Here is a 57,671-nt window from a genome sequence, read left to right as displayed (position 1 = left end):
AACAGAAAGAGGTACAAGACAATGCTGAATCTCGACTATAAGTGGTTCCAACTCATAAACGGCTTTGCAGGGCACTCCGCTCTTTGGGACGGCATCATGAAGTTCTTAACAAACGATGGAGAGTATTTCTTCTTCTTGGGAATACTTTTATACTGGTTTACCCGCACCAATTCCAATCGCCGTATGGTGATTGAAGCACTCGTTTCCGCTTGTGCTGCATTAGGGGGCTCAGTAATTTTGAGCCGCTTGTTCGATCGCGATCGTCCGTTTGTAGACCATCATGTACATCTTCTTATCCAGCATGCCGCCAACGCTTCTTTCCCAAGTGATCACGCAACCGCAGCGTTCGTTGTGGCAACCGCCATTTGGCGCAGTAGACGTAAGGAAGGCTGGGGATGGTTAACGCTTGCAGCCGGTATCGCGATTTCCCGGGTATGGACAGGTGTCCACTATCCGCTGGATATCCTATCCGGAGCAGCAATCGGCTCGGCTGCAGCAATTATCATTCACGTCGGGATTTCAAAATCTCATACGGTACAGAAAGTTATAACGGGCGCAATTGAGATGTATGAACGAATGGAAGACAAAATTTGGCGAGTAGGGCGCAACCAAAAAGGCAAGACCGTCAAAGGATAAATCGGTACATCCGGGAGGAGATCAACCTTGGATTTCTTGACCAACCTTCTCGAGCATTATGGGTATGGGATCATTTTAATATTCTTGCTCCTCGAAATGCTGGCGCTGCCGCTGCCCGGTGAAATGATGATGGGCTACATTGGCCTCTTCGTCTATGAACAAAAGCTGAACTGGTTGTTCAGCATTGGCTCCGCCAGCTTGGGCGTGATCCTTGGCGTGACGCTTTCTTATTGGATCGGCTATCGCCTGGGAAGGCCTTTTATTGTGCGCTACGGCAAAGCGATTCATTTTACGGAGGAGCGGCTGGACAGCATGTCCCGCTGGTTTGATAAGCATGGAGACAAACTGCTCTTCATCGCTTATTTTATCCCTGGCGTACGTCACATTACCGGTTATTTCTGTGGGGTTACACGTATGCCGTTCCGACGTTACGCGATATTTGCTTACACGGGCGCTGTCTTCTGGGCCGGCTTGTTCATCTCCTTGGGGAAGCTGCTTGGTCCCAAATGGGAACCCTATCATGCGACCGTAAACCGGTATATGATCATCTTTGGTCTCGCATCGGCCTTGTTAGCTGCTGTTATCTATATCTATCGGAAGTACAAACGGCAAGTGAGCGAGGCGATCATGCAGCTGCTGACAGAAGGGGTGCGCCACTTTCATTCATTCGGCAAGGTTAGGTTCATGCTGCTGGCTGCCTTCGCAGGCTTCGTTCTATTTTCCTCGCTGATGATCGGCGTCATTCAAGACTATTTGGCCCATGAATTCGGGCAGTTCGACGAGATCGCGGCCTATCTGGTTGCCGCTATATTCGGTCCAGGGTGGAGTGGATGGATGCATGCTTTCGCGAAGCTCGGCACGATGTACCTGTATGGACCCGTGATTGCTTTGACGGTGGTCTGGATCGTGCTGCATAGCAAGGAGCGCCAGCTGGATCTGTTCTTCCTGATATGGGTAGTTGCAGGAGGAGAAATCATGGATGAAGCCTTGCGCTCGCTGTTCCATCGACCTGGACCTGTCGCGGCTGAGTATCAGCTGTTCAATACATTCCCCAGTGAGGAGACGCTCATTTCATTTGCGATATGTGGATTTTCGGCCTTTCTCCTGCTGCGTCACTATCCGTCCGCCTGGATCCGGATACCGATTATATTGGGTGCTATAACCATTTGCCTGCTGATCGGCATTAGCCGGATATATTTTACGGCTCAATATCCGAGTGACGTGTTCGCAGGATATGTATTCGGCGGTGTTTGGGTCAGCTTGAATGTTATGCTACTGGAGATTCTCCGGAAGTTTCGAACTCTTGACAGAACCGTTGCGCAGGGGTAGGGAGGAATATCGAACGGATGACTCGAGGATGGGGCGTCAACAAGCGGAGGGGCCGCCTAATCAGGCGGCTTTTTGCTATCCCAAAAAACAAAAAAATAGTTGTGAATTCGAATGAACAATACGATCATGGCTGTTGTCCTTTCTTCTATAAAACGAAGGGAGACTTAACGATGAAACGAATCATTGAAGCGGTCATGCAACGATCCGCTATTATCCTTATTTGTGTTTTACTTATTCTGGCTTGGGGCGGCGTATCGGCGTTCCAGATGCAGCGCGATTATTTGCCAGGTATCAATAATACGACGTTGATGGTCTCGATGCGGGCATCATCCTATCAAGCCGATCAGATCAAACGGGATATTACGGCTCCGCTGGAGGATGCGATACGCAAGACGAACGGTCTGACGAGTATCCAGACGACCTCTTACGACGGCGGCGTGCTTATGAATCTGGCGTATCCGATGGATTACGACATGGATAAAGCCGAGAGCACCCTGAAGCAGGCGCTGAACGAAGCCGATCTGCCTGATGGCTTGAGCAAGCCGGCTGTAACCAGACTGACATCGAGCACCTTCCCGATTCTGAGCTACAGCTTGACTTCCGCGAGTAAGAACATTGACGATCTCACGCTGCAATCCACGACGCAGACCGCAATCGTGAATCAGCTGAAAGCCGTTCCTGGCGTATCGGATGTGCAAACGGTCGGCGGCGCGAATAAAGGCTACGTCGTGCTCGTGCGGATGAAGGATCTTACGGCGAAGGGCTTTACGCTGGATGATTTCAACAAGTCGATTGCTGCGGATATTCCGGCCCTGCAGGGTAACGTGGCGAATGTGAAGGCTTCGTTCCCGATCAACATCGAAGGTTGGGATTTAAGCGAGCAGGAACTGAACCAACTGCAGATTAAAAATAAAGACAATGACGTCGTTCCGCTTGCGGATGTCGCGTCCGTCTCGCAATCGTTGACCGATGTGAAGACCGTCTCGCGCACCAATGGCCAAGCAAGCGTACAGATCAACGTGATCAAAACGCCTTCGGCCACCATTACAGACGTGGCCAACCAAGTGAAGGCGCGCGTGGATGCGATCCCGGCTGTTCAACACCATGAGGTAAACATGCAATTGCTTACCGACCGGGCGCAAGATTTGAACGAATCGCTGATGGGGCTTGTTCGTGAAGGTCTGCTCGGCTGCTTGTTCTCGATGTTATTCGTCCTGTTCTTCTTCCGCAACGTTCGTTCGACGCTGATGATCGCCGTTTCGCTGCCAATCTCCTTGCTGGCGACTACTGCGGTTCTGAAGTCGATGGGGATTACGCTGAACATTTTGACCGTCTCGGGTCTGATTGTAGCGATGGGACGTATTGTGGACGATGCGATTGTCATTTTGGATAACATGTACAATCGGGTACAAGAGAACAAGGGGAAACCGATCCTGCCTGTGCTGGCTTCTTCTGTCGTCGAGATGCTGCCTGCGATCTTCGCTTCGACGGCGACGACGATTGCCGTCTATGTACCGATTGCTTTGGTCGGCGGCATTATTGGCGCGTCCTATTCCGGCTTCGCGTGGTCAGTCGTTATTGCGCTTGTTGTCTCGTTCCTTGTGGCGATGGTCGTCATTCCAACGTTGGCATTCATGGGCTGGAAGGCGCCCAAAGGTCAGGCCGTTACGCTGGAGCCGCTGATGAAGCCGCTGCTTGTCGCGGCGCTCGCCCGCAAGAAGACCGTCATCAGTATTTCGCTCGTGCTGTTCATCGCTGCGGCGATCTTTGCTTCGCTGCTGCCTTTCAGCCTGCTTCCTAGCTCCGCGAGCGGACAAGTCGCGATCCAGATTGAACTGCCGAAAGGTTCGGCATTGTCCGTCGTCGATAACAAGGTGAAGGAAGTCGAAACGGTGCTGCATCAGGATCAGAAGGTCGCATCCTATTCGGCGACGTTCGGTTCTTCCTTTACTCCGACGGCAGATGACGTGTTCGACCAGGGCGGCGGTTATATTCAGCAGCCGAATGTGGCGAATCTCTCGGTTGCACTTAAGGATAAGCAAGCAGTCGATACGGCAATCGCGGAATTACAATCGGCCCTGTCGCCCGTTGCAGAGCATGCGACGATTACGGTCACGAACCAAAGCCTTGCCGGCGATGATTCCTTGATCAAAATTACGCTGGCCGGCTCGGATCAACAAACGCTGGATCAATCGGCCCAAGTCGCGCGGACGAAGCTTGCTGCAATTCCGGGGCTCGCGGTTGCCGGTCAAACGGATTTGACGAACGGCATTCCGAAATTCGATGTGCGTCTCGATCAGGGCAAAGTGAAAGCGGCGGGTATCCAGCCTGCGGACATCAACAAACTGCTGGCTCGTTATCTAGCCAAAGGGAAGGACTTCGATCTTCCGGTGTCATCGGGTAACGGCATCATTCCTGTTGATGTGTATATTGACCCAATTGCGCAGGGAACCAATAAAGATACAACCATGCCTGTGTATACGTCTCGGCAGGTGCTGGCTTCGCTGTCGGCGGAGTCGTTGACGGGATCGGGCAACCAGACGTACCGTCTGGATCAGGTCGCTTCCATTCAAACGAGCAGCGCGCCTTCTTCGATCGTGGAACAAGACGGCCAACCAGTCTCGATCGTATCGGCGCAGATCACGTCGAAGAATATGAGCCAGGTGTCCAAAGCGGTGGATGAGGCATTGGCGGGGATTCAGTTCCCAAGCGGCGTGACCTATTCCACGGGGGGCATTACGGCCCAAATTACGCAAATGATCATCGAAATGACCATCGCAGTCGTCGTATCGATTCTGCTTGTCCTGATGATCACAAGCTTCGTGTTCAAAGGCTGGAAAGCGCCGCTTGCCGTTCTGATTAGCATTCCGCTTGCCTTGTCCGGCGTCGTGATTGCCCTGTATGCGATCCAAGGGCAGTGGAATCTTGCCGCATTAATCGGCGTGCTGATGCTGACCGGCATTGTCGTTACCAACGGAATCGTGCTCATCGATAAAATTGAACGCAACCGCAAAGAAGGGATGCCGCTTCGCGAAGCGGTTCTGTCGGGGAGCCTATCGCGGGTAAGGCCGATCTTCATGACGGCCGGCACGACGATCTTGACGCTCGTTCCGCTTGCCCTGACGCACAATACGGATACGGTCATTTCGCAGGTGCTGGGCATTGTCGTAATCGGCGGGATGATCACCTCGACGCTGAACAGCTTCATCGTGATTCCGATCATTTACGAATGGATGCAGGGCTATAGAAAGCAAGCGGCACACATCGAATAAGGCTTCGGTTGTTTGTTTACAGCAATATTGTAGGGGTTGAAGACGGGTGGAGGAGTTACAACAAGTCATTCGCCGTGCCAAGCGCGGGGATAAGGAAGCGTATGCCCAACTCGTCAAGGATTTCAAAGATCCTGTTTACCGTTATGCGCTAGGAATGCTCAATGAGCGTATGGATGCAGAAGACATTGCGCAGGAGGCATTTGTTAAAGCCTACTATTCGTTGACCAGTCTTGAAAGTGAATTCGCGTTTTCCTCCTGGTTATTTCAAATTGTGTCGAACCTCGCTAAGAATCGATTGAAGAAGCGGGTCAGAGAGCGAGATTACCAGGTGGAAGCGAATGATTCGACAGTCGACAGGGGGTCTTCGGATCCGTCGGAGCGGATTTCCATGGAAGAAGCGCTGGCTCGACTTTCGATGGAGCATCGCGAGGTCGTCCTCCTGCATGATGTGCAGGGTTACCGCTATGAGGAGATTGCCCAAGTGACCAACGTGCCGCTAGGAACCGTGAAGTCGCGATTATTCGCAGCTCGAACGGCATTGCGCAAAGAACTAAGAAAGGGGGAGCTCTCATGAACCATCCGGAGGATCAGTTATCCGCCTACTTGGATAACGAGTTGAATGAAGAAGACAGGCATGCCGTCGAAGCGCATCTCGAACATTGCGAATCCTGCCAAGCGTTATTGGACGAATGGCTGGCCATGCAAGGTCAAGTGCAAGAGGTTTTTCAATTCAAGCAAGCGCCCATTACGTTCGAAGCTGACGTGATGCAGACGATTGAACGGAATCAACAACTGACTGTCGGGAAGCGCTGGCTCGCGATTCCATTGGTCGCAATTCTCCTAATAGGCGCATTCGGAATCACCGCAGGCGCGATGTTCGTTAAATTCGTCCACGGCTTCATGCGGTTGTTCATGGCTATTCTATACATGGTGACGCATTTCTTGTCCGATGTTCCGTTCGTGTCGTTAACGGTTATTGTTTCGTCTTTATTGGTCTTGAGCGCATCCATCTATACGCTGCGAAGGGCGCTGCAGCCGACGTCGATGGAGAGGGGATGACGACAATGAGAAAGTTAGCCTTCATCTTGAGCGGCTTCCTCGTGCTTCTTCTGCTCCTAATCCCTCATCAGGCTTCGGCAGCTGCGATCTTCGAACATCAGAACACGGTAGTTCCGGCGGGGGACACGGTTGACGATGTGTACGTGGTCGGCGGAGATGCCCGGATCCAGGGTCATATTACAGGTATTGTTGTTGTAATTAACGGTGATCTGCATGCGGCAAGTACCGCGATCGTCGATGGGATGATCGTCGTTGTCGGAGGGAAGGTGGACCAGGCCCCTGGCGCTGTATTTCGCGACGATGTGTACAACCTGTCATTGGACAGCCAGACACAGAACAGCTTGCTCATCGGCGGGGGACTTGTTGTTGGACTATGGGGTGTGCAGCTGGGAGGTACATTACTGCTCGTCTTGCTCCCTTCGCTTATAAGCCTAATCGGAAAGAGGAGAACACAAGCCTTTATCGAACGATTCTCGTCTACATCCTGGAGCCGGTTGCTGTATATGGGGGTTCTGAGCGGCTTGGCGATCGCGGCGGTCAGTGCGCTGCTGTTCATCACCATCATCGGTATCCCGGTTCTGATTTTCATTATTCTTATACTCATGGTTGCCTTTGCTGCCGGGTTGACCGTAATCAGCCATCGGGTTGGCGAGCAGCTTCGGGCTGTGGCCTATAAACCGGATTGGGTCAAGGTGATGGTTGGTTCCGTGCTCATCGCTGCAGTCATCAACATTCCGCTCGTAGGATGGATCGTCTTGCTGATGATTACGCTCATTTCTTTCGGCGCGTGTGTGGAATGGTGGGCATCTAGACGAAAACGGACGTAGTCGAAAGAGCCGGCTTACTGCTTGAGTTGTCCTATATGTATAACAGCACCCTTACTCGTAATAGAGAAGGGTGCTTTTGTCGTTGTTGTCTATAAGTTAATTAAAGCCCTCAAGTACAGCAGTCTAGCAATTTTCACTTTGTCTTTGAATACCATACTTCAGCTAGATTAAAAGATATAAGGAGGATCGAGAACGTGAGATTACTAATTATTGCACCAGAGCAAATACCGGTTCCTCCGCCAGTCGGAGGCTCTGTAGAGAATTGCATTTATCAAATAGCTAAACAAATCAAAGGCAATCATGAGGTGACTATCGTCAGCTTGTACCGCAAACACCTCCCGCGAACTACGCGAGTAGGTCGCGCTACGATTATCCGAGTAGATGGCGGCTCAAAATCGAATTATTTGAGAAATGCGATAAAGCAAGTCAAAGGAAACCGTTATGACCTCATTCAGATCGACAATCGCCCGAGCTTTATTCGTGCCATGAAGCAGGCGTTCCCGAACACGCCTATCTCTGTCTTTATGCACTCGATGACATTCGTTTCCAAGCCGGTGACTACACCTAGCAAGGCTGCATTAGACCTAGGAAGGGCAAACCTAATTATTGGCAATAGCCAGTCACTAAAGCGTACGCTCGGCAGCAAATTCCCTGCACAAAAGCATAAAGTCAAATATGTGCACCTTGGCGTAGATCTGAAGAAGTTTCATCCTTCAGGCAAAAGTGGAGCGAAGCCGTTCCATATTCTCTTCGCTGGCCGGCTCATTCCTCGTAAAGGTATCCCTGTACTTCTGAAAGCTGTACAGATCGCACGCCGAAGTGTGCCTTCGATACGGTTATCGATAGCAGGCGGAACCGGAAAACCAGCTTATAAAGCCTATCTAAGGCAGACCGCAAAGTCGCTTGGCATTCCGGTTACCTTTACAGGAGGCCTTTCTCGTCGTCAAATGCCCGTATTCTATCGAACCGGCAGTTGTTTTGTATGTCCGTCCCAGAAACATGAAGCTTTCGGTCTGGTGAATGTTGAAGCGATGGCTTCAGGCTTGCCTGTCATTGCCTCCAAGATCGGGGGGATTCCGGAGGTTGTTCAACATGGTCGCAACGGCTATCTCGTAGGCGCATATCATAGACCGGAAGCTTTCGCATCTCAGATTGTAAAGCTTGCCAAACAACCTGAATTGACAAAACGACTTGCTAGGCAAGCAAGAATAGATGCTGTTCAGCGATTCAGTTGGACGCAAACCGCATCGAAGCTAACCAGAATCTATGAAGGACATTTAAACAGGAGGCAGGGCTAATGTCAAAGTTTATCGGAAGCAAGTGGAAGAAAACCGTTGCGATTCAGAAGGATGCGCGTGTAGCCAGCAGCATTCCAGAGACGGTTCCTATGACCAAGGAGAGTCTGAGCAGAATGTTGGGCCGGTATGGAATGGTCTATATTAAACCAGATTTTGGCACTTGCGGGAATGGCGTAATGAGGGTAAATAAGGTGAAGGCGGGCTACAGATACCAACTTGGACGGAAAATAAAAAACTATTCCGCAATCGGCCCGATGTATGCAGCCATCCTGAAGGATACGAAACAGAAAAGGTATTTGGTTCAGCGCGGAATCCATCTTCTTCCCTATAACGGGAGGCCGTTTGACCTGCGGGTCATGGTGCAGCTTTCGCCGAAGAAGCAATGGGAAACAACCGGTATCGTTGGACGGATCGCAGCGAAGGGGAAGATTGTAACCAACTACCACAATGGAGGAGAGGTCGTGACAGCCGAGCGTCTCCTCGCACCGCATACCAAGAAGATTCAGGAGAAGCTGCAATCACTTACGAAGCTCGGCGAAATCACCGGTCAAGCGATGCGCCAATCATTCCCGCATGTGTATAAGATCGGGCTTGATATTGCAATGGAGTCCGGATTGAAGCCATGGATTCTCGAAGTGAATACGAACCCGGACCCCTATATCTTCCTCAAGCATCCGGATCGCAGAATCTTCCGGAAAATCCGCAGCTATGAACGGGCGTACAAACAGTAGAACCCAATCGTTAGATAAGGTTCGCTTCCTCAAGACGGAAATGCAATCGGGTGATACCAACTTCTAAGCAAAAAAGCCGCTCAGCCGCGGCTTTTTGCTTGGGTCAACAACTGAACAGTCGTGAAGATTCCAAAGAAAGGGATGTCCCATCGAGGCGGAGGAGTGTCAGGCGTACAAGTGTATGCGGCAGATCGATTTGTCGTTGGGAAGCGTTCTCCGGAGCGCGCGGTCAGAATTGCCGTCCGCGCGCCGGTAACAATGGAAGAGCTGGAGGAAGGATTCTTGAGAAACAGCGTCAGTTATTAACCCAAGAAAGCGATCGAACGTTTTACTTTTTTGGCAAATTCAATGGGATTATCGACCGACTCCCAGTGAATGTACATGAGCCGCGGGTTCTCGAACAGCCAGTGATTATGAACGGCCGTAACCTTGATCCCGTTCTTGCGAAGATTGGTCAGCAGGCGGTTGACTTGGCTTTGGAATAGCGCCGTTTCTCCCAGACAGAGCGCGCGGCCCGAACTGTCCAACGACTCAAACGAGAACAACTGATAACGGACTAGCGGAGACGTGGTACGTCTTCCTAAAATACTGGCTTTAATTACTCTGTTTCTTGAAACGAAACAGACCGGTCCTTTCGTAATCTCATGCTCAGTTCCGCCTAGAATGGACGAAAATTGGTTGCAAAGTTTAATGAATTGAGGACTTGCCTTTACATGTTGAGCCATCGGGATCATCCTTTCATGATTAAAATACTACACTGCTCAACCGTTAACCGAGGAAGGAAATCGATTGTTTGGTTCGTTCAGCAAACACAACAGGATTCATAATGGCTTCCCAGTGAATATACATTAGGCGCGGGTTCTCTTTAAGCCAGTGATTATGAAGCGCAGTCACTTTGATGCCGCGTTTACGAAGATTCGATATCAAACGATTAACTTCATTCTGATGTACGGCAGTCTCGCCCAAGCAAAGCGCGCGACCAGACGCATCTAGCGACTCGAACGAGAACATTTGCATGGACACCAAAGGCGAGTTGGTTTTTCTACCCAAAATGGTCTCCTTCAAGTTCGTCATCCGCGTGACAAAACAAACCGGCCCATCTTCAATTTCCGATTCACCCCCCAGGATTTTCCCGAATTTGGTGCAGAGCTTTTTGAATTCCGGGCTTACCTTCACGTTGTGCGCCATATAAATCCTCCTTTAATCGGTACTGGGATAATCTATGATTTAATTAGTAGAGTCGGTTGTGCGGATTTACTAGTATCAAGAAAATGTTCTTCCGGCTATCCCGGCCATTCTCCTATAGCGGCAAACCGCGCATGCGGCAGTTCCTCTAAAAATTCGACAAAAGGCCCTTACTCAATCGGCGGTAACTCATATAATGAATGGATTTAGATGAAAGCGGCGAATAGAGCGCTTGGAAAATCGTCCATGTCACGAGTCTGCGCAATGCTGTGCGTTAGATCGCCTATGTCGGACCTGCGCCTAAGGTTCATAAGCAGTCGGTATCGAAGCGGTATGATGAGGGAGGTAGATCGTGTGAAAAAAAAGGTGAAATACAAAATGGGCAAATTAGGGAAACATCTTTTTATGAGCAAATATTCGTCAATAAACGCGTTATTACCCGACACAAAAGCAGCAACAAAATCGAATATCTATAAAATGCTAAGGAAGTATGATTCACTCTATATAAAACTAGACGAAGGCACCGGAGGCCGTGGCATTTATAAGATAACGGATGTCGATGGCGGGTTTCTATTAAGAAGCGGCACTACCTCAAAAATGCATACGACCTTTGAAGCACTATACAATTCTCTTGCGAAGTTCCTGAAAAATGACAAGTATGTGGTACAGCAAGGTATTGATCTGTTAGAGCATAACGGCCGCTCATTCGATATCAGGGTAATGGTGCAGAAGAATAGAAGCGGACAACTCGAAACAACAGGAATAATTGGGCGGCTAGCTAAACCGAAGAAGATCGTCACTAATTTTCATAGCGGAGGAACACCGTTGCCCGTAAGCACGTTACTTGAATCTCATCTCAATAAAACCGATAGGGCGGTCTTTATAAAGGAATTAGAATCATTAGGGAGAAGAGCGAGTATTGTTCTTGGAGAAAGTTATCGAAGCAAAAAGGCTTTCGGCGTAGATATTGCAATTGATTCGAATATGAAGCCATGGATTCTAGAGATTAATACGGGGCCGGATATGAGCATTTTTAATGCGCTTAAAGATAAAACGATGTATAGAAGGATTTTGAAGTATTCTAAATTCTAATGCAATATACAATTCCAGCAACGAGGATGCTGCACTTGGCAGCATCCTCGTTTTTTTCATTGTTTTGGGCCGATCTAGGCGAATGCATATACCGTCATTCGCGGAGAGCATATAGTGTGTTGGTTCATGTTTGTATCTAAGGCAAAGGAGACCAATGAATGCCAACAGAAAAAGTCAAAAAACTTATATATGATTACATCGTTGTGGGCACTGGACCTGCTGGAGCCGTTATGGCCAAGACGCTCTCCGATGACAAAAAAACTTCGGTTCTCGTACTTGAGGCCGGGGAAAGAAAGGATCGTGACCGGCCGATACGGGACTCTACATTCGCCCCCGAATTAGAGGAATCGTTTTTCCCGCAATATTTTTGGCAGGGTGAAGGGGTGCCGCAAATCGGGGTAGACGACCGTTCCTTCGAGTGGACGACCGGACGGCTTGCAGGCGGCGGATCCTCGATCAACGGGGAGCAATATGTACGGCCCACCGCGGATGTATTATCGCAATGGGAACGTCTTCTGGGTCCAGTCTGGTCGCCGGAACAAGCCCTTCGCCACTTTAAGCGACTAGAACACTATAACGGGGAGACCACCAACAAGAATGCGCATGGCTATCACGGTCCAATCGATATCCGGCAGGCCCCGTCCCAACCGACAAGAATGGCGGGCAAACTAGTCTCCGCTATAGAAAAGGCAACCGGATTTAACGAAATACTAGACTATAATGATCCGAAAACGCCATTGGGTCCCTTTACAAGGTGGCAGCTCTATCAGCAGCCAAGCGGACGTCGCGTGAGTTCATCGACTGCTCTGCTATCTTCGGGTATCGCGACGCCAAATGGTTTCGGCGTAAATGGCAGACAGCTTCGCATCTTCTTTAAAACCACGGTTCTGCGAATCTTGTTCAACGGCCAGCAGGCGATTGGAATCGAGTTCCTGAAGGAAGGGAAATACCAGCGGGCGTATGCCAACAAAAAAGTGATTCTATCCGCCGGGATTAACAGTCCCCAGATCCTCATGCTCTCCGGCATTGGGCCAGCGCAGCAGCTGAATGAAGCAGGCATTCCGGTTATCGTCGATAACCCGAATGTAGGTAACCGGCTAAAGAATCACACCTTAAACTTTGCCACCTTCTCAACGAACCCGAACGATCCGCCATTGCCTGCCGGAGACCCAAGCGCATTATATACAGGAGGCGCTTTTCTGCCCGATCCCACGCCGGGATCTAATCATAACCGCAGAGCGGTTCAACTCATCGGCATTGGCGGGCAAGATACGCTGACGATTGCGATCTTGTATTTAAAGCCCAAAAGCAGGGGAGACATTCGGATCCAAAGCAACGACCCGCTGCAGATTGTTCTGGCCGATGAGGCGTTCTTATCGGATCCGAGGGATCTCGAAACGCTGAAAAGTATATATCGGACTTATATTATACAGATCGCTGCCGAACTTGAAGCCATTGACCCCGCATATCGCCTTCTTTCGCCAACGGTTGATGTGATCAACGACGATGAACAGTTGGAGCGCTTTATCCAGGAAACATTCGACCACAATCACCATCAACAAAGCTTTTTGCGGATGGCTCCAAGACGGAAAGGGGGAGTGGTGAACAGCCGCGGTGAAGTTCACGGGGTGAAGGGATTAGTTGTAGCAGATGCTTCGCTTGTACCGTACACGGTGGACGGGAATACATCCGCTGCAGCCTATCTGATTGGATTTACCATCGCCCAGCAGCTTCTGGGGAATAAACTTTCAACACGGCGGGATCGATTTGAGGAATAACGGAGGAGAGAGACAATAATCAGCTAGGCGGCCGGTATCGGATGACAAGAAGTAATTGGCTTAAAAATAGAGATCCGCAATTCAAGCGGATCTCTATTTTTATGACGCGTCCGTGACAAGCGTCCATTATTATGGAATGACGTTAGGGTGTCCTTGCCTATGTATCAATAATTTCTACGTGCGTAAGGCGACTTCGTGATATCCCATATCCGCAGATGTGCATTGCCGATAGCCTTTCCATAATGTTGGACATCGCCGATATGATTTTGATTTCCAGGGTTGAAGTCGAAGCGAAAGTTGGAAGCGCTGTTTTTCTCAAGCTCGGACCTGTTGAAACGCTCGCCATTCGGGCAATCCCAGGTGTAGGTCGCAATCCAATTGTTATCGGAATCGAACAGCTGGAAGCTGCCTCCGGGACCGGACGGCGACCACTCGCGGCCGCAAGCGCAGAACCACGTATTCGTGCCTGCTTTAACTACAGTTCCTTCCATTTCATGGACGGGTATCTCTTGGTCCTTGTTGCCAAATTGATAGAGCTTCCCCCATTCTACCTTCACATTGCGGATCGTGACATCGGCATTGTAGTTTTGGATCGACAATTCCACAAACAAATTATAAGCCACATGCAAAACCTCCATCTATGATGTGAGAACGAATATGAGCTGCACGAAATTTTTACAGAAGTGTCGGTGTCATACAGCTTGTTTCCTTATTATACAAGCTCGATCCTTGTAGAAGAAGGTCGAATTGTCGTGTTTGGGCGAATGTGCGTCCGTTTGAGCAGAGGCACGAGAGCGGTCACGGCATGTTATTTCAAACGTGCGAGGGGGGCTGGAAGCTTATCGTCTGTCATTTGACGTGGATAATAAAGACAGCGACGGTCCAAGATTTCTCCAATCTTAGGCCGCCGCTGTTTTATTGTTACGTCCGTCTAATTTACATGCAGGTCTCCATTACATTCCATTATGTGAATGCTGACCATGTTGCATCGATGGTTGCTGCACGGGAGCAGCCATCTCCGCATATGTTTTTTGACACATCATGTTGGACAGACGAGGAATATACACCGTCTCTCCCGGGGCCAGTCGGTCTGGATGGGTCAAATGCGGATTGGCTTCTTCCAAGATGGAATGAGGCATATTATATTTGTGTCCAATCGAGGCGAGCGTGTCACCATGCTGACAGCTGTGCTGTGCGAAAAGCATGTCGTCTGATTTGCCATCCCGGAAAAAAGGGAAGAAAAAAGGCGAAAAAAAGAAGGTTGGGAATAAGAAACGATTCGGGAAAAACGGATGGACAAACGGTCGAAAGAAAGGACGACCAAATCCCCCGCCAAATCCTCCACCAAAACCTCCTCCAAAACCACCACCCGGAAAAAGCCCACGATCCATGACGTAACCTCCAATAAATAATAGTTATTTGACCCTAACACTATATGGCCCAGATGCAAGATGGTTACTTGTCACATGAAAGAAAGTTGGCCTCGTATGAATTGCTTCAGGGCAAACGCGAAGATTTGGGAGTAATGTTTGATGGCTCGAAGGCATATTCCATGGGTGAGCATACATAAAAAGGACTCGTCAAAACGTCGAAAAATGTCGAATTAGCTATATCTTTTTCTCCGGATATCCAATAGTATTGGGTGGTGCCTTAGCGCTTCTCAAACAACTAGAACCTACACAACGGAGGAACCAATGAAAAACAAGCAAAAGCTGGCATTATTGTTGGCAGCAGCTCTGCCTCTTCAAGGATTGACCACAGTCACATCTTTTGCAGATACGCTTACGAGCGCGCAATCCCAGGTTAAAACGTTTGGCGGTTCTGGAGACGATGTCCAAAAAGACATGGCAGTCAATGCGGATGGCAGTTATGTGATCCTTCTTCACTCCACATCGGTTGACCAAAACCTGTCTGGCGTCCTGTCGAAGAAAGAAGCGGATGACGGCACGTTCGTGCTGGTCAAATATGGCGCTAACCATGTCATGCAATGGGCGAAGTCAATCCATCTTACCGGCGACCAATACGGCACCGCCGTGGTGAAATCGACCTCCGATAACGGTTATATGATTGCCGGATCCAGTGAAGGCAAAGCTTTCGTTCAGAAGTTGAATGCAACCGCTGATCAGGAGTGGATAACCTATCTTGATGGATCGGGAACAGATTCTTCTTACCAAGTGGTTGAGAGCGCCGATCACAATAGCTTTATAGTGGTCGGGACGACGAATTCAAATGACGGAACATTCGCCGGAATGAATGATTATAAGGCTTCTATAACAAGTAATTTGGGTGGCATTTGGAGCTCTTTTATCGTCAAGCTGAATGCTTCCAACGGGGATATCGTATGGAAGAACGTCTTGGATGGAAAAGACCGGGATGACGCAAAGGGCGTCGTTGAGCAAGCCAATGATTACTTGGTTATCGGCGGCACGGAATCCAGAGAGAATGACTTTAGCGCGTTCAATGGGCATGGATCGAGCAGCGACATCTATTTTGCCAAACTCGACAAGTCGACAGGCGAGTTGGTCGGTACGCCTCAATCCTTCGGCGATGAAGGCCAAGAAAGCATGGCGGCCTACCTCCGGACCTCGGATGGCGGTTACCTTGTATCCGGTTATACGGATTCGACGGCTGGCCAACTGTCTGCAGGTACTGGCAATGGTTTCCTCGCTAAGTTTGACCAGGCGGGAACATTGGTCTGGTCGACGCGGTTCGGTAGCGAAGAGACATGGCCGGGGCAGAACATTGTTGAAGTATCCCCTAATATATATAGTCTCACCGCAACTGATTACAACGGAAGTCAAATCTATACGTTTGATGCGACGGATGTAAATAACATTACGATAACGCCGGAAGCGATCAATGGCCCGATTTATTTGTATAACCTGTATGGTACTTCTGGACAGTGGTTCGGTGCCGGATATTCCGGCGGCGAGCTTGGGGATGTTGCACTGGACAAAGGCGGCGATGATGTAGCCATCTTCCACACAAGCGCGATTTCGAATGCCGAGGCCGTAGTGGAAGCCGCTAACAGTCCTGCCATCCAATATGGAGGCGTAGATAGCCAAGACTGGGTAACCGAGAACTTTACCGTGAATACTAAAGGCATCTTGGATACGAATCTCGGCTGGACAAGCGATAACTCGGCCATTACGATCTCGGGGACAGGCGAGGCAACCGTTACTCGTCCGCCGGTATCCGGTAGCGATGTGAACGTCACGTTGACAGCAACGGCCTCCTTGAATGGGGAGATGGCAGAGCGCAAGTTGACATTGACCGTTAAGAAGCAGTCCTCCTGGGGACCTGTCATCCAAGGAAACGAAGAGAATCAACTGGATTTCCGTAATATTCGAATTGGCAGTGATGGTGCATTCTATATTCTTAATCAATCCGAAGATGGCGATGTTCTCGAGAAAAAAGGTCCTGAGGATACTGATTTCACGGCACTCCCTTCGCTGCCAGTAATCGAGAATTCGTACAGCGCCGTTACGTCCTTCGACGTCTCTGGTACCGATATATATGTGACTCGAATCGTAGTTCCGGATGGAGAACAACAAGAACACTACGAGATGCTGAAGCTTGGAAACGACGATCAATGGACCGCATTCGGAACCGAGGTCCCGGAGGAATTAGCGCCTGCGGGTCCGGAATTAGGCGAATTCACCGGTTACCGGTATAGTAATCTAGTCGTAGACAAGGGTACGGTCTACCTTATGGCGACGGCCTCTTACCTCGGTGGTGACCAAGGATCCACGACACGTGAAATTATCGTGAAATGGAATGGCACGGAATGGGTGAATGTCACGCCTAACTCCGTCCGTGGTATCATGCAATATACGGTGCGCGACGGGAAGATTTATGCGCTTGCATATGCAGATAGCGGCATGGATCGGAGATTCGTCATTCAGGAAGGCGGCATTACGGTTGTCGACCAACTATTAACCGAAGGTGAAACACCGGCACCTTACGATGAAACAGCTATTGCAGTAGATTCGGAAGGCGCGATTTATCTGCTTGACGGCTATGGCGATAGCGGCAAGAAGATCTGGAAGGGCGTCTTGGATCAGCAAACCGTGACATGGAAGCCAATTGACGATGCGCATATTTTCACGTATCCTCAGGATTTGGCTGTATCCGGAACGCAGCTTTATGTTCTGGATGTCGACAGAGACACGTATGCGCCTGTTGTTTTGACGCGTTCGACAGTTATTACCGATACAGGCAACAACAACCCGAGTACGGGCGGCCCATCCGAGCCGAATACGGACGGTAATGAGAATTCGTCAGGCTCGTCGGAGAACCCGACAACGGGCGGCGGCGAGAATTCGTCAGGCTCGTCCGAGAACCCGACTACGGGCGGTGGCGAAAATACGTCCGGCTCGTCAAACAACTCGAACTCGGGAAGCAGCAATACCAATACAACCCAAGCACCAACAGCTTCATCCGGCACTTCAGCGAGCACTTCTACCATTCCGGTAGTTGTGAACGGTCAGACCGTACAGGTACCCGCCGTGGTTGAAACCAAGCAGAACAATGGCCACGCGGTCAAGGTAGTATCTGTCGATAACAAGAAGCTTATGAGTCAGATTACCGAAGGCAAACAGGCAGGCAACACGATTACAATCCCGGTGAGCTCCAAGGATGCGCAATCCACCGTGGTCGAACTGAATGCTGCGCTTGTAAAGGCCATGGGAACGAACAACTCGACGCTGGAAGTTAAGACGGATCAAGCCGCGTATCTCATTCCGGCGAAAAGAATTATCGTGGATGATCTTCTTCAGAATTTCGGAGCTGATGTGGATGGGCAGGATGTCAAGATATCGATTCTGATTGAATCGCCGTCGGCTGATCAGCAGAAATTAGTGGATAGCGCATCGACCAGCAAGAAAGCTGAAGTGATCGCACCTGCCGTTTCCTTTGAAGTGACGGCCACTTATAATGGCAGCACGAAGCCGGTTAATAGCTTCACGCAGTTTGTGGAGCGCCGTATTCCGATTCCGGCTGGCGTTGATCCGTCTAAGATTACGACAGGCGTAGTCGTAGACGCGGACGGGACGATGCGCCATGTGCCAACGAAGGTCCTGTTAGATAACGGCGTGTATTATGCGCAGATCAATAGCTTAACGAACAGTCTGTATTCCGTGGTCTGGCATCCAATCGAATTCTCGGATATGAATACCCACTGGGCGAAAGAGGCCGTCAATGATTTAGGCTCCCGTATGGTCGTCGAAGGCGACGGGCAAGGGAACTATGAACCGACACGCGACATGACCCGCGCAGAATTCACTGCGATCTTGGTGCGTGGATTGGGACTGAAGCCAGTGACAGGGGATACGAATTTCGCGGATGTTGACTCATCCGCCTGGTATGCAAGCTCCGTTACTACGGCTGTGAAGTACAATCTGATCAAAGGCATTAGCGAGAGCAAATTTGCGCCAACTGCGACGATTACTCGCCAAGAAGCCATGACGATGATCGCTCGGGCTGCTCAAATTACCGAATTGTCGCAGGATACTGCAGCCAATGCAGAATCGCTGCTGCAGGCATTCCAAGATGCGAAGGATGTTCAGGCTTGGGCGAGAGATTCGGTTGCTTTCAGTTTAGAAAATGGCTTGGTAAACGGAATATCGCCGAAGGATCTTGCTCCGAAGGCTGATATCTCTCGCGCCGAAGTTGCCGTGATGCTCGAGCGTCTGTTGAAGAAGTCTGATTTGATCTAATCTCGAAATGAAATCGACCCTCAATCCTACAGTGGATTGAGGGTTGTCTTTTTGGTGCCGGATTACTTCAAAGCACTTTGAAGCGCATTCCCCTCAATCTTCGGAATAATGACCCCTATTACCATAACTTTACAACGTTACCTCCGCAAGCGTACGCCTCTATCATTTAAGAAGGCAGCGGATTGACTTGAAAATCGGAGCGGGAAGGAGGGCTCGAACGGAGGAGTCGGCAACATTCATTCCATTTTACGCATGGGAGGTATCGAGTAGGTGAATCGAAACAAGCACTCCATATTGAAGAAAAGCCGCCGCGTCCTGACGGCGATGATTAGTCTGGCGATGCTCTGGAGTTTGATGCCTTATTGGGGCGCGAATACGGCGGAGGCCGCGGGCTCGCAGCTGCTCTCGCAGCGCAAGCAGGTGCTGGCTTCGTCGGTGGAGGGCGCCAATACGACGGAACGGGCTGTCGACGGCAATATCAGCTCCCGCTGGGCGAGCGTCTGGCAGATGGACCCGCAATGGATTTATGTCGATCTGGGTTCGTCGGCCAACATTAACCGCGTCTACCTGAGCTGGGAGGGCGCTTACGCCAAGGCATACAAAGTCCAAGTCTCGAACGATGCGGATACGTGGACCGATATTTACGCCACGACGACCGGCACGGGCGGCAACAATGATTTGACGGGCTTGTCGGGCACGGGTCGCTACGTCCGCATCCTCTGCCAGCAGCGCGCTCTATCCGACTATGGTTATTCGCTGTACGAGTTCCAGGTGTACGGCGAGTTTACGACGCCGCAGCCGCCGGCACCGGTGAACGTGGCGCTGAACAAACCAGCCGAAGCGTCCACGTGGGAAGTGCCGACTTGGTCGACCGATCCGGGCATCGTCTCCGCGGTCAAAGCGTTCGACGGCGATCCGACCAGCCGCTGGTCCTCCGAATCGTGGGATCCTCAGTGGATCAGCGTCGACCTCGGCAGCGTGCGGACGATCGGGACGGTCATCCTGAACTGGGAGTCCGCGTACGGCAAGTCGTACGACATCCAGGTGTCGAACGACAAGACGAACTGGACGACCGTCTACCGGCAGCTGTACGGCCAGGGCGGCGTCGAGACGATCAAGGTCAAGGCGGACGGTCGGTATGTCCGGGTGTACGGTTTTGCCAGAAGCACGGGCTTCGGCTATTCCCTCTATGAATTCGAGGTCTATGACTTCGTCAGCGGCGATCCTATCCCGCCGGTCCATATTCCGGATAAGCCGGTTCCGCAGGTCGTCCAGGTCGGCGCGGGCAGCTACAAGACGAACGATATTACGACGTACACGCCTACTTATCCGACTTACAAGACGGCGAACGTCACGGGACCGCTTCCTTCGGGCGGCTGGTGGCAGTCGATCCTCATCAAGCGGCTGAGCGACGGGATCGTGGCGCTGCCGATGCGGATGCAATATACCGACCAGGGTCTCAGTGTCATGAACCCGGGTGCCGGATTCATCACGGCGGACGGCAAGACGCAGAGCACGGCGGGTGCGCCTGATTTTTACTTGATGGCGAGCAACATTAACCCGCTCAATATGTCCGCCAAGGTCGACGGCTATGGCGACTATTCGGTCCGGGCCGTTCTGAGCGACAACGACAGCTTCAAGATGAAGAACACGATGGTCAAAGGTTCGCCTTACCTGTACAGCGAGTTCACCGATCCATCCTCGCCGTTCCTCGTGCTGAATGGGACGTCGACGAGGTTCTTCGATGACGGCAATGCGACGATTCTCGCGGCGGATGGCGCAGCCGTGACGGCTGACCATATCGGCGTGGAGGTCGCGAATGTGGACAGCGGCGGGAACAACCGGGTACGGTCGTATGGACTTTTTGCTCCGGCGGGCACGGTGTTCAAGCGGGCGAACGGCAAACTCACGATGCAGCTGGGGAGCGGGCAAAACTATCTCTCCATCGGCACGCTGCCGTCGAACGGCAATCTGAGCACCTACTATCAGCATGCTTATGCCTTCGTGACAGACACCAAGGCGAGCTACTTCGCGGAGGATGCGACGGGCTTGGTCACCACGACCTATAACTCGGCGATCGAACTGAAGCGCAGCGGATTCTCGGCCGATACGCTAATGGCGCTGCTGCCGAACCAATGGAAATCGATCACCGCCGCGACGCCGCTGACGGCGCTTACGTATCCGTCCGTACGCGGTACGATCAAGGTATTCGAAGGCAATTCGTTCTTCGTCCAAAATAAATTCACCGGCGTCATTCCGCAGTTCGGCGAACCGACAGGCTCGAGCTCCTACAACCGGGCCGATGCGATCGCTTACCTGAACGGCACAATCGCGATGCTGGAGAACAACTACATGTGGGATGACCCTTATTGGGAAGGGAAGAACCTGCATCCGCTGGCGCAGGCGGTGCTGATCGCGGACCAGCTGGGCGAGACGGCGATCCGGGATAAGGCGCTGGCGATCCTGAAGAACATTTTGACCAACTGGTATACGTACAGCGGCGGATGGCCGGATGACTTTCCGTATTACTTCTACTACACGCCGGAATGGGGCGCGATGCAGGGCGACGGCGGCGACCATGGGATGGCGAAGTGGATGTCCGACCATCATTACGTGTGGGGCTATTACATCTACGCATCCGCGATTCTGGCGACCTACGACAAAGACTTCCTGAACAACTACGGCGGCATGGTAGAGCATCTGATCCGCGATGTGGGCAACCCGTCCCGCACCGATTCGATGTATCCGTTCATGCGTGCGTTCGACCCGTACGAGGGCGTCTCCTGGGCGGGCGGATACGGGGACAGCTATGATGGCAACAATCAGGAAGCGACTTCCGAAGCGCTATATGCGTATGCCGGGGAGTATCTGTGGGGCGTTCTAACCAACAATGCGGCCTACCGCGACGCGGGGATGTGGGTCTATGCGGTCGAGACGAACTCCATTCTGCAGTACTGGTTCAACTACGATCAGGACAACTGGCACCCGAACTTCCCGCATGGCGTCGCGGCCCAAGTATTCGGCAGCAAAAACTACTACGGCACTTATTTTGCGACCGACGCCAACAATATGTACGGCATTCAGTGGCTGCCGACCGCGCCTTACATGACGTATTACGGCGTGCGTCCGGACGGGGCGGCGAGGGCTTATAGCGCCTTCCTGAAGGACAAAGGCGGGCCGGAGACCGGCTGGTATCATATTATTTGGCCGTTCCAGGCGCTGAGCGATCCCCAGGGCGCGGTCGCCAAATGGGATCCGAACAAAATCGCGGCCGACGACAACAATGGCAAGAAGGAGTGGCCGAACACGTATTGGTTCCTCCATGCGATGAATGCCTTCGGTCCGCGTTCGGCGGAGATTTGGTCCTCCAACTGGCCGACGTACCAGGTATTCAAGAAGAACGGCGCGTACACGGCGAACATCTGGAATCCGACCGATGCGACCCAATATGCGGTCTTCCGCAACGCGGGAGGCAGCATCGTCGGAACGGTTACGGTACCGCCGCGCAAGACGGTCGTCGCGAACCCGGTCAACGGGGTGCAGCCTCCCGCGCCTAGCGGCCAAGCGGCAGCGCCGGTATTCGGCACGGCGAGCGGCACGTACGCTTCAGCTCAGCTCGTATCGCTGACGAACCAGGCGGCAGGCGCGACGATTCGCTATACGACGGATGGATCGGAGCCGACGGCTTCCTCTGCGAAGTATACGGGGCCGATCCAAGTGTCCCAAAGCATGACGATCAAAGCCAAAGCGTTCAAAGAACTGATGAACGCATCGGCGACCTCGAGCGCAACCTACGCGATCAACGCGGTCAGCCAGGTCGCGCAGCCGGTTATTACGCCTGCGACGGGCACTTACACGGGCGCGCAGAACGTTGCGATTACCACCTCGACGACGGGCGCGACGATCCGCTACACGACCGACGGTTCGACGCCTACGGCATCTTCGGGCACGATCTACTCGGGACCGTTCAACTTATCGGCCACGACGACGGTGAAGGCTATCGCCTACAAGTCCGGCCTGGGCAATTCCGCGGTGGCGACCTCGGTTATCACGATCGGCGCGGCGAATGCCAACAAGGCGCTGAACAAGACGGCCGCGGCTTCCTCGGCGGTTGGCGGCAACACGGCCGCGGCTGCTCTTGACGGCAATGCCGGCACCCGATGGGAATCGGCATCGAGCGACCCACAGTGGATCTCCGTAGACCTCGGCTCCGCACATAGCGTAACGGGCGTCAAGCTGAATTGGGAAACCGCCGCCGGGAAGGATTACAAGATTCAAGTGTCCGCCGATAACGCCGCATGGACCGATGCATACGTGAAGACAGGCGGAACGGGCGGAGTCGAAACAATTACGTTCAGCGCGCCTGCGTCGGGACGCTACGTCAGGATGTATGGCACGGCCCGCACGACCGGGTACGGCTACTCCTTATGGGAATTCGAAGTGTACGGCTCCGAATCCAACCTGAGCCAGGTTGCGCAGCCGATCATCACGCCGGCAAGCGGGGCATATACCGGCGCGCAGAACGTGACAATTACGTCCGCGACGGCAGGGGCGTCGGTCCGCTACACGACGGATGGATCGACGCCGACGGCGACGGCGGGTACGGTTTACTCGGGCGCTTTCACCGTCTCCGCTACGACGACTGTCCGCGCGATTGCCTATAAAGCCGGCATGACCGATTCCGCCATCGCAAGCGTGATGTTGACGATCAACCCGGGGAATACGGCGAACCAGGCGCTGAACAAGACGGCTACGGCCTCCTCGGCGGTTGGCGGCAATACGGCACCGGGTGCTTTTGACGGCAACACCGGCACTCGCTGGGAATCGGCATCGAGCGATCCGCAGTGGATCACGGTCGACCTCGGTTCCACGTACAGCGTGACGGGCGTCAAGCTGAACTGGGAGACGGCAGCCGGCAAAGACTATAAAATTCAAGTGTCTGCCGACAACGCCTCTTGGACGGACGCCTATGTCAAGACGGGCGCTCCCGGCGGGGTAGAGACGATTACGTTCAGTACGTCGGTCACGGGACGTTACATCCGTATGTACGGCACGGCTCGGACGACCGGTTACGGCTACTCGCTGTGGGAGTTCGACGTGTATGGAACACAGGCGGCGAATCAGACGGCGGATGCTGGAGCAAGCATCCCTGGCAAGATCAAAGCGGAGAGCTACAGTGCCATGAACGGCGTCCAGACCGAGACGGCTTCCGAAGGGACGCTGAACGTGAACAACACGGATGCCGGCGACTGGATGGATTATGCGGTCAATGTCTCGTAAGCAGGTACCTATACAGTAGACTTCCGGGTGGCCAGCCCTTACAGCAACACGCAGCTGCAGCTGCGTGACGAATTCATCAGATGCAGGTAGCCGATGCATAAAGCAGTCATCCAGGCAAGGAAGTGCGCGTCTCATGAGTTGATCGATAAGAGCTGCTATAAGATGGCGCTGCTCGTTGTACTAGCCGGCGCGGCCATCTATGCCGTCGTGCGATCGGCGAACGCGAAGACCGCGACGATCATGGAAGGGAGAACGGCGCCGGATATCACCGTAACGGATCTGCAGGGACGCGTCGTTTCGTTGTCTGATTATCGGGGGAAGCCCTTGCTGTTCAATTTCTGGGGGACCTGGTTCGAGCCTTGCGTCAGAGAGATACCCTTGTTCGATCGCTCCACGAGCGGGGAGAGGTGCGGGTCGTCGGGATTAACGTCGGACAATCCAGAGGAACGGTGAACACGTTCACGATATACTCGACGCGCTGAAGGTCATTGACAGCGAACATACGAATAACTAAATCCGCAACTTATGCGGATTTTTTTTGTATCCAAGTGCTTGACCTATGTCGATGACATGAACTTGTAAACATGGCCGCGGTGCAAAAAGAGGGTCCAAACTATCTCTGGATCCCGTGCACGCAGCAAAAAATGCCATTACGCTGGCATCCAGTCCCTAGGTCTAACAATAACATCGAGGTTGACGGACACGGTGTTAGTTGTTCCGTAAAGCTCATTGTCGGGCAATTCAGACAATAGGAAGTTCAGTGCTACGATAACGAACGACCAAGGCCGCGATAGACGGTTATACTCAAAGATTGTTGTCTACCCTTTTTTTGTGCTTTCTAGAATCCATCATTTGATGAGATTATTAGCCTTATCCTTCCGAGTCCCCCCTCATACATTATAAAAGGTTCATCGAAGGGAGGGAAATATATGAGTGGTAATAACGGTGGTTGTGGCAAAGATATTGGTCCCAGCATTCTCCGCCGTCTCTCTCCAGGAATTGAGGTAGACGTTGTATTTGATCACACTGGTCCACGTGGTCTCCAAGCTACATTCCTTGGTTTTGAAGGCAATACTGCACTGTTCTTGGTCGATGGTGAAGTCTTGTTTATTCCACCTAATAAAATTCAAGCAATCTCGCTGCATGCACCTCGCAGAGGCAACAGAAGTTAATAAGTCAGCCAAATCTCACAAACTCTCATTTTCAATTGAAGGGAAGGGAACTATATGAGTAGCAATAATGGTAGTAATGATGTAGGACCTAGCATTCTCAGCCGACTTTCTCCAGGGGTTGAGGTAGACGTTGTATTTGACCACACTGGTCCACGTGGTCGGCAAGCTACATTCCTTGGTTTAGAAGGGAATACTGCACAGTTCTTGGTTAATGGTGAAGTCTTGTTCATTCCACTTAATAAAATTCAAGCAATCTCGCTGCATGCACCTCGCAGAGGAAACAGAAGTTAATAAGCCAGTCAACTCTCACAAACTCTCATTTTCAACTGAAGGGAAGGGAACTATATGAGTAGCAATAATGGTGGTAATGGCGCAGGACCTAGCATTCTCCGCCGTCTCTCTCCAGGGGTTGAGGTAGACGTTGTATTTGACCACACTGGTCCACGTGGTCTCCAAGCTACATTCCTAGGTTTTGAAGGGAATACTGCACTGTTCTTGGTCGATGGCGAAGTCTTGTTCATTCCTCCTAATAAAATTCAAGCAATCTCGCTGCACACACCTCGCAGAGGAAACAGAAGTTAATAAGCCAGTCAACTCTCACAAACTCTCATTTTCGATTGAAGGGAAGGAAACTATATGAGTAGCAATAATGGTGGTAATGATGTAGGACCTAGCATTCTCCGTCGTCTCTCTCCAGGGGTTGAGGTAGACGTTGTATTTGACCACACCGGTCCACGTGGTCTCCAAGCTACATTCCTTGGTTTTGAAGGGAATACTGCACTATTCTTGGTCGATGGTGAAGTCTTGTTCATTCCTCCTAATAAAATTCAAGCGATCTCGCTGCACACACCTCGCAGAGGAAATAGAAGTTAATTAGTCAGTCAACTCTCACAAACTCTCAGATCGAAGGGAAGGGAACTATATGAGTTGCAATAATGGTGGTAATAATAATGGTGGTAATGATATAGGACCAAGCATTCTCCGCCGTCTCTCTCCAGGGGTTGAGGTAGACGTTGTATTTGACCACACTGGTCCTCGTGGTCTCCAAGCTACATTCCTAGGTTTTGAAGGGAATACTGCCCTGTTCTTGGTCCATGGTGAAGTCTTGTTCATTCCTCCTAATAAAATTCAAGCAATCTCGCTGCATGCACCTCGCAGAGGAAACAGAAGTTAATAAGTCAGCCCAATCTCGCAAACTCTCATTATAAATTGAAGGGAATGGAAAATATATGAGTTGCTATAACGGTGGTTATAACGGTGGTTATAATGGTGGTTATAACGTTAGTAATGACGCAGGACCTAGCATTCTCCGCCGTCTCTCTCCAGGGGTTCAGGTAGACGTTGTATTTGACCACACTGGTCCACGTGGTCTCCAAACAACATTCCTTGGATTTGAAGGGAACTCTGCCTTGTTCTTGGTCGATAACGAAGTCTTGTTCATTGCTCCTCGTAAAATTCAAGCAATCTCTTTGCATGCACCTCGCAGAGGAAACAGAAGTTGTTAAATCAGTCCTATCAACTCTGCTAGTAGAAGGGTACGGAACATATGAAGCATATTCCGTACCCTTTATTAAGAATCCACGGGCTACCAAAAATTTTCTCATCATTGGTATGCATTGATGCCGATACATTCCACAATGCTATGCACATTAGGGTTTGCATTTTTGAAAGGAGAGAAGCCCTAAATGAAAGAAGATGAATTCGAAGACTTCCGAGATCAAATTAAAAAAATGAAGAGAGAGAATAGGAATAGGAGCTACAAGGATCAGGATGATGTAAACTACCGGGATGTAATTGAACGTGTGAAGTCTGTCATGGTGCCAGCCATTGAAGCATTTGTTGATTCAGATCGCACACTAGAAATGCAATCAAAAACATTTCGAACTATTTATATCTCATATGCAAACACTAGGATATATGGACTATTGGTGTCGGCAACCAGTGTAGATAACATTAACATTGATGCTGTGTTTGATTCGAATACATTCCGTATATACGCAGGAAGTTTCAACGAAAAAAAGATTAAGGCTGCCGTTAAACAGGCGCTTTTAGATTGGTATCAAATAATTATCTAAATAAGCATATAATTATCTAATAATGTTGGTTCACAAGAACATATGCACAAAAAATCCGCAATAATATGCGGATTTTTTTATTTTTTACTCCAAGCTACTGAGCGAATATGGCCGGCGAAGGCGATGGCATCCGTAGAGGCACTGGAGAAGCGGGAGGGTTTGACGCTGGCTTATGAGCTCGGGAAGGCCGGGATCGACGTGCTGCTGCTGCTGGAGAAGGGCACGCTGCCGAACGATACGCTTTCGACGCACAATTTCTTCAGCAATTCCGTCGCGATGCTGCGGGATATGGGCGTAATGGACCGTCTGCTCGCAACGGAGACGCCGCTATATAAGCGGGCTTATATCGTGTTCGACGATGCCGTGATCGACGGCCATTACCCAGAGGTCAATGGAGAGAACGCGTGCTTCTGCATCAAGCGGACGTATCTGGATCATGCGCTGTTCGAAGCGGCGACTGCGCAGGCGGGCGTGACGGCCATTGATTTCCAGTTGTGTCACGCTGCCGGCGGGCAGCCACATTTTAACTACATGAACATTAGATAGCAAGGCCAGAGGCGGTTTCTCGGGTGGCAGGCGCGTCATCGACGAGCCTGTATAAGCCCGGAGGCCGTCTTTGCTATTCGGCGTGCTTGGGAGCGCGGGAAGAAAGCAGGGAAGAGAGGCTGAATAATGGAGCGCGGGAAGCGTCGGCCAAGGAGTTAACGCAGTAAACCCTGTACCGCAAATATTCTACCTAAATTGTAATGAATTATCTAACCGGGCAAGGTTTCGAATTGTGATAAATTAAGCTAGCACCATTCAAATCGCAAGTTGACCGCATACAAGCCACCAATGCCTCGCTGTTTAAAAACGAAAGCATTTGCTTACAGGTTTTTCTTTGTACCATTCTTTAGGGAGGTATTCGAATGAAAAATCGTTTCAAACCCCTTCGCAAGGTCGGGTTGGCATCTGCCGTGATCATCGCTGCAACGACTTTCTCATCGCTTCTTATTAACACCGCTTCAGCCGCTTCCAGCGACAACAACGTAGAATGGGCAGGCTTGTTCCATGATCAAGGGCCCATGTACGATAGCGCGCCGGAACCCTCGTCCACGACGGCCGTAACGCTCAAGTTCCGCGTATTGAAAGGCGACATCACAAGCGCGAATATCAAGTACTACGACTCGGCCGACAGCGGGTACCATTGGGTACCCATGAATTGGATCGCGAATGATGCCACAGGCCGATATGACTATTGGACAGGAACCATTCCGGCTAGCGCCTCGACCAAATACTATCGTTTCCAGATTAATGACGGCACGGCTACCGCTTGGTACAATGCGAAAGGCGCATCTTCATCGGAACCGACCGCTCAGGATTTCTATATCTTGCCAAACTTCAAAACACCCGATTGGTTGAAGAACGGCGCGATCTACCAGATCTTCGTCGACCGCTTTTACAATGGCGACACCTCGAATGACATCGCGACAGGCACTTACCCGTACGGTTATAATTCGCCTGCTCAGTTCAAAAGCTGGGGCAGCACGCCCTATGCGTCTTCGGGCTACTCCAATTCGGAAGTCTTTTTTGGCGGAGACTTAACCGGTGTGAACCAAAAAATGAATTACATCAAAAATACGATCGGCGCCAACATCATTTACTTGAATCCCATTTTCAAGTCTCCCAGCAATCACAAGTACGATACGCAGGATTACATGACCGTTGATCCCATGTTTGGATCCAACGCAACGCTGCAGACTCTTTCCTCCGGCATCCACAGCACATCGAACGGACCTAAAGGCTATCTCGTACTGGACGGCGTATTCAACCATACCGGCGATAACCATCTGTGGTTCAATAAATACGGCGCCAACAGCACAACCGGCGCGTACCAATCCCAATCCAGCCCGTACTCCAGTTACTATACGTTTCAAGCATGGCCGAACGCCTACTCCACTTTTCTTGGTTTCAACACGTTGCCCAAGCTCAATTTCGGGGCAAGCGGCTCTGCAGTCCGCAATGTCCTTTACAACAATACCAATTCAGTGGCGAAGACATACCTTAACGCTCCGTACAACATCGACGGCTGGCGTCTGGATGCTCCACAATATGCGGACGCGGGCGGTAACAACGGAAGCAATTCGACCAATCACCAAATATGGACGGAATTCCGCAGTGCGGTCAAATCCGTCAATCCAAACTCTGCTATCATTGGCGAGTACTGGGGCGATGCCAACGCATGGACGGCACAAGGCAATCAGTGGGACAGCGCGACGAACTTCGCTGGTTTCACACAACCGTTATCGCGGTGGATTACGGGCAAAGATTATAGTAACAATGCTTCATCCCTTACAACAACACAGTTCGATAGCATGCTTGCGAATACGCGCGCCAATTATCCAACCAATGTTCAGCAGGTCATGAGCAACCATTTGTCCAACCATGACATTCCGCGCTTCGGGACACGCGCAGGCGGGGACATTTGGAAAACTTATCTTGCGCTAATTTTTCAAATGACGTATGTTGGAACGCCTACGATTTACTATGGCGACGAATACGGCATGCAGGGCGGAGCCGATCCGGATAACCGCCGCACCTTTGATTGGAGCCAAGGCACGACGACGAACAGCGCGGTTGCTTTAACGAAGAAGCTTATCTCGATCCGCAATTCGTATCCAGCTCTGCGGACGGGATCCTTCATGACCTTATTGACAGACGATATGAACAACCTGTATTCGTATGCGCGCCTCGACAACACGAACCGAATCGCAGTCGTCTTGAACAATGATTCCGTAAGCCATTCCGTAACGGTGCCTGTTAACAAAGCGAGCATGGCCGACGGCAGCACGGTAACGGACAAAATAAGCGGAAACGTGTACACCGTATCCAACGGCTCCGTCACGCTCACGGTGGATGGCCATTATGGTGCGATCTTGGTTCAGTAAGAGCGGTCCGCTTCATCATTTTCGAGTCGATGTTGCCGGGGGCATTGTAGCGCTTTGCAAGTTATTGGTTTCAAGGACAACTCGGCGGCTGGTCGAACGATCGGCTGCCTTTTCGTTGTAGGCAGCAGCTTTGATTGATTTGAAGGAAGCATGATACAAATTGCCCTGATAAGCTGGAGTTTCCAGCGTACCTGGGTCCTGGAGGGAAACCCGGAAAGTTTAACAGAGGGGGCTATGCGCGAGCTTGGAGAAGAAACGGATGACCGATCAGCAAGGCTAGCGAAGAGCTGACGTTGTTTATCGTGACCGGTGAACTGACATGACAGATTCAGTGACGCCCTGTAACTGTTCGGATGACAATCCGGCGGCTACAATGATGGGAAAGATGACCATCATGGGAGGAACACACGGATGAAGACAACATTCGACGTCATAATCGTCGGCGCGCGGGTAGCGGGTTCGACGCTGGCTTACGAGCTCGGGAAGGCCGGGTTCGACGTACTGCTGCTAGAGAAGGGCACGCTGCCGAGCGATACGCTTTCGACGCACAATTTCTTCAGCAATTCCGTCGCGATGCTGCGGGAGATGGGTGTCATGGACCGTCTGCTCGCAACGGATACGCCGCTGTATAAGCGGGCCTATATCGAATTCGACGATGCCGTGATCGACGGCCAATACCCGGAGGTTAATGGAGAGAACGCGTGCTTCTGTATCAAGCGGACGTATTTGGATCATGCGTTGTTCGAGGCGGCGACGGCGCAGGCGGGGGTGACGGCCATTCAAGGTTTTCGGGTGACCGATCTGCTGCGCGAGGATGGCCGCGTCACGGGCGTGACGGGCGTAAGCCGCGTAGGCGCCGCCGCGTCCTATACGGCGAGGCTAGTCGTCGGGGCGGACGGGCGCCATTCGGTCGTCCGTTCGCTCGCCGGCGCGAAGCGGCTGCAGGCGGTGCCGACCGACTTCGCTTCTTACGTGGGGTACTTCTCCGGGTATGAGCAGAAGGGCGAGCCGTGCGTGGAGTTCTATAAGAAAGGCGATCGGCTCGCCATTGTTTTCCCCACGAGCGACGGCCAACACGTCGTCGGCGCGATGTTCCCGTTGACGGATCAAGCGTGGATCGATCGCTTCAAGGCGGATGCGGAGAAGGGATTCCGCGAGCTCGTCGGCAGCGGGCTGGCCGGGACGCCGCTTGCCGAACGTCTCCCGGTCGCCGAGCTTGGCGGCCCGGTCCGCGGGCTGCTCGGCTATGACAACGATTGGTTCGAGGGCATGGGACCGGGATGGGCATTAGTCGGCGACGCGCTCTCGTTCAAGGACCCGGCTGTCGGGCAAGGCATGCACGATGCGATGTACGGCGCGCGCGTTCTGACGCGAATCTTGGCCGCGAGCACGGACTGGTCTGCGAGCTGGGACGACATGGCAGCCGCATACGGTCGGGAGCTGGAGGCGAAGATGATGTCGCGCTTCGGCATGGCGTGCCAGATTACGAAGAACGTCCCGGTAAAGCCGGAGCAGCAGATGGTCAACCGGCTGATCGGGGCGCACCCGGAGGCGACGCAGGCGTTCCTCGGTATCTACAACTACGCGAACGAGCCGGAAGCGCTCGGCATGACGATCGGCCGTCTGCTTCAGACCAAGGAATAGCTGCCGATCCGCATCGCGGACGTTTAAAAGTCGCATACATGCGGCTTTTTTTGTTTAACGATTACTTCCTCCTCTATTTTAGCTCTTCGTTCCTCGTCGTTCTTACCTCTTTATTTACGCTATTTTTATGCTGCACTCCCCAGTCCTTCATAAGTAAAATGATCGGTTCCAAAGTTCTTCCGAACTCCGTTAGGGAGTACTCGACCTTTGGGGGGACCTCCTTATAAATTTCGCGATGAATGACGCCATCTCGTTCCAACTCTCTTAACTGCAAAGTAAGCATACGTTGAGTAATGCAAGGATGTAGTTTTCGAAACTCGTTAAACCTCTTTTTGCCGTCAATGAGATGAAAAAGTATAACCCCCTTCCATTTGCCGCCAATTACATCCAAGGTTGTTTCCACTGGACATGCTTCAGAGTTAGAAGGATAGTCAAGTCCGATTTTTCGAGTTCTCATTTCGATCGTTCACTCCCAATAGTATATATTTTGATACTATATACAATGAATGTGCGTACTTCCAAAAATTATATTGCTTATTATACTATAGCTCATGAACCACGTAATAAGTGTAGTAAACTAAAACTTTTGGAGAGTGAAAGCATGAAGAAAAATGTGATGATTGTTTATGCGCATCCTGAACCAACGTCGTTGACCCGTCAGCTCGTTGAGGTATCTGAGCTGACGTTTCGGGAGCAAGGCCACGTTGTCACGTCGTCAGACCTGTACGGTATGAACTGGAAGGCCGTGTTCGATGAAAGCGACTTCCCGGCAAGAGCTAATCCCGATCGACTGTCCTTTATGTCAGAATCGTGGCATGCCTACTCGACTGGCCGACAGACGGTAGACGTTACATCCGAGCAGCAGAAACTGCTCGCCGCTGACGCCTTAATCTTGCAGTTTCCGCTTTGGTGGTTTAGCATGCCCGCCATCCTCAAGGGCTGGGTAGACCGAGTGTTTGCGTACGGATTGGCTTATGGCTACAAAGATGAAGGGAACCGCTATCGTTACGGCGATGGTGGATTGAAAGGAAAGAGGGTCATGCTTTCAGTGACCGTCGGAGGTCCGGAGATCGACTATTCGCCGCGAGGCATCAACGGACCACTTGAGCAACTGCTGTTCCCGATCACCCACGGCACGCTCTTCTTTTCCGGTATGGATGTGCTGCCTACTCATGCCGTCTACGGAACCGGTCGCATCACGGCAGCTAGTGTAGTCGAAGCAAAGGAAACTTGGCGCTCACGTCTCGAGCGTTTCTTCGAGGATGAGCCAATCCCCTTCAGGCGTCAAAACGATGGGGACTACCCGGACCGACACGTGCTAGCAGACCATGTCGCCGTTGGACAGACCGGATTGTTGGCTCACCTTGTAGAATAGCCCACGACTGAAGCTGCCTGACGATGTACGCTGTGTCATTGGTCACTCCGCGCATCATGAGGTGATACAGACACCGCAATCCGATTAAATCACCAGCAGATGACAGTAAGATCGTGCTGGTAATTAATCGTTTTAGCAAAGATATGGGATCGGGATCAAGCTACAATAGAGGTGTAGTAAGCAATAAGGGGTGTGCATCCCGATCATGAAAGGAATGAGACTGATGTTAAAAAGAAAAGGACCATCATCAAAAAAATCACTTGGAGCCTTGGCTGGCGTAGTCGTCCTGGCCGGGACGCTTGCGGGCGTGCCATCCATGAATACGCCTGTTCACGCGGCTGCGGCCAACGTAGCCTATGGAAAGAGCGTAACCGCTAGCGATACGCTGGCGGGTTCCTCTTCCGTCATAACTGATGGAGACACCAATTCGAATAACTTTGTCGGGGTTACCCAAAATGTCCAATGGATTCAAATTGATTTGGGGCAATCATACAGCTTGAACAAAATCAATCTCTGGCACTATTTTAACGATGGGCGAACGTACCGGGATGTCATTGTACGATTATCCAGTGATCCAAGCTTTAGTGCCGGCGTAACCACCGTGTTCAATAATGATGCGAATAACAGCGCCGGATTAGGCGCGGGGAGCGATTCTGAATATGCGGAAACCTCCGCCGGCAAGTCGATCGCCTTTGCCGCGACAAGCGCAAGATATGTACGATTATACTCCAACGGAAGCAGTGCCAATATCTATAATCACTATGTCGATGTGCAGGTATGGACCGCTGATGCAGCCGAGCAGGCTACGTTTTATAAAGATATCAATTATGGCGGAAATTCCGTTGGTTTAGCACTAGGCAACTATACGCTGTCGCAATTGAATAGCGCGGGTATTCCGGATAATTGGACCTCTTCCTTGAAGGTTCCGAGCGGCTGGACGGTTGACGTTTATGCCGATGATAATTTCCAGGGAACCAAGTGGACCTATACGGCGGATAGCTCTTGGGTTGGAACGGAAGCCAACGATAAAATGTCTTCCGTGAAGATTTATAAAACCCCCTCAACTCCTTTACCGACAACCGGCGTTATGTTCGATGATTTCAATTATTCCGGTTTAAACGATGGCAATATATCGGCACACGGCTGGACGGTCTATAACGGAGGCGGCCCTGGGCCGGCGGGATCCACTTTTTCGAGTAACAACATCTCGTTCTTAACGGATCCCGACAATGCTGCCAATAAGCTGATGAGACTTAAAGCAAGCACGGATGGTACGGGCGCAGGAACAAGTCAAGCCGAAATCTATACCTCGAATCGTAAATATAATCGAGGCACGTATGCTGCAAGAGTCAGATTTACCGATACCCCGATCTCGGGGGCTGACGGTGCGGGCATCAATCAAACCTTCTTTACCATCTCGCCTTTAGAGGGATATCGAGATCCGAATTATAGCGAATTAGACTTCGAGTACTTACCGAATGGGGGCTGGGGTGCAGGCCAGGGGATATGGACGACTTCTTGGCATACCTATACGGCAGATCCTTGGTATAAGGATGGGAGCTCTAAGTTTGGTGCGGGATCTTATGCAGGCTGGCATACGTTGGTCATGAATGTAGCCGGCGATGGAACATCTGCCTACTTTATAGATGGCGTCAAATTCGCGCAGGATACGCCATACTACGGACCTAGAAAGCTGATGAGTATTAACTTTAATCTATGGTTCATAACCGGGGTAGGGGAAAATCCATTGATTGCAAGTACGTATGTTGAAGATGTGGACTGGGTCTATCATGCGAAAGACCATACGCTTTCACCTGAACAAGTGACAACGGCCGTACAGGGCATGAGGTCGAATGGAACTACATTCACGGATAGCGTCAATTAACTTAATACTGGCCGCCGCGTTTCAGTAATAGGTAATAGGTTCGATTATACGAAAAAGTACGGGGGTGTCCCAAAAGTCATCGAAAAGATGACGTTGGGACACCCCCGTTTTCAAATGCAATGTTTCGTCTGGGGGAAGGCTGGCGTCAAGCTGAGTCGGCCCCATTTATTGTTCAGATGATCGATGTTAAATAGAATTTGGCGCAACGACCACTTCAATATCAAATTCGTGAAAAATTTTATCAAATGGGGCCTTCGGTTCGGTATCGGTGATAAGCATGTCGATCGCATCGTATGAACAAACGCGGTGGAAGAGCGTTTTCTCGAATTTGGACGAATCTGCGAGCAGGATGACTTGATTTGCTCGTTTGATCATCTCCCGCTTCAAGTAGGCTTCCTCAACAGAAGGGGCGAATAAGCCTTCCGCCGTAATGCCGCATGTACCCAGAAACAGCTTATCCACCCTGATTTCATTCAGCATCTCAATCGTACGAGGGCCAGAGGCGTAGCGGTGCCAGGTGTTGACAACGCCACCTAGCAGATGGGTGGTTGTCTGCGGTTTGTCACAGAGTACGGCTGCGATGTCGATGGAATTCGTGACGACGACATTATCCATCGTGGACATGAACTCCGCTATATACTGCGTGGTCGTTCCGGTATCCAGCAACAAATAATCGCCGTCTTGGATGCGTGACGCCGCTGCGACCGCAATGAGACGTTTGCTTCCGGAATCAGCCAGTCGTTCCTTATAGCTGTTGATGTGCTTCGTCATGGAAGGCAAGATCGCGCCGCCGCGCACGCGGACGATGAGGCCGTCCGTTTCCATTTTGACCATGTCGCGCCTGGCTGTATCATAAGAAACATCGTATAATGCGCAAATCTCTTCCATGCTTATTTTTTGATTTATTTTCAAATAGTCCACGATCGTCCTGATCCGTTCCTCTTGATTCATCCTCTTGGCCACCTTATCCGCATTCTATTCCTCATTATATGCATTCGACAAATTTGAATTCAAGTGTAATCCGGAAAATTTGCGGTATATACGTAATGATTCGCGCGAATCCATGCATATAACAGGCCATAAACTTGATATTATAAGTGAAATAATTATATTTGTATTGAAAAGTTGCAAACCACCATTTATACTGGGGTTGCAAATGCGTTAGATAAATAGGAAAGGTGGAGAACGTTATGAACAAGGTTAAAGTAGGGATCGTCGGTTTCGGCTTATCGGGACAGGTTTTTCACGCGCCTATTATTCAAGCTGCAGATAGGATGGAGATCGTGAAGGTCGTCTCCGGCAATCCGCAAAAGGTCAAACAGCAGCTGCCGCACACTGAGGTGGTCGGTACGATCGACGATCTGCTGCTGGATGAGGCCATTGATCTTGTTGTAATCACGTCGCCGAATCATACGCATTATCCGTATGCGAAGCAAGCGCTGCAAGCTGGCAAGCATGTCGTGGTCGAGAAGCCCTTCGTTATCCATTCGGAGGAGGCACGCGATCTGATCGAGACGGCCAGCCAGCACAAAAAACTGCTCAGTGTCTATCAAAATCGGAGGTGGGACAATGACTTTCTGACATTGAAGCAAACGATAGCATCCGGTGTTATGGGGGAGATTGCTCACTATGAGGCGCATTTTGACCGCTACCGTCCGCAAGTATCGGACAGATGGAGGGAGCAGGAGGGTCCGGGTTCCGGTATGCTGTATGATTTGGGCGCGCACTTGATTGACCAAGCGCTGCATCTGTTCGGCAAGCCGATCAGCGTATATGCCGATGTGTTCCCGCAGCGGGCAGGCTCCAAGGTCGACGATTATTTTCATCTCGTGCTCCATTACGACAAGATGCGGGTTATTCTACATAGCGGCTCGCTCGTTACCCGGCACGGTCCGAAGTTTCAAGTGCATGGCAGCCAAGGCAGCTTTATCAAATACGGACTGGATTCGCAGGAGGAGATGCTTCGTCAAGGCGGCTTGCCAGGTCAGCCAGGCTGGGGTGCGGATAGAGAGGAATGGCATGGTGAGCTGACGTTAGCTTCGGATGGGACGAAGCAAACAGAGAAGGTGAAGACGCTGCAAGGCGGCTATGAGCGGTTCTATCAGGCGATGCTTGCTGCTATTACGAATCATGGTCCTGTACCGGTTCAGGCCGAGGATGCCATGAATACGATCAAGGTTATTGAGCTGGCCATGCAAAGCAATGCGGAGAAACGAACAGTTCCCTTCGAGTAATGGTCGCTGCTAAAGAATAGGAGGTCAGACATTGAACGAGCTTGAACGTTTGCTGGATGAATTGAAGCGTGAAGAAGAGGACATGCAGTTCGAGCATTTCAACAATCGCACGGCTTATGAATTAGGCACGGCGATGACGGACGAAGCTTATCGCAAAGGCTTACCGATCATCATCGACATCAGCAAGGGCGAGCAGCGGCTTTTTCACCATGCATTGCCTGGCACTTCGAAGGACAATGAGGAGTGGGTCCAGCGTAAGAACCGCGTTGTACGTCATTTTCTGCACAGTTCATTGTATATGGGGACGTATTACAAGCTGCACAATACCGATATTGTGCAAAAATCCGGTCTAGATCCGGCGCAGTATGCCACCCACGGCGGCGCATTTCCGATTATTGTCCGCAACACGGGCGTCGTAGGCACGGTTACCGTCTCTGGCTTGCCGCAAAGGGAAGATCATGCGTTCGTGGTCAGCATGCTTCGACGGTTTTTGAATAAGGAACTGTAATGGAAATCATAGACCGATGGAGCGAGGTTGCCCGCAGCGCGCAAGGGGCGCGCCACGAAACCTCCGCGCGGGCTTAATCGATAAATAGCGGGGAGTAGTTTGCCGAGGCAGCTGCTCCCTTTCTTCATAAGGGCAGCATGACGCACTGCAGCCGCAAAGCGCTCCAAGCCGATGCGAAAGGCAATTAAGTGCAGATAAAGGACAAAAAAATGCTGTTCGATAACGCAGTTCTCATTCTTGTATCCGCTTACAAACCTCGATATGATAGAGGGATAACGAGGTGAGGGATTAATGACGGACAAAAAGTGGATGGCTGTCAGCTTCCTGGTGCTGATTGTCTTTACCTACTTCCTGGTCAGCTTCGTGAGCCAAACGATGACGATCAAGCATATTACGGGACGGCTGAAGGGAGATCCCCGATTGACGATGAACGAGCGCCATATCGTGTTGGTCGAGCAGGAGCAGGGGCATCCGTATTGGCAGCTGGTGGAGCGGGGAGCGACCGATGCGGCCGAAGCGAACGATATCGCGATCGAATGTATCGGCCCTGTCCGGAACAATATGGCGGAGCAGCTGAAGCTGCTGGAGAAGGCGATCGCCTCCAAAGTGGACGGCATCATCGTGCAAGGCTTGAACCATGAACAATTCACGCCGGTCATCAACAAAGCGGTGGAGGCCGGCATTCCGGTCATAACCGTCGATGCGGATGCGCCAAGCAGCAAAAGGCTTTCCTTTGTCGGCACCGACAATCTGGAGGCGGGCAAGCGTCAAGGGGAGCTTGTGGTCCGCTCTACCGGGGGTACCGGGAAGATCGGGGTGATCATCGGCAGCGATAAGGCGGAGAATCAGCTCGAACGACTTGAAGGCATCAAGCGCGTCATCGGCGGGTATCCGGGACTGCATATCGAGGAGGTCCGGTCGTCCAATATTTCGCTCATCGAGGCGATTCAGCAATCGGCCGAGATGCTGCAGCGCAACCCGGAGATTACGACGATGGTCGGCACAAGCGCCACCGATGCGCTGGGCATTCTGCAGGCGGCGAAGAGCTTGAAACGCAGCGATATTCAGATCATCGGCTTCGACGATTTGCCGGAGACGATCGAGGCGATCCGCAGCGGGCAAATCGTCGCGACCATCGTCCAGCAGCCCTACCGGATGGGCAAGCAGTCGGTCGAGCTGCTGCAGCGTTATTTCGATGGGGGCGCCTTATCGAACGAATACTTTACCCGCGCCGAAATCATGGATGCGGCCGCAATGGCAGGAGGCATGAACCCGTGAGCATCCATAAAAAAATGTTCATCTTCATCCCCATGCTCGTCCTCCTGATGAGCTTCGTCTCGTACTTCCTGTTCAATAGCAGCCGGAACGTGCAGGAAAGCTATTCCCTCATGATGAACCGCGTTCTTCTCTACAAGCAGGTTTCCCGGGAAAGCAAAGAGGTCATGCGGTATTTGAACCGGTATGTCATTCAGCTGGATGCGGAGAGCTACTCCGATCTGGACCGGCATACGAAACTGCTCCGCGAGCTGCGGGATGAAATCGGGCGGCTGGAGCGAAATAAGACGAACGCGCTCCAGGTGGAGAATTATTTGAACATGATGGATACATTCCTGGATCAGAGCTGGGAGCTGCTCTCCAATATGGATCAGGATTCGCGGATGAAGGCCGGCGCCTATATCCAGGCGGAACAGACGGCCGGATTTATCGGGGAGGACGGGCAGGCGCTGGTCGATCTCGAGCTTGAACATTACCGCCCCGTCTACGAAGATATCATGCAAGCGAACAAGCGGATCAACGAACTCGGCGTGTATTTGGTGTTTACGGTGGCCTTGCTCAGCTTCGTGATCGCGCTCTGGCTCTCGACGAGCATCAGCATCCCGATCCGCCGGCTCGTGCTGACGGCGAAGCAGATTTCGAAGGGGAGGCTGGACACCAAAGCACCGGAGCTGCGCACCGGCGACGAAATCGGCATCCTTGCCCAAACGTTCAATCAGATGCTGGACAATATGCAGGATTTGATGGCGAAGAACGTCCAAAGCGTGGAGAAAGAGAGGCTGGTGAAGGAGCTCGAGCTGAAGATGCTGCAAAGCCAGATCAACCCGCATTTTCTGTTCAATACGTTGAACGCGATCGCGAAGCTGGCCTATATCGAAGGCGCGGAGAAAACGAGCGATCTCACCGTGTCCGTATCCCGGCTGCTCCGGTACAACCTGCAGAAGCTTGACCATCCGGTGACGCTGCGGGACGAGGTGGAACATGCGATGGAATATGTGGCGATCCAGAAAGCCCGTTTCCGGGAGCGGATCCGTTTCGTCACGGACATCGACGGGGACGCCCTCGAGCAGACGGTTCCGTGTCTGACGCTGCAGCCGATTCTGGAGAATGCCGTTATTCACGGCATCGAAGATATGGAGGAAGGCGCGGAGCTTAAGCTCGGCATTCATATGGAAGATGCCCATATTACCGTTGAGATTTCGGACAACGGGGCGGGGATGGACGAGCGGAACCGGCTCAAGCTGCTGGATTCGTTAGCGGAAGACGCGCCAGCTCCGCATCGCGGCAAACGGGAAACGACCGGACTCGGGACGGCGAACGTATTTAAGCGGCTGCATCTGTTCTATGACGGCATGCAGCGGATTGAAATCGAAAGCGAACTAGGCGAAGGGACGACGGTCCGGTTTATTTTGCCTGCCAGATTAGATGTCTCCCATAAAGGAGCGGAAGAGGTGAGCCATGTATAAGCTGCTAATCGCGGACGATGAAGCATTGGAGCGGGAAGGCCTGGAAATGATGACCAGACGGATGATGCCGGATCGGTTTTTGTATTACCATGCGGAGAACGGGCGCAAGGCGATTCAACTGGCGGAGGAGCACCGTCCGGATTTTATCTTCATGGATATCAAAATGCCCGGGATTCAAGGATTGGAGGCGATCCGCGAGATCCGCAAGAGGCACCCGCATACCCGAATCATTCTCGTCACGGCCCATGACTACTTCGCCTATGCGAAGGAGGCCGTCTCGCTCGGCGTGAAGGAGTATCTGCTGAAGCCCGCCAAGCGGGAGGAGCTGCTCGACGTGTTGAACCGGATGATCGCGGAGAAGGAAGAGGAAACGCACAAACGGGGAGAAGAGCTCGAGATCAAAGAGAAGCTGACGCGGCTGCTGCCGCTTGTGGAGAACGAGGTCACGCTCATGCTGATGATGGATTCCGTCCACGATACGGATGCGTCGGCGCTGGCCGAAATGACCGCCGTCCACTGGGAGAAGGGGTATGTCATGGTGCTCGTCTTCCCTTACCGGGAGGTGAGCTGGGAGGCGCTGCAGCAGGTCCGGAAGGAGCTGCACGAAAGCTTCAAAGCCTTTGCCAAGGCACAGCTTCCCTGTATGGTCAGCCCTATGGTCGGCAACCGTATCGGGGTGATGGTTCCGGCCGATTCCCAAGGCGCCGGCTTCGCGCAGCGGGTGGATTCGGTGCAATGGGGGGAGCGTTTCCTCGACTTTATCGAAATGAGATTCGGATGGAAGCCGGTGATCGGCATCGGTCCGGTACGGGACGGTATCGACGGATTGCGCTGCTCGTATCAAGCCGCCGTAGCCGCCGCTGCCGACTCTCGGGCGGCCGCTCGCATCCGTCATTCGGAGGATATGCGGCAGAGCGGCGGCGGGGACGACGCGTACATGCTCGAAGAGGAACGGCGTCTGCTGGATGCGCTTGCCAGACAGCAGAGGGAGGAGGCGCGCGCCCGCTTTACCCATCTGCTGGATCTTCACATGGGGACGGCATCGGATGATCTCGTACGGGCCAGGAATGGCGTCGCGGCCTTGCTCGTTACCGCCAGCCGCCAGCTCGGCGTGCCGCTTCCAAGAAATTTCCTGTCAACGCTTGCAGAGGCGGAGGATGAAGGCATGCTGCGCCAGACGGCTTTCGACCAGCTGGAGCTGATTCTTGCGGCACAGAGCGCGGAGCGGGAGCATCGGCAAAGCCATGTCGTGGAACGGGCGAAGCATTATGTCAAACAGCGGTACAAATCGGACATTTCGATGGAGCAGACGGCGGAATCGGTCAATTTGAGCCCGTACTACTTCAGCAAAGTGTTCAAGCAGCTGACGGGGGAGAATTTCATCGACTATTTGACCCGGTACCGCATTGAAGAAGCCAAACGGCTGCTGGGGGACGAAGCGCTCAGCTTCAAGGAAATCTGTTACGAGGTCGGCTATCGGGATCCGAATTATTTCAGCCGGATTTTCAAGAAAACGACCGGCGTGACCCCGACCGAATACCGCCAGCAATTATCGTAAATCGTGGATGTCCCTGTCATGCGGCAGGGACTTTTTTATATTGCAGAGATCTGAAATGAAACCTCCCCGCCAAAAAAATGCTAGCGTTGAAAATGATTATGATACCGCTTTCAAAGAGTGCCAAATCTGTGCTGCTACGTGCCAATTCTGTGCAGACCGCCATTGTATCGAGGCGCTTCCAGGCTTGCTAGAATCGGATTGTAGGTAAACGAACCAATCGCAATTCATCGAAAAAGGGGAGACGTTGGCATGAACAAATGGGGCAAACGAACAGGGGTCGGCCTGGCCGGCTTGCTGTTGGCGGCGGCTGTTACGGGATGCGGCATTGTAAGTAACGAGGAAGGATCAAAGGGGCAGACGTCGTCCGATCAGCCGGCAGCGGGAAAGGAAGATGACGGAAAGCTCGTGATCGGCATGTCGATGGATACGCTCAAGGAGGAGCGCTGGCAGAAGGACCGGGATATTTTCAGCGCCAAAGTCAAAGAGCTTGGGGGCGAAGTGAAGGTATTGGCGGCCAACGGCGACGACGCGACGCAGATGAGCCAGGCCGAACAGCTGATCTCCCAAGGGGTGGATGTGCTGGTCGTGATCCCGCATAACGCGGAGGCGACGGCTCAAATCGTGGACAAGGCGCACAAGGAAGGGATCAAAGTCATCTCCTATGACCGGCTGATCAAAAATTCGGACGTCGACTACTACATCTCGTTCGATAACGTCCGGGTAGGCGAAATGCAGGCCAAAGCCATCGTCGATCAAGTCGGCAAGGGCAACTTCGTCTACATTGGCGGAGCGGATACCGATAATAACGCCCACATGTTCAAGGAAGGCGCCATGAACATTCTGAATCCGCTGAAGGACAAAGGCGACATTAAGATCGTGTATGACCAGTTCTCCAAAGATTGGCGGCCGGAGGAAGCGCTCAAAAATATGGAGAACGCGCTGACCGCGAACAATAACGACATTCAGGCGGTCGTAGCCGCGAACGACGGCACGGCGGGCGGCGTCATCCAGGCGCTGTCGGCGCAAGGGCTGGCGGGCAAAATTCCAGTATCCGGGCAAGACGCGGACTTGGCGGCCGTTCAACGCATTGCGGAGGGACTGCAGACGATGACGGTCTATAAACCGATCAACGCGATCGCGACCAAAGCGGCGGAGATGGCGGTTGCCCTGGCGAAGGACGGCAGCGTGGACGGCGCCGAGAAGACCGTTAACAACGGCAAGATCGACGTCCATTCCATTCTGCTGGATCCGATCGCCGTCGATAAGTCGAACCTGGTCGATACGGTTATCAAGGACGGGTTCCACAAGCTGGAGGATGTGTACAAGAACGTTCCGAAGGATCAGTGGCCGAAGCAGTAGCATAATCCAGAAGGGGCGGCAGATTCAAAGCGAATTCGCCGTCCCCCTCTATTGAATAATCATGCTGGGATCGGATAGGGGGTGGGCATATGGTTGTACTGGAGATGAATCAAATTACGAAGGAATTCCCCGGCGTCAAAGCGTTAAACGGCGTGAATCTGAAGCTTGCGAAAGGCGAGATTCATGCGCTGTGCGGGGAGAACGGAGCGGGCAAGTCGACGCTGATGAAGGTGCTGAGCGGCTTGTATCCGGCAGGCACGTATACCGGGGAAATCAGGATCGAAGGGCAGAAGAAGGAATTCCGGTCGATCACGGACGCACAGCAGTCGGGGATCGCGATTATTCATCAGGAGCTCGCCTTGGTCAAGGACATGTCCATCGGCGAGAACATCTTTCTTGGCGCCGAGCCGGTCAGACGCGGCGTGATCCAGTGGGATGAGCTGTACCGGAACGCTTCCGATTGGCTGGAACGGGTAGGTCTGCGAATGAATCCCGATGCGAAGATCGCAAGCCTCGGCATCGGGCAGCAGCAGCTGGTGGAGATTGCCAAGGCGCTGTCCAAGCATGCGAAAATTCTTATTCTGGATGAGCCGACCGCCGCGCTGACCGAAAGCGAGGTCGAGATTCTGATGGGCATTCTGAACCAGCTCCGCGCGGAGGGGGTATCCTGTATCTACATCTCCCACAAGATGCCCGAAGTCTTCCGCTTGGCCGACACCATCACGGTCCTCCGGGACGGCCAGACGATCGCGACGCTTGCTCGCAAAGATACGAACGATGACGAGGTCGTGTCGCTGATGGTGGGGCGGGAGCTGACGGAGCGTTATCCCCGCGTGCCGCGCCGGCCGGGGGATGTCGTGCTGGAGGTGGCCGGCTACTCGGTGTGGCATAAGGAGAAGGCTAATCAGAAAGTGATCCGCGACGTAAGCTTCACGCTGCGCAAAGGCGAAATCTTAGGCATTGCCGGCCTGATGGGCGCGGGAAGAACGGAGCTCGTGACGAGCTTGTTCGGCGCTTATGAAGGCAAGTCGGAAGGGGAAGTGCGGATCAACGGCAAGCCGGTTCGCATCCGCTCCGTCGAAGGCGCGATCAAGGCCGGCATGGCGCTGGTGACCGAAGACCGGAAGCGCCAGGGGCTCGTATTGTCGATGGACGTCAAGACGAACACGACGCTTGCCACCATGAACCGGGTATCGAGCTTCGGGTGGATCAATGGAAACGAAGAGATCAAGTGGGGCCAGAAGTACGTGCAGGATTTGAAAACAAAGACGGCTTCGTTGGAAACGCCGGTCGGCACCTTATCCGGCGGCAATCAGCAGAAGGTCGTCATCGGCAAATGGCTCATGTCCGAACCGACGATTCTCATCATGGACGAACCTACCCGGGGGATCGACGTCGGGGCCAAATATGAAATTTACAGCCTGATGAACCAGCTGGTCGAACAAGGGGTGGCCATCATCATGATCTCGTCGGAGCTTCCGGAGGTACTCGGGATGAGCGACCGGATTCTGGTCATGTGCGAGGGCCGCTTCGTCGAGGAGCTGGACTACCGGGAAGCGACGCAAGAGAAGATTATGCAGGCCGCCACAGGAGGGAAATAACCGTGCAACCTATTTCGCAAACGGCGGATCAAGCCGCGGCCCTTATGCCGGTCAAGGCAAAGTTGATCGGCAAAATGGATGTCCGCGCCTACACGATGGTCGGCGCGTTGATTCTCATTTGGCTTTTATTCGGACTCATGAACGATACGTTCCTGACGCCGCGCAATTTATCCAATCTGTTCACCCAAATGTCCGTTACGGCGATACTGGCCATCGGGATGGTGCTTGTTATCGTGGCCGGCCATATCGATCTGTCCGTCGGCTCGATCGTCGGTCTAACGGGCGGGATCGCCGCGATCATGAGCAACTGGTGGGGGATGCCAACCGTTGTCGTCATCGCCGGAACATTGGCGGCCGGGGTGGCGCTCGGCCTGCTCCAGGGCTGGCTTGTCGCTTACAAGGCGGTTCCGGCATTTATCGTCACGCTTGGCGGCATGCTCGTCTTTAGGGGCGTGTTGATGGGCGTCACCCATTCGACGACGATCTCCGTCTCCGATTCTGCCTTCGCCATGCTGGGCAACGCCTATTTTGCCCGGAGCTTCGGCTGGTTGCTGGCCGCGGCCGCCATTATCTGCATCGTCTGGTCTTCGTTCCGAAGCCGCGCTTCGAGGCAGAAGTACGGCTTTACGGTGTCACCGCTCACGTTCGATCTGCTGTATGCGGCAGGCGCAAGTCTGCTTGTGATCGCCTTCGTAACGGTCGTCAACAGTTATAAAGGCATTCCGTTCCCGATCATATTCGTTATCGTGCTGGCCGTTATCTTCTCCCTCATCGCCGCCAAGACGACGCTGGGGCGCCATATTTACGCCATTGGCGGTAACGCGGAGGCGGCTCGTTTGTCCGGCATCAATATCAAGCGCAGAACGCTCGGCGTCTTCGTCTTCAGCGGCTTGCTGGCCTCGATCGCCTCGATCGTGCTGACCTCCCGTCTGTCATCGGCTACCATATCGGCCGGGAATATGGCGGAGATGGATGCGATCGCGGCATGCGTCATTGGCGGGACCTCGTTGATGGGCGGCTCCGGTAAAGTGACGGGCGCCATTATCGGCGCGCTGGTGATGACCTCGTTGGACAACGGGATGTCGCTGATGGGGCTCGAATCGTTCTGGCAGTACGTCGTGAAGGGAAGTATTCTCGTGTTCGCGGTCTGGCTCGATATCGCCAACCGGAAAAAAGCGGGGAAATGATGATTCGTTGTTGGCTGGGGGCTGCTTCAAACGAGGCAGCTCTTTTTTGCGTTGAGACCGGGAGAAGCCATGGCAATACCTAACAACTTGTCATTCGACACATAAGGGCATTCGAGATTCGATGCCGGATGACAAGAACCTACGTATCTCATAAAAGAAGGATACTTTTGGTTTCTGACGAACCTTAATTACGTATATGTCGTTGGAGAAGGAGCTGCTTTATGCTTTTTAGAACGTATCTTCCCGAAGACCTTCCAGCTTGTATCAACTTATTTATAACGGTGTTTAATCAAGATCCTTGGAATGATGGTTGGACCCGGGAAAAATGACAAGCAGAGACTTGCCTGCTGAAAGATTTTATATGAAAAATGGTTTTATCACGGAAGAACGCCTGATATTTATGGTTAGCGAATAAAGAGTTGAGCGATATTCAAAAAGTATCGACAGAGCCGGGATGGAGGGAGAAAGCATGCCTGAAGTTACGTTTTACCGGGATGAGGCGCTGCCTTTTCTGGAGGGGAAGCACTGTACGGCGGAAGATCTGGCCTACCAAAGGCATTTTCACGAGGAATATTCGGTCGGGCTCATAGATGCTGGCCACACGAACGCCTGGTGCGACGGCGAACAGATTCAGGTGGAAGCTGGGAAAATGATCAGTTTTCCGCCGATGATGCTGCATGCCTGCCATCCGGAGCCGGACGTGGAATGGCGGTACAAGATGTTGTTTATCTGCCCCGACTGGCTGCAAGGCCTTGAACCGGCGGAGCTTAATCGGCTGCACATCCCGTTCTTGGTGGGCGGGGGCAAGAATGAAGCGTGCCGCGAACGATTAAATCGCACGATAGGCGCGCTTGCAGGCGGCGGTTCCCCGCTTGAAACCGAGACGGCTCTCATTGAACTGGTGCAAGCTTTGGTTGACCCTAACGAGAATGACCTGGGGCACGCAGGCTCGCCGGGTGGTCGGGAGCAAAAATACGTGAAGCTGATCAAAGACTACTTGCAGGCAAATTTTACCGAGCGGGTGACGCTTGAGCAGCTGGAGCAGGAAACGGGGATCAGCCGCTTTTATCTGATCCGACTTTTCAAGAAAGGGAGCCATCTGCCCCCTCATGCCTATCAAAACTTGCTGCGCATCAATCATGCCAAAACCCAACTGGAGAAACGGCGTCCGATCGTCGATATCGCGGCGGAGGCGGGTTATTATGACCAGAGTCATTTTACAAAGGCTTTTTTGAAAATCGTAGGGGCGACGCCTAGGCAATATGCGATGTCGATATAGAAGAGCAATTTTTTACAATATTGCGTCCTTCCGCCCAAGTACAATTGAAGTACTTGTAGAAGGGGGAAAAACGTAATATGCACGATAACAAGGAATGGGAACAGCGAGCAGCAGACGCTCTTAAGTCGGTCGCCAGACGAACGGATATCAAGGCCTATGTGGAGTAATCCCCATTGCTATACGGGCTGCTGAAAAAGGCCGCTTTACAGTATGTAACAGGGGAATCCCGAATAGACGGGCTCGGAGCGGGTCAGCGGCTTCTTGCCAAAGGTTATGCCATATCGCTAGAGTACATAGGCGAGAGTACGGCTCATGCCGAGGAATGCGAGGCGGCCGTTGAGGAAATAACCGCGCTGATCGATGATCTCGGTCAAAAGGGGGGATCCGCCCGCGTATCGTTCGATTTGTCGCATATCGGACTGATGCTGGATACCGAGCTTGCTTATACGAACTTAGCCCAAATAGCGGCACGAGCGCAGGTAGCAGAATTGGAGCTGTTCGTCAGCATGGAAGAGTCCGCTAAAACAGAGCGGATCCTGGAGGTATACAAGCGGGCCGCGTCCAGGTATCCGAATATCGGCATTACGCTGCAGGCGCATTTACATCGGACGCCGGATGATTTACCCGCGCTAGCAGCTTTACCGGGGCGGATACGCATCGTGAAAGGCGCCTACCAGGAAGCGGTCGAGGTCGCGATCTCGCGATCCGAAGCGCTGAATGTACGATATTTGCAGCTTGTAGAAAAGGCGCTCGGAGACGGACACCGGGTTTCAATTGCTACGCATGATGAGCGCATCATAGAGGAAGCGATACGGCGAGGTCTATTGACGATGCGTGGCGCGGAGCTGGAGATGCTGTACGGCATCCGGCCGGAGCTTGGCGGCAGGCTGAAATCAGCCGGTTATCCGGTTCGCATTTATTTGACCTACGGCCATGAATGGTACTTGTACTTATGCCACAGGATCGCCGAATATCCGCCGAATCTGTACCGGGCTGTTGCGAATATGGCCGATTCGCAGCGCGTTGATCCTGTGGAGGCCTATGATTAAATCTGTAAATAAGCAATCAAAAAGCCATAAATTTTGGAAGTTGAAGCTGCAATAATAGGCGATAAGGCACCCGGAGAGGTGCCTTTTGCTTTGACTTTGTATCCGCTGGAAATAAAGCAGGAGCTATCCGGAGAGGCCAATCTCAAAGCTACTGCATATTGTTAGCGGCAAACATATATCTAAAATAGGTAGAATCGTGTAGAATTATGTAGAACTTTGTCTAAACAACTATGAAACTAAGGAGACTGCACCATGAAAGAATCACGTTAATCATGTCCGCTATGATAAGTGCACCTTAGGTGCCGAGGGACTTTTTGAGTGTGCGTATTGAGCCGAATTAGTCAGAAATGGAGTGGCGTATTTATCTTATTTTATACATGGAAGAGGGAAGTGCAGCATGAGTGTAATTACATCAAGAAACAAGTGGCTGATTGCCATCTTCGTACTGGCGCTGCTGCTCCAGCCTTTGAGCGGAATTAGGACGGCGTCAGCGGAAAACCCGGGAACAGAGGCAGAAGAACCCCACTTCTCGGGCGGTTCCGGTACGTTGGAGAGCCCTCTAATTATCGAGACCGAACAGCAGCTGAAGAATGTAGGACTTGCGCAGTATGTGGACAAGCACTATTATTTCGCCTTGAAGAATGACATTACATTGACAGCGCCCTGGACCCCGATCGGGACAGCGGATACCCCATTCAATGGCAACTTCTTAGGGATGGGACGCAGTATATACGGGCTGCAGATAACAGGCGATTCTTCATCGAGAATTGGCTTGTTCGGCACATTGAATTATGCAAGAGTGACGAATCTGAATATCATTCAGGGAGAGATTCATGGTTCTCAGGAAGCGGGTCTTGTTGCCGGGCATGTGGAGAATGATGCGCTTATATCGGATGTCCAGGTGACGGGCACCGTCTCCGGATACGCCAGCATCGGAGGCGTGGTCGGTTACAGCGACGGTTCAATGTTTACTCGAGTCACCGCCAAAGTGAATGTGACCAGCGGCCAAGATACCGGGCTTGTGAATGAAGGGTTCGGCGGCATGGTCGGAAAGAGTGAAGAGAGCACGTTCGGTGACTCATCCGCTGAAGGAACGGTGAATGTGCCGCAGGGGCAAGGAGTAGGCGGCTTTATCGGTTCAGGGAAGGACCTCCATGTGGAGCAAGTGTTCACGAATGCGAATGTTACCGGGGGAACCCGTGTCGGGGGGCTGATCGGTTATGTACAAGGCAAAGACAACCTTAGCGACACTGACAATGACGGTACCAATGTATTAGCGACCTATGCGATAAAGGATGTCACGGGCGGGTCCTATGTTGGAGGCCTCATTGGATATATTGATGCCCCTCTCAAAGTGAGGGTTCAGAATAACTTTTCACTCGGGCAGCTGTACTCGAATGCGAGTAGCGCGGCAGGCTTCGGTGGATTAATTGGTTATGCGGAACAGCAGGCAGGCGGTCGGCTGGAAGTGACCCAGAGCTATAATACAGCCAATATTCATATGGCCCAAGTAACAACGAGCATAACTCCGGCAAGCGTGGGACCCGTGTTCGGACAGCTGGTGACGAATGCGAACACAGGCGTGAATAACGATCACTATGACAACCAGGTATTCCAATTCACGGACTCAGCAGCGCTGTTCCCGGCCCCATCGGGAATTAGAGGGTTCACCACGGCTCAGATGAAAACGCAATCCTACTTCTCCGGACTGAACTTCAATGGGATATGGGTGATGCAAAATGCCATGCCGACGAACGGCATGCCGTTTCTGAGCTGGGCGAATACGCCTATCCCTCTGCCAACCCCGCAGGCGGATGCGCCTCCCGAGTTTCTGCCGACTTACCCGATGGTGATTCAAACCACAGCGAATGCTGTAGCGATCGCCGTCAAGATCAATGAAGCGGGTAAAGTGTATTACGTTGCACTGCCTAAGGGGGCAAGCCAGCCTTCCGCAACGCAGGTTAAGGCGGGCAAGGACAGCTTGGGTGCGCTGGCAGCCTATAAAGGCGTCATCGACGTAAGAGCGAATACGTACGACGGGACTGTGATCATCGAGAATTTAGTAGAGACCGAGTATGACGTGTTTCTTGTCGCAGAGGACAAAGCGCTCATTCCGAATCTTCAGGCGCAATCGGTAAAGGTAGCCGTGCGTACGCTGGATCAATCGCCGCCGGTGTTTCTGCCGACTTTTCCAAAAGCGAAGTTAAACCCGAACGGCACAGCGGAATTATTCGTTAAACTGGATGAGGACAGCACGGTGTTCTATGTTGTGCTCCCGCGGGGAGCCAGAAGTCCGTTACCAACTCAAGTTAGAGCAGGTATGGACTATAATGATCAGCTGGTTGGGATTCGCGGGTCTAAAGTGGTCTCCGGCTATACGGAAGACGTTATTAACGTGACGGGACTGACGCCAAATACGGTATATGACCTGTATGTTATCGCGCAAGACAGGGCAGACGCGCCGAACCTGCAGCGCAGCACCGTGAAGCTGGCGCTTAATCCTCCAGATCTGACGCCGCCGGTATTTGCCCCAACCTACCCGAAGGTGACGCAGGCTGGAACGGGCACGGCACAATTGCTTGCGAACATCGACGAGACAGGGACGGTCTATTATGTCGTTGTCCCGGCAGGTAGTCAATTCCCGACACCGGCGCAGGTTAAAGGGGGATTGGACGGGCAGGGCCAGGCGGCGCTGTTCCATGGTTCCAAACCATTTCAAGCGTATCAGACCGATCAGTTCGCATTAACGGGGCTCGGCGCAGAAACGCTCTATGATCTGTATGTCCTCGCAGAGGACGATGAGCCGACGCCGAACGTGCAGCTTGCGGCTACGAAGCTGGAGATTAGGCCTGTGGACGACAGACCGCCGGTATTTGCACCAACCTATCCGAAGGTGACGCAGGTGACGGCCAACGCAGCGAAGTTCTCCGCACAGATCGATGAAGCCGGCAAGGTGTTTTATGTCGTTGTCGCATCCGGCGATTATGTTCCCTCCCGTACGCAGGTCAAAGGCGGCCTGAATGCGTATGGACAGCCGGCCCTTTTCTCCGGTTCCAAAGCTTTCGCGGCGAATACAGCGGATGAGTTCACGATCACCGGGATTGCCTCTGAGACCTACTACGATGTGTATGTTCTTGCAGAAGACGATGAGCCAATCCCGAATGTGCAGCTTGCCGCCACGAAGATCGGAATCATACCCGTGGACGTCACGCCTCCGGTATTCGCTCCGACCTATCCGAAGGTAATGCAGGTGACGGTCAATTCAGCGAAATTCGCTGCACAGATTAATGAAGCAGGGACGATATATTACGTGGTTCTGCCGGAAGGCAGTTCTACGCCGACGCCGCTGCAGGTCAAAGGCGGATTGGATGTACTCGGACAGCAGGCATTGTTCTCCGGCTCCAAAGTGTTCGGAGAGAATACGCCCGATGAGTTCATGATCACGGGACTTGCTGCCAACACGCCATATGATCTGTATGTTCTGGCAGAGGATGATGAACCCGTACCGAATGAACAGCTTGTGGCAAGGAAGCTCGTCATTACGCCTGTAGACTTGACGCCGCCCGTATTCGATCCGACGTATCCGAAGCTGACGCAGGTTACCGGCGAAGCTGCCCAGCTTGAGGCAGCGTTGGATGAGGCAGGCAAGGTCTACTATATCGTTGTCCTGCATGGCGATACGGCTCCGACAGCGAATCAGGTGAAGGCAGGACTAGACGGTGGCGGCGCAGCAGCGAACATCCGAGGCGCTAAGCTTGTGCCGATGGCCCATCAGGCAGTGACGCTGCAGATTGCAGGGCTTATGTCAGAGACCAGCTACGATCTGTATGTGATCGCAGAGGACGATGAACGGACACCGAACCTGCAGCTGAGTCCCGTCATGCTTGCGATCCATACAGTAGACGCTACAGCTCCTGTTCATGCAACCGGATACCCGAAGATGGTGTCCGTTAGCTATCACACGGCACAGTTCAGCGTTCAGGAGAATGAGGCGGGCACGGTATTCTACCTGGTGCTGCCTCGTGACGCCGCTGCCCCAACATCGGCGCAGGTTAAGGCAGGAGTAGACAGCCGGAATCACCCGGTGACGCTGCATGGGTCAGATTCGGTTGCGGCCGATACGGCGAAGACCATTGATCTTCAGAATCTGACGGACAATACCCGCTACGATCTGTACATTGTGGCACAGGATCTTGCAGCCATACCGAATGTACAAGCGCATCCGGCCAAATTACAGTTCGAGACGCCAGCGATTGCGATCAACAACCCGGGCACCCCATCCGTGACATCGTCACCTGGACCTGCCGTCGAGGAAATCACTGTCGAAGTACAGACTGGCAGCGTAGGTAAGGGACCGATCGTGAATAAGACACCGATCAAGCGGATTACAGAGTCCGCCGGAACGATTCGGGACGATGTAACATTAACGACCGAGCGGGCCGCAGAGACGGTCAAGATTTTGGCGCAATCCGGAGATGACACAGCCCGTGTCGTGATTCCGGATGAAACGGATAAGGTATCGAAGGTAGACTTCACAGTACCGAAGGAAGCGACAAAGGCACTCGTTGGCGGCGGCATTAATCTTGAGGTCTATACGGAGAATGTCAGAATTGTCGTACCGCAAGAATCGTTGAATACGTTCCAAACTGATGACCTATACTTCAAGCTCGTTCCATTGAAGTCCAAGCAAGAGCGTGAGGTCTTGCAGGAGCGTGCGAGAGTTGAACAGTCCGTTCAGGCGCTGGCCAATGGACAGGAAGTGACTGCAGTCGCTCGTCCAATGACCATAGAGACCAACATGCAAAGCCGTCAAGTGACGCTGATTCTACCGCTGAAGGATGTTCAACTGCCTGAAAATGCAGCCGAACGGGAAGCTTTCCTTGAGCAATTGGTCATCTATATTGAACACAGCGACGGATCGAAACAAATCGTACAGAAGCCGAGGGTGGTCCAATACGGCGCGAGCGCCGCTCTGCTCGGACTTGAATTCGATGTCGATGGATTTAGTACCTTCACCATTCTGCATGTCGATGAAAAGGCTGGCGAGATGCCGGAGCACAGCCCGTATATCAAGGGCTTCGTCGATCATACTTTCCGTCCAGGTGCGTTTGTGACACGCGCCGAAATGGCAGCTATGCTGGCGCGCAACCTTGAGGAAACGTCTGTACCAAGCGGAGAAGCAAGCTTCGCGGATATTGCAACGCGGCATTGGGCAGCGGGGTACATTGCTTCTGTCCATGATCATGGCATTATGAAGGGTTATACGAACGTTGTCTTCGGTCCAGAGGGTAAGATTACCCGTGCACAGATGGCGGCCATTGTATATCGCTGGCTATTGAAATCGGGTACGCCGCTCAAAGAAGGAACGGCTAACTACCGCGACGTACAAGAATCGCATTGGGCTAGCCAGGCAATCGCCGCGATCGAGCAGTCGGGCATCATGATCGGTTATGCGGATGGTAGCTTCCGTCCTGATGCGGAGCTAACGCGAGCTGAAGCGGTTAAGGTGCTTAATCGATTATTCCAGAGAGGCCCGCTTCAGGGGGTAAGAAGTTCTTCATTCCCTGATGTCGATTCATCACACTGGGCGTTCGAAGAGATTGAAGAGGCCTCTCAAGCACATAAGTGGACACGCGATATAGCAGGAAACGAGACAGTTGTTACGCCTTAATATCATGATCGCGCAAGGGCACCCGAGATCGGGTGCCCTTGCTTTTTCCTGAGCTGCAAGAGTAATGAACTGATGAATTACTGCTGTCTTAATGGCGCAAGCTGGCTGGCTGCTAGTAAATCATGACCCCAAAAAGTTGTTATTGTAGCCTAGTGAGCAACAAATGGAATCAGATATGTGGCCGAAGCCGAGCTTCGGCTATCAGATTGCGCAAGCTTCCCTGTTTTATTCCACGGCCCCCATCGATTTATAAACCCCAAGAAAGGCGAGTCTGGTCAGTTGGAGCGCCATATGGTGCGGGGAATAGACCTTGTTGCCCTCCAGCCATCGTTCGATAATACCGCAGGTCGAAAGGCTGATGTAGTCGAGCAGCACGTCCAGCGGCACCTGGAGCCTCTGATCCATGCCGAGCTTGGAAATGCGGATAAAAAAGCTTTCGCGGACAATCCCGTTTAAGGCGGCGCGAAAATTTCCGGCCGTCGTGCCCAGCAGCATGACCCGATAGAAATGATCGTACTCGAACACATGCTCGAACAAGGTCAGAAAAATCGGATCGGGAGCGTTAAAGGCGGGCGTTAACCCCGCTGCATCAGACGGATTGTGAATTAACGCGGAGAGCAGCTCCATTTTATCCGCGACCATTTTGTCGAGTAAATCCTCTTTATCGATAAAATGCGCATAGAAGGTCGAGCGGTTAATATTCGCCTGCTCGGCAATATCGACCACGCTGATCTCGTCGTAAACTTTGCGGTGCAAAATGGAGAGAAAAGCTTCGCAGATCATGCTGCGCGTACGTACAATGCGGCGGTCGAGCCCCTTGTTAACATTCATCCTTTCGTCACCTCTGGTCCAACATATTCTGGTCATCTGTCGGATAACCGACACTAAACATGGACCTCCAGATGTCTGGTGGATCAGGTCTTCCAAGAAAACGAGCGCTGCACCCCGCCACCTATCAGCCGTTCGCAGCTGTCCCCAAATGCGGCAAGTGTAGGTTATTTCTTTGTTTTCCCACAATTTCTCAAATTCCGTCTGTTAAGCATCGAATCCAGAATTATTGATTGTTGATAGATTTTGGTTAATAGCTATCATAATAAACAAAGCCGATCAAATCAATCGGAAATTATTGAATTCGCACCAAGAAGGAGGGCCAGTTTGCGGGGAGAGAGGTTTATTGCGAGTCTTCATGACGGACGCAGCGTATGGCTGGAGGGTGAGCAGGTGCACCATGTGCCGGAGCACGCTGCGTTCAAGGGGACGTTAAATACGATTAAAGCTTTGTTTAACATGCTGGATGATCCGCATGAGCGGGATAAGGTCGGTTTCCTCGTTCCAGACAAAGGGCAGTATGCGCACAGCTCGTTTCTCGTTCCGTATACGCCGCTTGAACTGGCCAAGCGAAGCCGGTCCTTTGCGTACTGGTCGGCGGAAACGCACGGAATGATGAGCCGCCTGTCGGATTATGCCCGTTCCCTCATAACGGCATGGTATGCGGCGCGCAGGGAGCTGACGGTACTTGATCCGCATTTTGCAGACAAAATAACGGCGTACTATGAAGAGGCGAGGGACCGCGATTTATTTCTGACGACGGCCATCATCGATCCGCAGATCGACCGTTCCAGCGGACTTGATGACGGGCGCATTTCGGAGCGATTTCTTCACGTGGTGCGGGAAACGTCGGAGGGGATCGTCGTACGCGGAGCCAAAATGATCGCGACCGGCGCCCCGTATACGCATGATTTCGTTATCTTCTCGTTCCTGCAGTTTCAGTCCCGGCACCGCAAGCATGCGCATGTGCTGATCGTTCCGGCGAACTCGCCGGGGCTGCACATCGTCTGCCGCGAATCGTTCGCGGATACCCGGGAGCTCAACCATCCGCTGAGCAGCCGTTATGACGAGATGGATGCCGTCCTGTTCTTCGACGATGTGCTTATCCCTTGGGAACGGGTGCTGCTGTACGGCGATCCCGAGAAGGTGCTTAGTTTACGGGCGAACAAGACGGCGAACGGATTGGCCTTTCATCAGAATGTCGTGCGCTTCGTCGCCAAGCTGGAGTTCATCACCGGCGTTGCGTTTGCCGTCGCCGAAGCGATCGGCGTCCAAGGCTTTCTGCACATCCAGGAAAAGCTGGGCGAGCTGATTACGCAGATGGACGTCATCAAGGCGCTCGTGATCGCCTCCGAGGCGAAGGCGGTTCCGGACGAAGCCGGCGTGCTGGTGCCGGATTTGCAGCTTATCGAGACGGCGAGAAGCCTTGGGACGAAATATTACCCCCGCGCCGTCGAAATTTTGCAGCAGGTCGGGGCTGGAGGCTTCGTGCAGACGCCGTCGGGCATCGAGGATTTCTACGGGCCGATCTCGGAGCTGATGCACCGCTACTTCGAGGGCGCCAGCGTGAGCGCGGAGAAGAAGGTAGAGCTGTTCAAGCTGGCCTGGGATTTAATCGGCAGCCCGTTGGGCGCAAGGCATCAGCTGTACGAACGGTTTTACGCCGGCGATCCGATCCGGGGGCTGGCGAATCATTACAACCGGTTCGATAAAGAGTCGCTAACGGCTCCGATTTGGAAGCTGCTTAAAGCGAACAGCAAGGGCGGGATAAAGACCATTTGATTTCATAAGGGCGGAGGAACTTGCATGGAGCTGTTTTGGTTTATTCCGACCCATGGCGACGGCCGATATTTGGGAACGAGGGAAGGGGCCCGCGCGGTCACGTTTCATTATTGCAAGCAGGTCGCTCAAGCAGCCGATGAGCTTGGCTTCGCCGGGGTGCTGCTCCCGACGGGAAAATCGTGCGAGGACGCCTGGATTGCCGCATCTTCGCTCATCCCTGTCACGGAGAAGCTCAAGTTTCTCGTCGCTGTAAGGCCGGGACTGGTGCTGCCGACGACGGCGGCGAGAATGGCGGCTACATTCGACCGGTTCTCGAACGGAAGGCTGCTCATCAACGTGGTGGCCGGCGGCGATCCGGTGGAGCTCGAAGGAGACGGGTTATTCCTCGGGCATGACGAACGTTATGAGCTGACGGACGAATTTCTGACGATCTGGCGCAAGGAGCTCGAGGGCGAAGAAGTCGACTATAACGGTGAATACCTTCAGGTTAAAGGCGGCAATGTGCTCTACCCGCCGATCCAGAAGCCTTATCCGCCGCTCTACTTCGGCGGTTCCTCGGATGCTGCGCTCGAGGTGGCGGCCGGTCATGTCG

The 57,671-nt window shown here is 52.5% G+C and carries 40 protein-coding genes and 1 pseudogene (1 of these 41 running past the window's edge); 34 read left to right on the top strand and 7 right to left on the bottom strand.

Translation table 11 applies throughout. The annotated features are described in order from the left end of the window. Window positions 1-21: 21 nt before the first annotated feature. The 9 genes and pseudogenes from ACFFSY_RS22465 to ACFFSY_RS22425 all read left to right on the top strand — a co-directional run. Window positions 22-636, top strand: coding sequence for an undecaprenyl-diphosphatase (locus ACFFSY_RS22465; RefSeq protein WP_377498269.1), 615 nt, complete (start codon window positions 22-24; stop codon window positions 634-636). 27 nt (window positions 637-663) lie between these two features. After that, window positions 664-1,965, top strand: a complete 1,302-nt coding sequence (locus ACFFSY_RS22460; protein ID WP_377498267.1) for a bifunctional DedA family/phosphatase PAP2 family protein — start codon at window positions 664-666, stop codon at window positions 1,963-1,965. Window positions 1,966-2,135: 170 nt separating this feature from the next. Beyond that, entirely contained in the window at window positions 2,136-5,237 is a 3,102-nt protein-coding gene (locus ACFFSY_RS22455; RefSeq protein ID WP_377498265.1) for an efflux RND transporter permease subunit, read from the top strand. A 46-nt stretch (window positions 5,238-5,283) separates the two neighbouring features. Beyond that, a complete protein-coding gene (locus ACFFSY_RS22450; RefSeq protein ID WP_377498263.1) occupies window positions 5,284-5,811 on the top strand; it encodes an RNA polymerase sigma factor in 528 nt (175 codons plus the stop codon). Then, window positions 5,808-6,296, top strand: a complete 489-nt coding sequence (locus ACFFSY_RS22445; protein ID WP_377498261.1) for an anti-sigma factor family protein — start codon at window positions 5,808-5,810, stop codon at window positions 6,294-6,296. Before ACFFSY_RS22450 ends, ACFFSY_RS22445 begins: the two co-directional genes overlap by 4 nt. Before the next feature lie 5 nt (window positions 6,297-6,301). Continuing rightward, window positions 6,302-7,123: a bactofilin family protein gene (locus tag ACFFSY_RS22440; protein WP_377498259.1), complete on the top strand. Its 822-nt coding sequence runs from the start codon at window positions 6,302-6,304 to the stop codon at window positions 7,121-7,123. Window positions 7,124-7,317: 194 nt separating this feature from the next. Then, entirely contained in the window at window positions 7,318-8,421 is a 1,104-nt protein-coding gene (locus ACFFSY_RS22435) for a glycosyltransferase family 4 protein (protein ID WP_377498257.1), read from the top strand. Beyond that, window positions 8,421-9,152 carry a YheC/YheD family protein gene (locus ACFFSY_RS22430; protein WP_377498255.1) on the top strand — a complete coding sequence of 244 codons (732 nt, stop codon included), beginning with the start codon at window positions 8,421-8,423 and terminating at the stop codon, window positions 9,150-9,152. The genes ACFFSY_RS22435 and ACFFSY_RS22430 overlap by 1 nt, the downstream gene beginning before the upstream one ends. Before the next feature lie 168 nt (window positions 9,153-9,320). After that, window positions 9,321-9,458: pseudogene (locus ACFFSY_RS22425) on the top strand (hypothetical protein); the annotation flags it as partial. On the opposite strand, the gene ACFFSY_RS22420 reads toward ACFFSY_RS22425, so the two are convergent. Both ACFFSY_RS22420 and ACFFSY_RS22415 read right to left on the bottom strand, forming a co-directional pair. Next, a complete protein-coding gene (locus ACFFSY_RS22420) occupies window positions 9,455-9,877 on the bottom strand; it encodes a DUF1259 domain-containing protein (protein ID WP_377498253.1) in 423 nt (140 codons plus the stop codon). The pseudogene ACFFSY_RS22425 and the gene ACFFSY_RS22420 overlap by 4 nt on opposite strands. A gap of 43 nt (window positions 9,878-9,920) precedes the next feature. Next, on the bottom strand, window positions 9,921-10,340 hold the full coding sequence (locus tag ACFFSY_RS22415; protein ID WP_377498251.1) for a DUF1259 domain-containing protein: 420 nt from the start codon (window positions 10,338-10,340) through the stop codon (window positions 9,921-9,923). 351 nt (window positions 10,341-10,691) lie between these two features. Between ACFFSY_RS22415 and ACFFSY_RS22410 the strand changes: the two genes are divergently transcribed. After that, window positions 10,692-11,429 (top strand): YheC/YheD family protein, encoded by a 738-nt coding sequence (locus ACFFSY_RS22410; protein WP_377498249.1) that lies wholly within the window; start codon window positions 10,692-10,694, stop codon window positions 11,427-11,429. Window positions 11,430-11,587: 158 nt separating this feature from the next. Further along, window positions 11,588-13,207, top strand: a complete 1,620-nt coding sequence (locus ACFFSY_RS22405; protein ID WP_377498247.1) for a GMC family oxidoreductase — start codon at window positions 11,588-11,590, stop codon at window positions 13,205-13,207. 164 nt (window positions 13,208-13,371) lie between these two features. Here ACFFSY_RS22405 and ACFFSY_RS22400 read toward each other — a convergent pair whose 3' ends face one another. Further along, window positions 13,372-13,830, bottom strand: coding sequence for an aegerolysin family protein (locus tag ACFFSY_RS22400; protein WP_377498245.1), 459 nt, complete (start codon window positions 13,828-13,830; stop codon window positions 13,372-13,374). 330 nt (window positions 13,831-14,160) lie between these two features. Next, window positions 14,161-14,598: a LysM peptidoglycan-binding domain-containing protein gene (locus ACFFSY_RS22395; protein ID WP_377498243.1), complete on the bottom strand. Its 438-nt coding sequence runs from the start codon at window positions 14,596-14,598 to the stop codon at window positions 14,161-14,163. 303 nt (window positions 14,599-14,901) lie between these two features. On the opposite strand from ACFFSY_RS22395, the gene ACFFSY_RS22390 reads away from it, so the two are divergent. The 8 genes from ACFFSY_RS22390 (at window position 14,902) to ACFFSY_RS22355 (ending at window position 32,022) form a co-directional block, all read left to right on the top strand. Continuing rightward, a complete protein-coding gene (locus ACFFSY_RS22390) occupies window positions 14,902-18,924 on the top strand; it encodes an S-layer homology domain-containing protein (RefSeq protein ID WP_377498241.1) in 4,023 nt (1,340 codons plus the stop codon). Window positions 18,925-19,194: 270 nt separating this feature from the next. Further along, window positions 19,195-24,204 carry a galactose-binding domain-containing protein gene (locus ACFFSY_RS22385; protein ID WP_377498239.1) on the top strand — a complete coding sequence of 1,670 codons (5,010 nt, stop codon included), beginning with the start codon at window positions 19,195-19,197 and terminating at the stop codon, window positions 24,202-24,204. Between the two features lie 93 nt (window positions 24,205-24,297). Next, window positions 24,298-24,657, top strand: coding sequence for a redoxin domain-containing protein (locus ACFFSY_RS22380; RefSeq protein WP_377498237.1), 360 nt, complete (start codon window positions 24,298-24,300; stop codon window positions 24,655-24,657). 476 nt (window positions 24,658-25,133) lie between these two features. Continuing rightward, a complete protein-coding gene (locus ACFFSY_RS22375) occupies window positions 25,134-25,376 on the top strand; it encodes a hypothetical protein (protein WP_377498235.1) in 243 nt (80 codons plus the stop codon). A gap of 1,685 nt (window positions 25,377-27,061) precedes the next feature. After that, entirely contained in the window at window positions 27,062-27,451 is a 390-nt protein-coding gene (locus ACFFSY_RS22370) for a hypothetical protein (RefSeq protein ID WP_377498233.1), read from the top strand. A gap of 123 nt (window positions 27,452-27,574) precedes the next feature. Continuing rightward, the gene (locus tag ACFFSY_RS22365) at window positions 27,575-27,997 is read left to right on the top strand and encodes an FAD-dependent oxidoreductase (protein WP_377498231.1); all 423 of its coding nucleotides are present in this window, start codon (window positions 27,575-27,577) and stop codon (window positions 27,995-27,997) included. Between the two features lie 362 nt (window positions 27,998-28,359). Next, window positions 28,360-30,378: a glycoside hydrolase family 13 protein gene (locus tag ACFFSY_RS22360; RefSeq protein ID WP_377498229.1), complete on the top strand. Its 2,019-nt coding sequence runs from the start codon at window positions 28,360-28,362 to the stop codon at window positions 30,376-30,378. Window positions 30,379-30,789: 411 nt separating this feature from the next. Beyond that, entirely contained in the window at window positions 30,790-32,022 is a 1,233-nt protein-coding gene (locus tag ACFFSY_RS22355; RefSeq protein WP_377498228.1) for an NAD(P)/FAD-dependent oxidoreductase, read from the top strand. A gap of 73 nt (window positions 32,023-32,095) precedes the next feature. Here ACFFSY_RS22355 and ACFFSY_RS22350 read toward each other — a convergent pair whose 3' ends face one another. Next, complete coding sequence (locus ACFFSY_RS22350) at window positions 32,096-32,479, bottom strand: winged helix-turn-helix transcriptional regulator (RefSeq protein WP_377498226.1); 384 nt, start codon at window positions 32,477-32,479, stop codon at window positions 32,096-32,098. A gap of 144 nt (window positions 32,480-32,623) precedes the next feature. Here ACFFSY_RS22350 and ACFFSY_RS22345 point away from each other — a divergent pair, with 144 nt between their 5' ends. Further along, a complete protein-coding gene (locus ACFFSY_RS22345) occupies window positions 32,624-33,397 on the top strand; it encodes an NAD(P)H-dependent oxidoreductase (RefSeq protein ID WP_377498224.1) in 774 nt (257 codons plus the stop codon). A gap of 205 nt (window positions 33,398-33,602) precedes the next feature. Next, window positions 33,603-35,282: a galactose-binding domain-containing protein gene (locus ACFFSY_RS22340; protein ID WP_377498222.1), complete on the top strand. Its 1,680-nt coding sequence runs from the start codon at window positions 33,603-33,605 to the stop codon at window positions 35,280-35,282. Between the two features lie 186 nt (window positions 35,283-35,468). On the opposite strand, the gene ACFFSY_RS22335 is transcribed toward ACFFSY_RS22340, so the two are convergent. After that, a complete protein-coding gene (locus ACFFSY_RS22335; protein WP_377498220.1) occupies window positions 35,469-36,233 on the bottom strand; it encodes a DeoR/GlpR family DNA-binding transcription regulator in 765 nt (254 codons plus the stop codon). A 239-nt stretch (window positions 36,234-36,472) separates the two neighbouring features. On the opposite strand from ACFFSY_RS22335, the gene ACFFSY_RS22330 reads away from it, so the two are divergent. The 11 genes from ACFFSY_RS22330 to ACFFSY_RS22280 all read left to right on the top strand — a co-directional run bounded on the left by ACFFSY_RS22330 (window position 36,473) and on the right by ACFFSY_RS22280 (window position 54,469). Beyond that, window positions 36,473-37,516 (top strand): oxidoreductase, encoded by a 1,044-nt coding sequence (locus ACFFSY_RS22330; protein ID WP_377498218.1) that lies wholly within the window; start codon window positions 36,473-36,475, stop codon window positions 37,514-37,516. A gap of 31 nt (window positions 37,517-37,547) precedes the next feature. Next, window positions 37,548-38,024, top strand: a complete 477-nt coding sequence (locus tag ACFFSY_RS22325; RefSeq protein WP_377498216.1) for a heme-degrading domain-containing protein — start codon at window positions 37,548-37,550, stop codon at window positions 38,022-38,024. Window positions 38,025-38,315: 291 nt separating this feature from the next. Then, window positions 38,316-39,302 carry a sugar-binding protein gene (locus tag ACFFSY_RS22320; RefSeq protein WP_377498214.1) on the top strand — a complete coding sequence of 329 codons (987 nt, stop codon included), beginning with the start codon at window positions 38,316-38,318 and terminating at the stop codon, window positions 39,300-39,302. Further along, window positions 39,299-40,765 carry a sensor histidine kinase gene (locus tag ACFFSY_RS22315; RefSeq protein ID WP_377498212.1) on the top strand — a complete coding sequence of 489 codons (1,467 nt, stop codon included), beginning with the start codon at window positions 39,299-39,301 and terminating at the stop codon, window positions 40,763-40,765. Before ACFFSY_RS22320 ends, ACFFSY_RS22315 begins: the two co-directional genes overlap by 4 nt. Next, entirely contained in the window at window positions 40,758-42,323 is a 1,566-nt protein-coding gene (locus ACFFSY_RS22310) for a response regulator (RefSeq protein ID WP_377498210.1), read from the top strand. The genes ACFFSY_RS22315 and ACFFSY_RS22310 overlap by 8 nt, the downstream gene beginning before the upstream one ends. Before the next feature lie 249 nt (window positions 42,324-42,572). Next, the gene (gene xylF / locus ACFFSY_RS22305; RefSeq protein WP_377498208.1) at window positions 42,573-43,682 is read left to right on the top strand and encodes a D-xylose ABC transporter substrate-binding protein; all 1,110 of its coding nucleotides are present in this window, start codon (window positions 42,573-42,575) and stop codon (window positions 43,680-43,682) included. Between the two features lie 89 nt (window positions 43,683-43,771). Beyond that, entirely contained in the window at window positions 43,772-45,283 is a 1,512-nt protein-coding gene (locus ACFFSY_RS22300; protein WP_377498206.1) for a xylose ABC transporter ATP-binding protein, read from the top strand. A gap of 44 nt (window positions 45,284-45,327) precedes the next feature. Beyond that, window positions 45,328-46,470: a sugar ABC transporter permease gene (locus ACFFSY_RS22295; RefSeq protein WP_377498408.1), complete on the top strand. Its 1,143-nt coding sequence runs from the start codon at window positions 45,328-45,330 to the stop codon at window positions 46,468-46,470. A 454-nt stretch (window positions 46,471-46,924) separates the two neighbouring features. Further along, a complete protein-coding gene (locus ACFFSY_RS22290) occupies window positions 46,925-47,749 on the top strand; it encodes an AraC family transcriptional regulator (protein WP_377498204.1) in 825 nt (274 codons plus the stop codon). 173 nt (window positions 47,750-47,922) lie between these two features. Continuing rightward, entirely contained in the window at window positions 47,923-48,798 is an 876-nt protein-coding gene (locus ACFFSY_RS22285; RefSeq protein ID WP_377498202.1) for a proline dehydrogenase family protein, read from the top strand. Between the two features lie 397 nt (window positions 48,799-49,195). Next, entirely contained in the window at window positions 49,196-54,469 is a 5,274-nt protein-coding gene (locus ACFFSY_RS22280) for an S-layer homology domain-containing protein (protein WP_377498200.1), read from the top strand. 225 nt (window positions 54,470-54,694) lie between these two features. On the opposite strand, the gene ACFFSY_RS22275 is transcribed toward ACFFSY_RS22280, so the two are convergent. Continuing rightward, window positions 54,695-55,300 (bottom strand): TetR/AcrR family transcriptional regulator, encoded by a 606-nt coding sequence (locus tag ACFFSY_RS22275; RefSeq protein ID WP_377498198.1) that lies wholly within the window; start codon window positions 55,298-55,300, stop codon window positions 54,695-54,697. Between the two features lie 324 nt (window positions 55,301-55,624). Between ACFFSY_RS22275 and ACFFSY_RS22270 the strand changes: the two genes are divergently transcribed. Then, window positions 55,625-57,079 (top strand): 4-hydroxyphenylacetate 3-hydroxylase family protein, encoded by a 1,455-nt coding sequence (locus tag ACFFSY_RS22270; protein WP_377498196.1) that lies wholly within the window; start codon window positions 55,625-55,627, stop codon window positions 57,077-57,079. Window positions 57,080-57,103: 24 nt separating this feature from the next. Beyond that, on the top strand, window positions 57,104-57,671 hold the start of the coding sequence (gene ssuD, locus ACFFSY_RS22265) for an FMNH2-dependent alkanesulfonate monooxygenase (RefSeq protein WP_377498194.1). 593 nt of this gene lie beyond the right edge of the window; only the first 568 of its 1,161 coding nucleotides appear in the window; it begins with the start codon at window positions 57,104-57,106; its stop codon lies off the right edge, out of view.

Source organism: Paenibacillus aurantiacus, from assembly GCF_042431225.1.
In the GTDB taxonomy this organism is placed as follows: Bacteria; Bacillota; Bacilli; order Paenibacillales; family Paenibacillaceae; genus Paenibacillus_Z; species Paenibacillus_Z aurantiacus.
The sequence above is the reverse complement of the archived record's forward strand: the minus strand, read 5'-3'. Positions and strand labels throughout refer to the sequence as shown.

Excerpts from the sequence above, each read along its gene's own strand:
- ACFFSY_RS22465 (WP_377498269.1), top strand. The coding sequence starts at position 22 with ATGCTGAATCTCGACTATAAGTGGTTCCAACTCATAAACGGCTTTGCA.
- ACFFSY_RS22455 (WP_377498265.1), top strand. The coding sequence starts at position 2,136 with ATGAAACGAATCATTGAAGCGGTCATGCAACGATCCGCTATTATCCTT.
- ACFFSY_RS22445 (WP_377498261.1), top strand. The coding sequence starts at position 5,808 with ATGAACCATCCGGAGGATCAGTTATCCGCCTACTTGGATAACGAGTTG.
- ACFFSY_RS22440 (WP_377498259.1), top strand. The coding sequence starts at position 6,302 with ATGAGAAAGTTAGCCTTCATCTTGAGCGGCTTCCTCGTGCTTCTTCTG.
- ACFFSY_RS22430 (WP_377498255.1), top strand. The coding sequence starts at position 8,421 with ATGTCAAAGTTTATCGGAAGCAAGTGGAAGAAAACCGTTGCGATTCAG.
- ACFFSY_RS22420 (WP_377498253.1), bottom strand. The coding sequence starts at position 9,877 with ATGGCTCAACATGTAAAGGCAAGTCCTCAATTCATTAAACTTTGCAAC.
- ACFFSY_RS22415 (WP_377498251.1), bottom strand. The coding sequence starts at position 10,340 with ATGGCGCACAACGTGAAGGTAAGCCCGGAATTCAAAAAGCTCTGCACC.
- ACFFSY_RS22405 (WP_377498247.1), top strand. The coding sequence starts at position 11,588 with ATGCCAACAGAAAAAGTCAAAAAACTTATATATGATTACATCGTTGTG.
- ACFFSY_RS22395 (WP_377498243.1), bottom strand. The coding sequence starts at position 14,598 with ATGGATCGTGGGCTTTTTCCGGGTGGTGGTTTTGGAGGAGGTTTTGGT.
- ACFFSY_RS22390 (WP_377498241.1), top strand. The coding sequence starts at position 14,902 with ATGAAAAACAAGCAAAAGCTGGCATTATTGTTGGCAGCAGCTCTGCCT.
- ACFFSY_RS22380 (WP_377498237.1), top strand. The coding sequence starts at position 24,298 with ATGCATAAAGCAGTCATCCAGGCAAGGAAGTGCGCGTCTCATGAGTTG.
- ACFFSY_RS22375 (WP_377498235.1), top strand. The coding sequence starts at position 25,134 with ATGAGTGGTAATAACGGTGGTTGTGGCAAAGATATTGGTCCCAGCATT.
- ACFFSY_RS22370 (WP_377498233.1), top strand. The coding sequence starts at position 27,062 with ATGAAAGAAGATGAATTCGAAGACTTCCGAGATCAAATTAAAAAAATG.
- ACFFSY_RS22365 (WP_377498231.1), top strand. The coding sequence starts at position 27,575 with ATGGCATCCGTAGAGGCACTGGAGAAGCGGGAGGGTTTGACGCTGGCT.
- ACFFSY_RS22360 (WP_377498229.1), top strand. The coding sequence starts at position 28,360 with ATGAAAAATCGTTTCAAACCCCTTCGCAAGGTCGGGTTGGCATCTGCC.
- ACFFSY_RS22355 (WP_377498228.1), top strand. The coding sequence starts at position 30,790 with ATGAAGACAACATTCGACGTCATAATCGTCGGCGCGCGGGTAGCGGGT.
- ACFFSY_RS22350 (WP_377498226.1), bottom strand. The coding sequence starts at position 32,479 with ATGAGAACTCGAAAAATCGGACTTGACTATCCTTCTAACTCTGAAGCA.
- ACFFSY_RS22345 (WP_377498224.1), top strand. The coding sequence starts at position 32,624 with ATGAAGAAAAATGTGATGATTGTTTATGCGCATCCTGAACCAACGTCG.
- ACFFSY_RS22340 (WP_377498222.1), top strand. The coding sequence starts at position 33,603 with ATGAAAGGAATGAGACTGATGTTAAAAAGAAAAGGACCATCATCAAAA.
- ACFFSY_RS22335 (WP_377498220.1), bottom strand. The coding sequence starts at position 36,233 with ATGAATCAAGAGGAACGGATCAGGACGATCGTGGACTATTTGAAAATA.
- ACFFSY_RS22330 (WP_377498218.1), top strand. The coding sequence starts at position 36,473 with ATGAACAAGGTTAAAGTAGGGATCGTCGGTTTCGGCTTATCGGGACAG.
- ACFFSY_RS22320 (WP_377498214.1), top strand. The coding sequence starts at position 38,316 with ATGACGGACAAAAAGTGGATGGCTGTCAGCTTCCTGGTGCTGATTGTC.
- ACFFSY_RS22310 (WP_377498210.1), top strand. The coding sequence starts at position 40,758 with ATGTATAAGCTGCTAATCGCGGACGATGAAGCATTGGAGCGGGAAGGC.
- xylF (WP_377498208.1), top strand. The coding sequence starts at position 42,573 with ATGAACAAATGGGGCAAACGAACAGGGGTCGGCCTGGCCGGCTTGCTG.
- ACFFSY_RS22300 (WP_377498206.1), top strand. The coding sequence starts at position 43,772 with ATGGTTGTACTGGAGATGAATCAAATTACGAAGGAATTCCCCGGCGTC.
- ACFFSY_RS22295 (WP_377498408.1), top strand. The coding sequence starts at position 45,328 with ATGCCGGTCAAGGCAAAGTTGATCGGCAAAATGGATGTCCGCGCCTAC.
- ACFFSY_RS22290 (WP_377498204.1), top strand. The coding sequence starts at position 46,925 with ATGGAGGGAGAAAGCATGCCTGAAGTTACGTTTTACCGGGATGAGGCG.
- ACFFSY_RS22280 (WP_377498200.1), top strand. The coding sequence starts at position 49,196 with ATGAGTGTAATTACATCAAGAAACAAGTGGCTGATTGCCATCTTCGTA.
- ACFFSY_RS22275 (WP_377498198.1), bottom strand. The coding sequence starts at position 55,300 with ATGAATGTTAACAAGGGGCTCGACCGCCGCATTGTACGTACGCGCAGC.